We start from the raw sequence: 53,347 nt of genomic DNA on the forward strand, positions 1-53,347 counted from the left end.
CCGAAGTCGGACCAAGCCGTTACGAGTCGAAATTGCGGGTGCATGCAGCACGAATCATTCTGCAGCACCGTGCGTCACTCCTGCCAGAACGGGGCATTTCCAGCACCGATTAAACCGGTTACTCGTATGCCGGAAGGCGCATCTGTTCCTGCGGGTCAAAGCGGCTGTTGCGCAACTGCTGGATCGCCGCCTGTCGGTCCGCATCTGCCATGCTGGCGTTAAGCAGACTGCTGCGCTGGGCCAGATAGTCGGCAATGCGACTTTTCCAGGCGGCCTCGTCGCGGTCCAATTCGCTCAGGCGCGCCGCCGCTTCCGGGTTGAGCGTGGCAGCGCGCATGCGATACACCTCGTCATCGCTGGCGCCGCTTGTCCGCATTTTCTGCACCGACTCTTCCAGTTTGACGACGGCAAGCGGCGCCTCCTGGTCCTTGCGCAATTCGGGCGGCATCGCCGCATCCAGCGCCGCCAGTTTTTCCTCCTTTTGCGCGTCCGTCAGGGCTTTATCCTGGGCAATCTCATACCGCTCAACGTTATACCGGTCGTACGCATCCTCCAGGCCGAACATAGCCTGTACTTCTGCGGGACTGAAAAATTGCAGGCGCGATTGCCGGATGGCGTCGAGGCGCGCCTTGATCGCTTCGATCCCGTTGCCGGTGGCCCCGGCCTGCAAGTTCTTTTCCACTGTGACCAAGTCGCGTTTGTAATCCAGGTAGGCGGCCAGCAGGCGCTTGGCTTGCGCGGCTGCGTTCGGCTTCAGGCGCTGGTCCAGTTGACGCTCGATTTCGGCGCGAATCTGATCCAGCGATTTTTCGCCGACCGCAGCCAGGTAGTAATCGAACATGCGCGGCAGCTCCGCATCGACGACCAGCTGGTCGTCGGAGGAGGTGGTGACATTGCCATCCGGCCGGGTGCCGTCCATCGATCTGACGAAGGAAAACAAATTGCCGTCGCCGCGTGGTTTGAGCGCTACCCTAGGTTCAGGCTGCGTCGGCCAGGCAGCGTAACAAATGGCGGCGGCCAAAGCCGCCGCCACGCCAAGATATCGTTTCCTTATTTGCATGAGGAATCTCTATCGGGAATTACAGGCCAAGACTTTGCAGGCGATTCGCATGCTGGCGATAGATCGTCTTGGGATTGGTTTCGAAAAGATTCACGATGCCCGCCGTCTGGTTCACCTCGTCCAGGTGATTCATTCCATAGTTGTCACGAATGACCTTGCCCAGGTGGCTGGAGCAGCTCGAGACCAGTCCATCGTTCTGGGCGCCGGCGAACGCAGCCGACGTCAACAGCAGCCATGGGTCGACGACGTCCAGGACATTGGTGTAAGAACTACCGCCGCTCCAGGAGAAGTAGCGCACGCCGTTGACCTGATACGCGCCTTCGCCGCAGGCGGTGGTCGGCACGCCTTCAGGATGGGCTGCGTTGAACTTTGCCGAACCGGCAGTGCTGAGCGACATGGCGGCTGCCCATGAGTTCTGTGGCAGATTCGGGTTGCCCGACAGCCAGTTGATCAGGCTGGACAGGGCATTGGTGACCGAGGTCAGCACGGCATTGGACAGGGAGCCCGGCGGAGCCACGTGGACCAGGATGTCGGCCACCGCGGAACCCTTGTTGACGCCGCCGACGGAGGTGACCGAGGCCACCAGGTCCGGCCGCACAGACGCCACATAGCGCGCGGTCGGGCCGCCGTGGCTGTGGCCGATCAGGTTGACTTTGCCGGCGCCGGTGGCTGCCAGGATTTGCTTCACCTGGGTCAGCAATTGTTCGCCGCGCACTTCCGTACTGTTGGATGCCGACACCTGTGTCACATAAACCTTGGCGCCGTCGGCTGTCAGGGCCGAGGGAATGCCGTACCAGTAACCGAACGGGCCGATATTATCGAAGCCGAACAGGCCATGCACGAGCACGATCGGGTATTTGGTCTGGGTATAGCCGACTGCCCAGGACTGGGCCGGCAGAATACAAATTGCAATAAGGGCTGCAGACAGCCATTTCCGTAGCTGGGTTTTCATCGTTGTCTCCATGAATTGGTGTTTAAGTTTTTACGACCTTTGCTGCCTTTTCGGCAGTCTGTTTTGTCGTTCCGCCTCCCTGCGGGCGGTGTTCCAAGCCGTCGAGGTGGTTTTTACCACTCTTGCTCTACGCCTGATTACGATCACCCCTTGAGCAGGCACATGATCGACTTGGTACCAAGCGATTGTCTGTCTGGATTTGTATAAAAACAATACGCTTTCTAATATATTTGTTGACTTCAGAGGCCACAGCTGGGCCGCACGACCACGAAATGAGGCTCAAGGGCTTGGCCGACCCATTTCCGACATGTTTTGATGCCCGAGATCACCGTGCGGAGCGCGCCATCGCACTTCTTTCATTCAACAACGGGTTTCCATCGGCGATTTCTCCGGCCCCGCGGTAAAGTACCAGCATCTGCGACTTTGCTCGCGCCTGGCCGGGACTTCCGATGGAACACAGCCTGCTATTCAATTCCCTGATTTACCTTGCCGCCACAGTCATTGCGGTGCCCATCGCCAAGCGCCTCGGCCTGGGCGCCGTGCTCGGCTATCTGCTGGCCGGCATGGCGATCGGCCCGTGGGGATTGCGCCTGATCGAAGGCGTTGATGTCATCCTGCATTTTTCCGAATTCGGCGTGGTCCTGCTGCTGTTTCTGATCGGGCTGGAGCTGGATCCGAAGCACTTGTGGGCTTTGCGCCGTCCGATATTTGGCTGGGGTGCGCTGCAGGTTGGCGCCGGCACTCTCGTGCTGTTCGGTGCCGGGCTTGCGCTCAGGCTCGACTGGAAGACCGCGCTGATCGCGGCGCTCGGCTTGTCCTTGTCGTCGACCGCGATCGCGCTCGCGACGCTGGAAGAGCGCAACCTCAAGGCAACACCGGCCGGCGCGGCGGGATTTTCCATCCTGCTGTTCCAGGACATGGCGGCGATTCCGATGATCGCGCTGATTCCGTTTCTGGGAGCAATGCCGCGCGACGATACCGAAGGCGGATGGATGGCCGCGGCGAAAGTGGCCGCGGTGATGATCGCGCTGATTTTCAGCGGGCGCTATCTGATCCGCCCCTTGCTGCGCTTCATCGCGAAGACGCAATTGCGGGAAATCTTCACTTCCTTCGCGCTGCTGCTGGTGATTGCCATCGGCTGGCTGATGCAGTCGGTCGGGATGTCGATGGCGCTCGGCACCTTTATCGCGGGCGTGCTGCTCGCAGACTCCGAATACCGGCACGCTCTGGAAAGCGACCTGGAACCGTTCAAGGGCCTGCTGCTGGGGCTGTTCTTCACTGCGGTCGGCATGTCGGTCGACTTCGGGGTGCTCCTCGCGCAGCCCCTACTGGTGCTCGGCCTGGTGGCGGGTTTTCTGCTCCTCAAGACGGGTGTGCTCTATGGGCTGAGCAAACGTTTCGGTATTCCGCGCGGCGAACAGGCCTTGTTCGCATTCGTGTTGTCGCAGGGCGGCGAGTTTGCCTTCGTGGTGTTCGGCGCGGCGGCCACGGCTCGGGTCTTTTCCGCGCAGATCGCATCGCTGCTGGTGGTCGTTGTTGCGTTATCGATGGTGACGACGCCTTTGCTGCTGGTGCTCTATGACAAATGGATCGCGCCGCGCTTCAGGGAGGAAGGGCTGCGGCCGGCAGACAAGATCGAGCCGCAGGAGGCGCCGGTCATCATCGCCGGCTTCGGCCGCTTTGGCCAGATCATCGGCCGTTTGCTGTTGACCAACCGGATTCGCGCAACGGTGCTGGACCATGACCCGGATCAGGTCGATCTGCTGCGCAAGTTCGGCTTCAAGGTGTTCTTTGGCGATGCCTCGCGCGCCGACTTGTTGCGTGCCGCCGGCGCGGAGAACGCCAGATTGCTGGTGGTGGCGATTGACGACATTGAAGACAGCCTTGCGCTGGTTGATATGGTCAGGCGCAACTTTCCGCATTTGAAGATTCTGGCGCGCGCGCGCAACGTCACCCATTACTACGACCTCATGGATCGCGGCGTGTCCATCCTCGAACGCGAGACTTTCGAGGCCTCGCTGCAGCTTGGCGGGAAAGTGCTGCAGGAGCTCGGCTATGCGCCGGAACGGGCGGAGGACGTCGTGCGAAAATTCCGCGCGCATAACATCAAGATGCTGCAAGCGGCCTATCCGTATTACAAGGATCAGCCGCAAATGATCTCGATGGCCAAGCAAGGCCGGAAGGAGCTGGAAGACATGTTTGCGCGCGATGCGGCGGCGTGGGAGGCGGAGAGCCGCGGGGCGGAAGAGGGATGAATTCCTTGGCGCTGTTGACGGATCTTGCCATTCGGACATGCTGCGAAAAACATGGTGAGAAGGGCGTTTGACACGGGTTTCGATGAGGGGTAATATCGTTGACATGTCAATGATTGTGATATCAAGCGATTCCCGTGAATAAGCCTGTCGATAGCATTGAAACAACAAATTCCGACGCCGGAGCAGTCGCCGCACCGGCCCGCGAAGGCATGCAAGCAAGGACCTTCCGCGAATCCTTGCTGGCGATGCTGGGCCTGTTTTTCGTCGTCATGATGGTGGCGCTCGACCAGACGGTGGTCGGCACGGCGCTGCCAACCGTGGTTGCGGAACTCAAGGGCTTCGACCTGTATGCCTGGGTCGCCACCTCCTATCTCCTGGCATCGGTCATCACGGTGCCGATCTTCGGCCGGCTGGGCGATCACTTCGGACGCAAGTATTTCGTCGTCGCATCGATCGTGATCTTCACACTTGCTTCCGCCCTGTGCGGCATGGCAAGCAGCATGCTCTTCCTGGTACTGGCGCGCGGCCTGCAGGGCATCGGTGGCGGCATGCTGGTCGGCACTGCATTCGCTTCCGTTCCGGATCTTTTTCCCGAACCTCGCGTGCGGCTGCGCTGGCAGGTCCTGATCAGCACGGCATTCGGCATTGCGAACGCGGTAGGGCCGTCGCTCGGCGGCTTTCTGACCGAATACGCCGGCTGGCGTTCGGTGTTCTATGTCAATCTTCCGGTGGGACTCCTCAGCGTGTACTTCGTCTGGCGCCATATGCCGCTAATTCGCCACCACAAGCACGACGGTCCGATGAAGCTGGACTGGATCGGCGCATTGCTGATCGCAAGCTCGCTCGGCAGCCTGCAGTTGTTCGTCGAACTGCTGCCGAAACACGGGCTGAGCATCGCCATGGCACTGCTGGCGGCCGGCAGCGTGGCGTCTTTTGTCGGCTTGTATTTCTGCGAAAAGCGGGCGAGCAATCCCATCCTGCCTTTCGACATGTTCCGCAATCCGGCGCTCGCCTCGCTGTTCATCCTGTCGGTGATGATGGGCTTCATGATGTTCGCGCTGCTGTTCTACATGCCCTTGCTGCTACAGGGCGGCTTCGGACTGTCGCCGAATGCGGCCGGCATGCTGATCACGCCGCTGGTGGTGTGCATCACGATCGGTTCGATTTCCAACAGCCGGCTGTTGCCGCATGTGCCCAATCCCGCCTGGATCATGTTCACCGGCTTCGCCTTGCTGGGCCTGTCGGGCGTCGGCATCACGACCTTGAAGCAGACGACGCCGCATGCGCTGGTGGCGCTCTATCTGCTCGGCAGCGGACTTGGTCTTGGATTCATCCTGCCGAACCTGACCATCTTCACCCAGGAAACCGCCGGCCGCGCCCACCTGGGTATTGCGACCGCGATGATCCAGTCCCTGCGCATGGTGGGCGGCATGCTCGGCACCGCGCTTGTCGGCACCCTGGTCAATCACCTGTACATCAGCCGCGTGAGCGATGCGCTGCAGTCCATGCATGCTTCGCAATGGCTGGTGCCGCTGCAAGATCCGCAGATCCTGATCAACAAGGTGGAGCAGGGGCACCTGCTGGCGCAAGTGCATGCGGCCGGACAAAACGGCCTTGACCTGATTGAAATGGCACGCGTGTCGCTGGTATCGTCCATCCACATCGGTCAGATGTTGTCGGTTGCCGTCGCCGTGCTTGCGATATTGCAATTGCGCCGCGTGCCGCGTCTCCAGTTACGCCGCTGACAGGACGAAAAGCCGGCAGAATCGGGGATAATGCGAGCCATGGGCGCAAGGGGAGTGGAAATGCTTGATCCGGTGGAACAATTGAAAGTGCTTCAACAGCTTGGACGCACCTATCGGGCGTTCATGAGCGCATACGAAAAGGAAGTCGGACATTTCCTGCCGCGCTGGCGGGTCATGCTGTACCTGTACACCGAAGAGCGTCCCTGTCCGCAAAAGCAGCTGGGCGACGCCTCCCACATCGACCCCGGCGCGCTTTCCCGGCAGCTCAGCGCGCTCGAGACGCTGGGCTGGATCGAGCGCCACACCGATCAGCACGACAAGCGCATCACCAATGTCACCCTGACCGAAGCAGGCAAGCAGCAGGTCGAGCACAGCCTTCCGAAACGCGCCTCCTTCGTCAAGCGCACGCTGGGCAGCATCCCCGACCATCAGTTGCGCCAGTTGATGGACTCCCTGTTGTTGCTCGAAGGCCGTTTCAATGCCAGCAACAAGCAGCAGGAGACCTCGGAAGACGCGCTGGCCTGACTCCAATAGCGGCCGAGGCTTTTCGTTCTGGAAAGCTGCGATAATGCCCGCTCCACATCGTCCTGCACGTTCTCGACACGAAGGGAAGTCAGCCGCCCACATGAAAGATCTTTCCAGGCAAAACCTTGATGTCACCACAGGCGCGGCGCTGGGAAGCAAGCTCCATCCGCCGACCCTGACAGCGGGCATGCTGCCACGGCACAAGCTGCTCGAGGCGCTGAACAAGGTACCCGATTGGCGCGTCCTGCTGCTGCGCGCTCCCGCCGGATACGGCAAGACCACCCTGATGAGCCAGCTGTTCGCGCGCCTCACGCACAACGGCGCGCATTGCCGCTGGCTCACGCTGGATCCGCGCGACGATGACCTCAACCATCTTCTGACGCATTTGCAGGCCGTCATCGGACAACCGTATCCCGGTCAGTCGCAGGAATCGCTGGCGATGCCGCACATGCCCGATCTCGGTTTCTGGCTCAACAATGTCGAGCGTCTGCCCGAAGCGCAGGTGTTGTTCCTCGACGAGCTTGAATCGGTGCAGGAACCCGCGGCGCTGGCCTTGCTCAACCGCCTGTTGCGCTTCGCCCCCGACAATCTGCGCATTGTGATCGGCACCCGGCCGGAATCGGGTCTTGCGCTTGGCCGCATGAAGGCCAGCGGACTGGTGCTGGAATGGTCGGCCCGCCAGTTGCGCTTCGATTCGAACGAGACCAGCGCCTTCCTGCATGGATCCGGCGGGAGCAATGCCGTTCCCGCAGCATGGCACGCGTTGCTGAGCGAGCGTTGCGAAGGCTGGCCGGCAATGCTGCGCCTCAGCTCGCTGGCATTGAATCGCAGCGAAGCGCCGCAGGGTTTTCTGGAAGTCTTGCAGGACGGCGCATCGGATCTTGCCGAATATCTCGCCGGGGAGATTTTCGATCGCCAGCCTGCGGAGCAGCAATCCTTCCTGCTGCATACCAGCGTGCTGCGTTACCTGGAGCCCGGCTTGTGCGACGCCCTGTGCGCCATCCGCGACAGCGCGCAGCTGCTGCACGAAATGGGACGGCGCAACCAGTTCGTGATCCCGCTCGATAATGCGCGCAACGGCGCCTACCGCTATCACCCCTTGCTGGCCGATTTCCTGCGCACCCGCCTCGACCGGCTGCACCCCGGCATGGCGCAGCAATTGCATCGCAAGGCAGCGCTCTGGCTGGAACAGCACGGCCAATTGATCGAGGCGATCGGTCATGCGATGGAGGCGGACGATCCAGGCTTCGCCGCCGGTATGATGGAGCGCGCAGCCAAGCAACTGGTCAAGGCAGGCAATCTCGCGACCCTGCTGCAGTGGGTGCGGCGCCTGCCTTCGCACATCGCGGACGATCATCCGGACATCGTGTGGGCGGCAGCCCGCGCGCACACCTATTTCCACCAGATCGATGAAGCGGAAGCACGCCTGCGCCAGTTGTTTTCCCTGGCCGAGAGCCGGCCCTTCGCACCGCTGGTGTGGGAGGACTGCCTTGCGCTCGAAGCCCTGATTCCCGCCGTCGCGGAAGACGTGGGCCAGGTGATGGAAGTCACGACGCGCAACCTGAGCAAGGTTTCCGGCGACTATGCGCTCGGCATCATGACCAACGTGCGCGCCTTTGGCGAAATCGCGATGAGCCATTTCGACGCCGCGCTCGAACTGCTTGACCGCGCCGACCACCACAATCGCAAGGCATCCAACCTGTTCGGCATGTCGGCCACGGTCGGCTTGCGCGCCGCGGCGTGGGCGACGAGGGGCGAGCTGCATCGCGCCATGGCGTGCTACACCGGTATCGACGTGCGCACGCCGCCGGCCGATCACGCGCAAATCGAGTACGCCAGCATCGGCTCCGGCCTGCACAACGAGATCCTGTACGAGGCCGACCGGCTGGACGAAGCGGCGGCGGTGCTTGCCATTCACACGCCTGCCGAGGAAGGCTATCTCGCGATGGGGCTGCTGCTGGGCGGCTACCTGACCGCGGCGCGTCTGCGTTTCGTGCAAGGCGAGGTCAACGAAGCGATGGCGATGCTGGACGAGGCACTGGGTCGTGCAATGGTCAGGCGTTTTCATCGCCTGGCGTTCGCCTGCCGCTGGGAGAAGGTGCGCTTCGCGACCTTGTCGAACCAGTTGCGGGTAGCAACCACACTGGCCGCCGCCGCGCAGCATGAGCCGCAGGATGCGCATTTCTATTTCACTACCGATGTCGAGGCGCGCGACATCACATGGATACGGCTGCAGATCCGCCTCGGCAACCCGCAGACCATGCTGCCGCTCATCGAGCGTCTGCTGAAAGAGGCGCGCGCGCTGGATCGTGGCTGGCGCGCCCTGAAACTGTCGATTATGCGCGTCTGCGCGCTCGACGCCATCGGTCAGTCGCTTGCGGCGAACGAAGAACTGGCAGCGGCCATGGCGGTCGGCAGCCGGCAAGGTTTCATTCGCAGTTTCGCGGATGAAGGCGATGCGGTCCTGGCGCGCATCGGGCATTGGCTTTCCGGCAGGGACGCGTTGCCGCAAGGTGTAGTGCGCGACCATGCCGAACGGGTACTGCAAGCGGGCGGACAGTCGGTCCCGACAGGCATCGATAGCCCGCAGGAAACGAGCCCGGAGCCGTTCAATCCGCGCGAACGCGAGATGCTGCGCGCGCTCGCCCAGGGCGAACAGAACCGCGAACTGGCGGTGCGTTTCCAGATTTCCGAAAACACCGTCAAGTGGTATCTCAAGAATCTGTATGCCAAGCTCGACGCGCATAACCGCGCGCAAGCGATTGCCAGGGCGCGCTGCATGCGCCTGATTGAATAGCGGAAATTTCCATGCTGCGCCGCAGCGACGTTCACCACCCGAACAGGTGGTGAATCGAACGCTCGTTCCTTTTAGAATCCCGCTGGTCAAAACAACAATGGAGACAGCGTCACGCCCGTCCGGGCCAGCGCGGTCGCCGGCCGTGTTTGCCAGCCGGACGTATTCGCCGCCCGGAAGGGCAAGCGGCCGCGCCGGCCGCAAGGGTCCGCCGTGTCCGCACGCAGCGCGCTATGAATGCACCTTTCCCTTTGACGGCCCGTCTCGACATCACGCTCGACGACAAATATGCGCTCAATGACGGCTGGGCATTCATGTCCGGCACCCAGGCGCTGGTGCGGCTGCCCATGCAACAGCGCATGCGTGATCAGGCCGCCGGGCGCAACACTGCCGGTTTCATCAGCGGCTATCGCGGGTCGCCGCTGGGGCGCTATGACATGGAATTGTGGCGCAATACCGAATGGCTGAAGAAGAACCATATCCATTTTCAGCCTGGCGTCAATGAAGACCTGGCCGCGACCGCGGTGTGGGGCTCACAGTACATCGGTATTTTTCCCGGTGCAAAATACGACGGCGTGTTCAGCATCTGGTACGGCAAGACGCCGGGCGTCGATCGCAGCGCCGACGTGCTGCGCCACGCCAACGGCGCGGGGACCTCGCCATGGGGCGGAGCGCTTGCGCTGTGCGGCGACGATCACGCGGCGAAGTCATCGACCCAGGCCGCGCAATCCGATTACATCCTGATCGCCACCGGCATTCCCGTGCTGTATCCCGCCAATGTGCAGGACATCCTCGATTTCGGCCTGCATGGCCTGGCGATGAGCCGTCATGCGGGTTGCTGGGTCGGACTGAAGCTGGTCACCGATGTGGTCGAATCCTCCGGCAGCGTCTACGTCGGTCCCGAGTATCCGCGATCGGTGGCGCCCGGTGTGCCATTGCCTGCCGACGGCCTCGGCATCCGCCGCTTCGACCGCCCCTTGGATCAGGAGGCGCGCCTTTACAACCACAAGCTGCACGCCGCGCTCGACTATGCGCGCGCCAATGACCTCAACCGTATCGTGCTGGACAGTGCCAGTCCCCGGCTGGGCATCGTCGCGGCCGGCAAGGGTTATACCGATGTGCGTCAGGCCCTGCTGGAACTGGGCCTGAGCGAAGAGGAGGTCGCCGCGCAGGGCATCCGCCTGCTGAAGATCGGCATGGTATGGCCGCTCGATCCGCAGATCATCGAACAATTCGCGCAAGGGCTCGACACGATCCTTGTCGTGGAAGAAAAGCGCCCCGTCCTTGAAAACCAGATCAAGACCATCCTGTTCGATTCCGCGATACGCGCACGCGTTGTCGGCAAATTCCACAGCGCCAATGAATGGTCGCCGGCACGCGGTGCAGCCGGCCTGCCTTCGGTCGGCGAACTGGCTCCGCCGCAGGTCGCAGCACTGATCGCAAAGCTGCTTGGCCTGAGCTGGGGAAGCAATGCCCAGGACGCAACCCGTCGCCCCGGCCCGGTCCGGATGCCGAACTTCTGCTCCGGCTGCCCGCACAACACCTCGACCCAGGTTCCGGACGGCAGTCGTGCGCTGGCAGGCATCGGCTGCCATGCGATCGCCGCGCTGCAGCGTCCCGAGCATACCGGCACCATGTGCCACATGGGCGGCGAGGGCGCGATGTGGGTCGGCCAGGCGCCATTCACCGAGGAAAAGCATGTGTTCGCCAATCTCGGTGACGGCACCTATTTTCATTCCGGCTTTCTTGCGATTCGCCAGGCGGTCGCGGCCAAGGTGCCGATTACCTACAAGCTGCTGGTCAACGGCTTCGTGTCGATGACCGGTGGCCAACCGGTGGACGGCGAGCTGAGCGTTCCGCAGATGGCCGCCGAGCTGCTGGCCGAAGGCGTCGGCAAGGTGGTGGTGGTCACGGAAGACCCGGAACGCTATGCCGGCGTGCAGTTGCCCGCGGGCGTCAAGGTCGAACACCGGCGTGAACTGGACAACGTGCAACGCGACCTGCGTCACTTCCCGACGGTTTCCGTGCTGATCTACGATCAGATGTGCGCCACCGAACGCCGCCGCCTGCGCAAGCGCGGCAAGTATCCCGATCCGGATAAACGCACCTTCATCAACACCGCGGTATGCGAAGGCTGCGGCGATTGCAGCCAGAAATCCAACTGCATGTCGATCGAGCCGGTTGCCACCGAACTCGGACGCAAGCGCCGCATCAATCAGTCCTCCTGCAACAAGGACTATTCCTGCGTCGAAGGATTCTGTCCGAGTTTTGTGACGGTGCATGGCGGCAGTCTCAAGCGCGGCAAGACGCGCACGCTGAAGGATGCCGATTTCCCGGCCTTGCCCGAGCCCGTCGTGCCGCAGCTGGATGGGCATCCTTACGGCGTGCTGGTCACCGGCATTGGCGGCACCGGCGTGGTCACCATCGGCGCGATACTCGGCATGGCGGCGCATATTGACGGCAAGGCCGCCACCACGCTCGACGTCACCGGCCTTGCGCAGAAATACGGCGCCGTGATGTCGCATGTCCGCATCGGCAACGATCCGGCGATGCTGCAGTCCTCGCGCCTCGCCGCGCGCGAAGCCGATCTCCTGGTCGGATGCGACCTGGTGGTGAGCGCCGGCGATGAAGCCCTGTCGCGGCTGGCGGCAGGACGCACGCGCGCCGCTGTCAACACCGAACTGACGCCGACCAGCGATTTCACCAAGAATCCCGACTGGCAGCTCGACCCGCAGGACTTGCAGCAGCGCATCCGCACCGCCGCCGGCGGCGATGATCGCGTCGCCTGCCTGCCCGCATCGCGCCTGGCGATGGACCTGATGGGTGATGCCATTGCCGCCAACATGTTCATGCTCGGCTATGCATGGCAGCGCGGCTGGGTGCCGGTGTCGCGCGGGGCCATCGAACGCGCCATCGAACTGAACGACGTCAGCGTCGAATTCAACCTCAAGAGTTTCCTTTGGGGGCGGCGCATGGCGCATGATCCTGCTTCCGTCGAGGCCTTGGTCAAGCCGGCCGCCGTGATCAGTATCGTGCCGACCAGCCTGAACCGCCTGGCCGACATTGTCGCCGACCGGTCCGCGCGCCTGACCGCTTACCAGAATGCCGCCTATGCCGACCGCTATCGCCGCCTGGTCACGCGCGTGGCGGAGGTGGAGCGCATCTTCGACGGCGGCGAACGCCTGGCGCGCGCCGTGGCACGCAACTACTACAAGCTGCTGGCGACCAAGGATGAGTTCGAGGTCGCGCGCCTGCACAGTTCGCCGGAATTCCGCGCCGAGTTGGAACAGACATTCGAAGGCGATTACAAGCTGCATTTCCATCTCGGCGCATGGCCGCTCGCCCAGCGCGACCCGGTCACCGGCGCGCCGCGCAAGCGCGAGCTCGGTCCATGGGTGCTGCCGGTGTTCGGCGTGCTGGCGCGGCTGCGCGGCTTGCGCGGCACCTTCCTCGATCCCTTCCGCGGGAGCCCTGAGCGCAAGCTGGCGCAGCGCCTGCTTGCGGAGTACGAGCAGGACATCGCGCAACTGCTGGACGGGCTGGATGCGACGCATCTCGACCTGGCAGTCGAGATCGCCGGATGGCCGGAGCAGGTACGCGGCTACGGCCACGTACGCGAAGCCAGCGCGCAGAAGCTGGCAAGCGTGCGGGCAAATTTGCTGCAACGCTGGAGCGGCGCAAAGAAGGAGGTGGCCGCCTGAAACCTCAAGCGCGGCGAACACAAACGCCGCATCAACACTAAAACAATCCAAAAGGAGCGAGACATGACATACAGATTTGCATTGAAGCGATTGGCGCTGGCGGCGACGCTGGCGTTTGGCCCTGCGCTCGCGTTCGCGCAGGCGGACAAGCCGGTCAAGATCGGCGTGACTACGGCGATCCAGTTGCAGATCGGGCGCGATACGCGCGACGGCGCGCAGCTTGCCATCGACGAGATCAATGCGAAAGGCGGCGTGCTCGGACGCAAGCTGTCGATGGTGGTGGCGGACGAAACAGAAGATCCGGAAAAAGGCATCAGCGCCATCAAGAAACTGACCGGCGATGAAAAGGTCGACGTCCTGGTCGGCGGCTATACTTCCGGCGTGGTGCTGGCGCAAGTGCCGCATATCGCCGCTTCCAAGACGATCTACCTGAATGTCGGTGCGGCGTCGCCCGCCATCAATGCCAAGGTCAAGCAGGATTACGAGACCAACAAGTACATCTTCCGCGTCGGGCCGATCAACTCACTGCATCTGGCGCGCAGCCAGGTCGGCTACATGACCGGATTCCTGAAGGGCGAACTCGGCCTGAAGAAGATCGCCGTCGTGGGCGAAAGCGCGAAGTGGGTGCAGGATCTGCTGCCGGTGCTGAAGAAGGGCGCAACGGAGGGCGGGCTGGAAGTCGTGATGGCGGAAACCTTCGATACCGGCACCACCAACTTCTCGCCCTTGCTGTCCAAGATCAAGAACAGCGGCGCGGAATACCTGCTCGTGATTCTGTCGCATGCGTCCAGCGATGTATTTGCCAAGCAGTGGTATGACGCGCGCATCCCGGTTCCCTACGGCGGCATCGACGTCAAGAGCCAGGACGCCGACTTCTTCCAGCGCGTGGGCGGCAAATCGATCGGCGAGGTGGCGACCAATTTCATCGTCCGCGCGCCGCTGTCGCCGCGCACCATTCCCTTCCTCGACGCATTCAAGCAGCACTACAACCGCGAACCGGTCTACACCGGCAATGGCGCCTACGATGCGGTCTACACCTATGCGGAGGCCGTCACGCGCGCCAAGAGCTTCGATACCAATGCAGTGATCAAGGAACTCGAAAAGACCGACATGCCGGTCACCGTCGGCCGCCTGCAATTCGACGAAAACCATGACGTCAAGGCCGGACCGGGCCTGGTCAATGTGCTGTTCGCGCAATGGCAGGAAGGCGGAAAGCGCGTGATCGTGTGGCCGAAGGAATTGCGTACCGGCTCGTACATTCTGCCGCCCTGGCTCAAGTAAGGCTGCCAGAGCATGATGGAAATCCTGGTACACGGCGCTGTCACGAGCGCCATCTACGCCATGCTGGCGGTGGGCTTCACACTGGTATTCGGGGTGGCGCGCATCCTTAACCTGGCGCATGGCGCGTTCTACGCGATGGGCGCCTATCTCACCTACCTGTTCGCCGTCGTGCTGAAGCTGCCGCTGCTGGCCGCGGCAGTGCTGGCGATCGGCATCACCGCGCTGTTCGGGCTGCTGGTGGAGCGCGTGCTGATCCGGCCGCAACGCAGTTCGGCCATGGCGGTGATGATGGTGACCCTGGCGCTGTCGCTGGTAGTCGAGCAGGGACTGCTCGTCACTTTCGGTTCCGAAGTGATCAACGTGCCGGCCTTCGTCGACACCAAGCTGGCGGTGTTCGGCGCCGATATCGGCGGGCAGCAAATGCTCGCGCTGGTGGTCGCGGTGGTGGCGCTGGCCGTGCTGTGGCTGCTGGTGCAGCACACCCGTGCCGGCGCGGCGGTGCTGGCCATCTCGCAGGATCCGCTGGCCGCGCAGTACATGGGCATCCCCATCGACCGGGTGTATGGCCGCGTGGTGGCGGTCGCGGCTGCGCTGGCTGCACTGGCCGGAGTGATGGCAGGTCCGTTCCTGTCCACCTCGCCGCACATGGCGCTGCCGGCGCTGACCAAGGCTTTCGCCATCGTGATCGTCGGTGGGTTGGGTTCGCTTCCGGGCAGCATCATGGCTGCCATTCTGCTCGGCTTTGCCGAAACGGCGGTGGCCTACCTGGTGTCGTCATCGTGGACCGAAGTGGTCTCGCTGACGGCGGTGCTCCTGACACTTTTGTTGCGTCCGGCCGGTCTGCGCGGCAAACAGGCTGCTTTCTGAGGAGCATGAAATTGACCATGCAATTGAGCGTGAAGCAGGTCGCGCTGGCCGCGATCTGCTTGCTGCTGCTCGTGGCCGCGCCGTGGCTTGGCGGCAGCAGCTACCTGACGGGCGTTCTCACCGTCTGCCTGATCTATGCGATCTGGTCGATGAGCTGGGATTTCTTTTCCGGACTGACCGGGCGCGAGAACTTCGGCTATCCACTGTTCATCGGCATCGGCGCCTATGCCATCGGTTATCTCAATGTCAATCATGGCGTTTCGCCCTGGCTCGGCATGGCGGCGGCGATGGGATGCGCGGCGCTGGTCGGCGTCGTGATCGGATTTCCGACGCTGCGCCTGAAAGGCCCGTACTTCGCGCTGGCGACGCTGGCCGCGGCGTCCATCGCGCAACGGATGGTGCTGATCTTCTGGGAGGTGAGCGGCGGCGAGGAGGGCATCCAGGGCCTCACACCGCTGGTGAGCAATCCGGTCGCCTTTTATTACTTCGTGCTGGCGATGACGCTGATCAGCGGCGCGGTGCTGGTCGGCCTGGCACGCTCGCGCTGGGGCATACTGCTGCGCGCGATTCGCGGGGATGAGGCGAGTTGCCAGGCGGCCGGCATTAATATCACCTTCTACAAGATCGCCGCGCTGGTGATCAGCGCAGCCTTCGCCGGCATGGGCGGTGCCTTGTATGCCAGCTACCAGATGCAGGTCAGTCCGCAGATCCTGTCGGTCATGATGCTGGTCGCGGTGGTGACCATGGTCTATGTCGGCGGCATTGGCACGGTGTACGGCGCGGCCGGCGGCGCGATCCTGCTGTCGCTGATGGGGGAACTGCTGCGCAGCGTCGGCGAGTATCGCCTGCTGGTCTATGCACTGGTGCTGATCCTGGTGATCTTCTTCCTGCGCAATGGACTGATCGCCCCGATCTGGAAGCGACTCGGCGCGGCGGCGTCGAAGGGGGCGGCGAAATGAAACCGATCCTTGAAGTATGCGACCTGACCAAGCGCTTCGGCGGCCTGGTCGCTGTGCGCAACGTGTCCTTTTCGGTGCGGCGCGGCGAAATCGTCGGCATCCTCGGGCCGAACGGTGCCGGAAAAACCACCTTGTTCAACCTGCTGACCGGCTTCATGGCGCCGGACCAGGGCAGCGTCGAATTCAACGGCAAGCCGCTGCAAAAGCAGCCGCCGTACCGCGTCGTGAACATGGGACTGGCACGCACCTTCCAGCTCTGCCGGCCATTCGTCGGCATGTCGGTGCTGGAAAACGTGATGGTCGCCTGTTATTCGCCGCGCGGCGCGAGGCACGGCACAACCCACGGCGAATCCCCGGAAAACTGCTCGCGCAAGATCCTGGGGGATGTCGGCCTCGGGCACAAGATCGACATGCCGGCTGAATTGCTGTCCTACGGCGATCAGCGCCGCCTCGAGATCGCCCGCGCACTGGCCACCGAGCCGGAACTGTTGCTGCTGGACGAGCCCTTCGCCGGACTAGGATCGAGCGAGATCGAACCCTTGTCGGAACTGATCCGCCATCTGCATCGCGAACGCGGCCTGACCATCTTGATCATCGAGCACAAGCTGCGGGAGTTCATGCAACTGGTGCAAAGCGTGATCGCGATCGATTTCGGCGAAGTGATCGCGACCGGCAGTCCGGAAGACATCGTGCGCCACCCGAAGGTGGTGGAAGCCTATATCGGAAAGACGGAGGCCGACCTTGGCATTGCTTGACATTCAACAGCTTGCCGCGCGTTACGGCAAGGCGCTTGCGCTGGAGTCCGTCAGCCTCGACGTGCAGCCGGGCGAACTGGTCGGTGTGCTGGGGCCGAACGGCGCCGGCAAGAGCACCTTGCTGAAGGCGATATCGCGCACGCTGCCGTCATCCGGCACACTGCAATTCAATGGCGCGTCGCTGCATCAGCATGCGCCGCATCAGGTCGTTGGCCTCGGCATCTGCCATTGCCCCGAAGGCCGCCGCTTGTTCGCCGAGCTGACCGTGCGCAAGAACCTGGAGCTGGGCGCCTACCTGCGGCGCGACCGCGAGGACATCGAAGCGGATATGCAGAAAGTATTCGCGCTGTTTCCCGTGCTCCGGGAAAGGTGCGATCAGCAGGCCGCCACCCTGTCGGGCGGGCAGCAGCAGATGGTCGCGATCGGCCGCGCGCTGATGGGCCGGCCGAAGCTGTTGCTGCTCGACGAGCCATCGGTCGGTATCGCGCATCGTCTGAAGATCGAGATCTTCGATGCCATTCGTGCCATCAGCGCATCAGGCGTCGCCGTGCTGATGGCGGAGCAGGACGCGCTGAATACCTTGCGCGTGGCGAATCGCGTGTTCGTGCTGGAGAACGGCAAGGTCGCGCGCAGCGGGAGAAGTGCGGAGATGAAGGACGACGATCATATCCGGCGGATCTACCTCGGCGTCTGATGTGCCGACCCGCGCCAACCTGTGTCGACCACTCGTCGAAGGAGTGAGCTTGAAAACTACCATTGCCGTCATTCGTCCGATGCCGAGCGACATCATCGCCTTGCTGCGCCAGCACGGCACGGTTCTCTACAACCCGGACGCCGGCGTGCTCGAAGGCGAGGCACTGGCGCAACACATGGCGCAGGCGGACGCGGCGCTGGTGAGCGCGCTCGACCACATCGATGCCGCCCTGATCGCGCGTTGCCCCAAATTGCGCGTGATCGCGAATATCGGCGTGGGCTACAACAATATCGATGTCGATGCCTGCACGGCACGCGGCATCATGGTGACCAATACGCCCGGCTCGGTGGATGACGCGACTGCCGACCTGGCCTTCGGACTGATGCTGGCGGCTGCGCGCAGGCTGGTGGAAGTCGACCGCTTCGTGCGCGAACGCAAATGGGGCGCCTCGGCGCCGCCGATGGGACTCGACATCCACCACCGGGTGCTGGGCATCGTCGGCTTCGGCCGCATCGGCAAGACCATTGCGCGCCGGGCGCGCGGCTTTGAGATGGACGTGCGCTATTTCAAGCGCAGGCCATTGCCGGCAAGGGAAGAGGGCGCGCTCGGCGTGCGTTACCAGCCGCTGGCGGACCTGCTGCGCGAATCCGACTTCGTGCTGCTGCAAATGCCCTATGGCCCCGAATCGCATCACATGATCGGTGCGGTGGAACTGGCCATGATGAAGAAAACCGCGGTGCTGATCAATACGGCAAGAGGCGGCGTGGTCGATGACGCCGCGCTCGTCGATGCATTGAAGAATCGCACCATCGCCGCCGCCGGGCTGGATGTATTCGAGAACGAACCGCATCCGCATCCGGGTTTCCTGTCGCTCGATAATGTCGTGCTCGCGCCGCACATCGGCAGCGCCACCATGGCAACGCGCCACGCCATGGCGATGCAGGCCACGCGCAACCTGATCGCAGCGCTGCACGGCACGCCACTGGACCTGGTGAATCCTTAGGAGACCCAATGCCGAACTACCGCTCACGCACCACCACCCACGGACGCAACAAGGCCGCCGCGCGCGGATTGTGGCGCGCCACCGGCATGAAGGATGAGGATTTCGGCAAGCCCATCATCGCCATTGCCAATTCCTTCACGCAGTTCGTGCCGGGCCATGTGCACCTGAAAGACCTGGGGCAGATGGTGGCGCGCGAGATCGAGGCGGTCGGCGGCGTGGCCAAGGAATTCAACACGATTGCCGTGGATGATGGCATCGCGATGGGTCACGAAGGCATGCTGTACTCGCTGCCCTCGCGCGACCTGATCGCCGATGCAGTCGAGTACATGGTCAATGCGCATTGCGCCGACGCGCTGGTCTGCATTTCCAACTGCGACAAGATCACGCCCGGCATGCTGATGGCGGCGCTGCGGCTGAACATTCCGGTGGTCTTCGTCTCCGGCGGGCCGATGGAAGCGGGCAAGCTGACGCGCAACGGCAACGTCATTCCGATCGACGCGGTCGATACCATGATCGCGGCCGCCAATCCCGGATGCTCCGACGCCGACGTCGATGAAGTCGAGCACAACGCCTGCCCGACTTGCGGATCGTGCGCCGGCATGTTCACCGCCAATTCCATGAACTGCCTGACCGAAGCGCTCGGCCTTTCCCTGCCTGGCAACGGCTCGCTGGTCGCGACGCATGCCGAACGCCGCGAACTCTTCCTGCAGGCGGGCCGCACCGTCGTGGAGCTGGCACGGCGCTGGTACGAACAAGACGACGCGAGCGCGCTGCCGCGCGGCATCGCCGGTTTCGCGGCTTTCGAAAATGCGATGCGCGTCGATGTCGCGATGGGCGGTTCCACCAACACCGTGCTGCACCTGCTGGCCGCAGCACATGAAGCCGGTGTGCCGTTCACCATGGCCGACATTGATCGCATATCGCGTTCGACGCCGCACCTGTGCAAGGTCGCGCCCTCGATCCAGCAATATCACATGGAGGATGTGCACCGCGCCGGCGGCGTGACGGGCATCCTCGGCGAGCTCGACCGTCTCGGCCTGATCGAACGGCGCGTGCCGACCGTGCATTCCGCCACCATGGGAGAGGCGATCGATCGATGGGACGTGCGCCGCACGCGCGACGAGCGCGTCCTCGATTTCTTCCGTGCCGCGCCGGGGAACCGGCCGAACCTGCAGGCGTTTTCGCAAGATGCGCGCTATCCGCAACTCGACCTGGACCGCAGCGGCGGCTGCGTCCGCGACGGCGCGCATCCGTACAGCACTGACGGCGGCCTGGCGGTCCTGTATGGCAACCTGGCGCCGGATGGCTGTATCGTCAAGACTGCCGGGGTCGACCCGTCCGCGCTCGTGTTTTCTGGCCCGGCCATCGTATTCGAAAGCGAGAACGACGCCGGGCAGGGCATACAGAGTGGAAAAGTGAAGGCGGGCGATGTGGTCGTGGTCCGCCACGAAGGACCGAAGGGCGGTCCGGGCATGCAGGAAATGCTGAAGCCGACCGGCATGCTCAAGGCGCGCGGCCTCGGTGCGTCCTGCGCACTGATTACCGACGGCCGCTTCTCCGGGGCGACTTCCGGCCTGTCGGTCGGCCATATCTCGCCGGAGGCGGCGTCGGGCGGACTGCTGGGCCTGGTGGAAGACGGCGACATGATCGAGATCGACATACCGGCACGCCGCATCCGGCTGGCGGTATCCGATGACGAGATCGCGGCGCGACGCGAGGCCATGCAGGCGCGCGGAAAGCAGGCATGGAAGCCGGTGTCGCGCAAGCGCACGGTGTCGACCGCGCTGAAGGCCTATGGCGCGCTGGTGACCTCGGCCGCGTTCGGCGCGGTGCGCGACGTCAGCAAATTGGAGTGATGCGTTGACACCGCGGTGTCGGGAGAACAATGATGAATGAAGAACTGATCGCGCAGTTGCGTTCCATCGTCGGCGCCGAAGGCATCCTGCCTGCGGAAGAACTCCGGCGGCGTCCTGCGGGTTTCATGCGCGCGGACACCTTGCAAGCCAGCCTGTTGATCAGGCCGAAGACGACGGCGGAAGTGTCGTCGGTGCTCAGGCTGTGCAATCGCGAGAAGATCCCGGTCGTGCCCCAGGGCGGCCTGACCGGTCTGGTACACGGCGCCGACACCGCGCCGGAGCATATCGTTCTGTCGCTCGAACGCATGCATGCCATCGAGGAAATCGACCCAGTGCAGCGCATCGCAGTGGCGCAGGCCGGCGTCACGCTGCAAACCATGCAGGAAGCACTGGAACCGCACGGCCTGTCTTTTCCGCTCGACCTCGGCTCACGCGGTTCGGCCACCCTCGGGGGAAATGCTGCGACCAATGCCGGCGGCAATCGCGTCATTCGCTACGGCATGATGCGCGCGATGGTGCTCGGCCTGGAAGCGGTGCTGGCGGACGGCACGGTGATTTCATCGCTCAACCGCATGATCAAGAACAACGCCGGCTACGACCTCAAGCAATTGTTCATCGGCTCGGAAGGGACGCTCGGCGTCATCACGCGTTTGGTGCTGCGCCTGTCGGAACGCCCGCGCAGCCAGGATGTGGCGTTCGTTTCCCTGAACAGCTTCGATGCGGTGACGGCCTTTCTCAAGCACATGGATCGCGCGCTGGGCGGCAGCTTGTCGGCATTCGAAGTCATGTGGCGCGAATTCTATGAACTGGTGACGACGGCACCGGCGAAATCGGCGCCGCCGCTGCCGCATGGACGGCCTTTTTACGTGCTGGTGGAATCGCTCGGCGCGGAGCAGGAGAAGGACTCCGCGCGCTTTATCGCCGCGCTGGAAAGCGCCAGTGATGCCGGCCTGATCGCCGATGCCGTGGTCGCTAGCTCGGAGCGCGAACGGGCCGGACTCTGGGCGATGCGCGACGACGTGATGCAGGTCGCGCGCTACGGCTGGCCATTCACTTTCGACGTGTCGCTGCCGGTCGCCGCCATGGAGGGCTATATCCTTGGCGTACGGCGGACGCTGGCAGAGCGCTGGCCGGCGCATCACTGCTGGGTATTCGGCCATCTCGGCGACGGCAACCTGCATCTCGTGATCCATACCGGCAATGACGCGGATCGCGCACAGGTGGAGCGCATCGTGTACGAGCCGCTCGCACTCGTCGGCGGCTCCGTCTCCGCCGAGCACGGGATCGGGCTGGAGAAGAAACTCTATCTGTCGTTTTCAAGAACATCCGAGGAGATCGCGCTGATGCGCGCCCTGAAAACGACGCTGGACCCGAACGGCATCCTGAACCCAGGAAAGGTGGTCTAGGATCCTCTCTGTGCGATCGCGGCTTGCCGTTTCGGCAATGAAATGCGGTCGCGCCGATTCGCCATATTTATTGCGGGCAACGCAATGCTGCGGTACAGTTTATCTGCAGAAACTGACCGGTTCAGGTCTGCAGTCTGCATCGGAAAAGAAGACGGAAGACGGCAAGGCCCTTCGTCCGACAGCTCCACCTCGCTGTACTTGACCGGTCGTTTCGCCGCAGTGGGGCTCTCCCGTGGCGCCCCACACACGCGCGGCAATGCCGTCGCTACGCTCGTCGAGCAAGCGTTTGTGAAAGGCTGAGGATGAGACCACGCTTCACGCTGCAGTTCCAGCGCCTTTTCAACGCCGTACGACTTCTTCTGCCCGCCTCCGAATTGCATAGCCCATCGGAGATGACGCGCGCGGAAAACCTGCTTACCGCGGCGCTGCTGGCGCTGGTGATCATGCCGACCTACGGTTTTTTCTACCAGGCGCTCGGCGATCAGGTCAATGCCAGTTCGTGTTTCATTGCGATGGCGGGTGCGCTGAGTACGATAGGCGTGCTCAAGTGGGTCGGCAACGCGGTGCTGGCCCGCGAAATCCTCATCGTCTCCATGTTCATCCCGCTCGCCATCCTCAGCTCGCGGCTCGGCGGCGTGACGGCGCCGACGGTCGTCTGGTTCGCCGTTTGTCCGCTGGTCGCGACCGCCGGCGGCGGCCTGCGCCCCGGCCTGATCTGGTCCGCACTCAGCCTGCTTGCCGTCATCGCGCTGTATATCGGAAACATTCTCGACGTGCTGCCCGCCACGGTTGTGCGCGACATGCGGCTGCTCACGTTCGCGTCGACGGGCACGTTCGTCATGACGGTCGCGATCTTTCTGCTGCTTTACGAAAGGATCAATGCCGCTGCCTTCGTCCGACTGGACCAGGCGTTGAGCATCATTCGCGATCTCGCCATCAGGGATGAACTGACCGGCGTGTTCAACCGGCGCGAACTGATACGCGTCGCGGAGCAGGAAAGAAACCGCGTGGAGCGCAACGGCGCACCGTTCTGCCTGTGCCTGATCGATATCGACCATATCAAGGACGTCAACGACCGGTACGGCCACGCGGCAGGCGACCAGGTGCTGGTGACCCTGGCCGCCAAGATCCAGGGCGACATCCGGAAGACGGATTGGTTCGGGCGCTATGGCGGCGAGGAATTCCTGTTGCTCCTGACCGGCACCGGCGTCGATTCGGCGGCCGCATTCGTCGAACGCGTCCGGCAGGGCGTGGAAGAACTGCAATTTCCGGGAATACCGCGAGAAGCACGCGTCACGATTTCAATCGGCGTCGCGGAATACGAAGGTAGCGAAACCATCGGACAAACCTTGTCCCGCGCCGACCAGGCGCTCTATCGCGCCAAACACCAAGGAAGAAACCGCGTGGTGATCGCTGCCGACGCGCTGGCCGTCGGATGACGGTACGGACTCCCGGTCGTGCCGGATGGAAAGACCGCGGCCATATGCGCTGAAGGCAAGCGACACGAACCGCGCTTGACCGGGTCGAGGTCGATGAAACCACTCGCCCTGATGTCGAGTCTACAGATCAAGGGAGACACTTGTCCCGGACGATCTCACATCTCACTACACGACGCGAAAGGATGAGTAATGGAAACCGGACCTGACTTTGAACTGCTCAAGGATGCTTACGCCATCATCGATGGCATCCCTGAAACCGCCATTGCTCTCGGCCAGTTGCAAACCGCTCGGGGCGCGTCCCTCGAACACGGAACAATCTGCTCGCCGGCCGGCTGGCTGGCACAGCATCCGAAGTTCACGGCGCTGGGCTTGTCTCTCGAGGGCGAGCAACTGTCGCTGCAGGGCGAGCCGCCGGAAACCGGGTCGCCGGCGCAGATTCTGGCAAGAGTATTCGCACTCGAGGAGCCCGATGCGGAGCGACTGTTCAGCGACAGGAACACCTACACCCTAGGGGACGATTCCGGCCTGAGCGACAAGCGCCTGTGGCTGCATGAGGTGCGTGAATTCCTGAAAGAGCACGGTCAGATCGACGAAGACTTCGAAGAGCGGCTTGAAACCAGGGGGCCCTTCGCCGAGCCGGTGAACTCATCGGAAATCCGCGCCATTTGAATGGATTGTTTGCGCTGTTTGGATACAGCGCAAACCGCCTTCGGCGATAGCATTTCCATGTGGCAGCCGATTTTTATCAAACCGCCTGCATTTTCCTTCCGCAATCGTCACGCGTTCCGCGCCAGGTCCTATTGACGCACGACTTTGTGTGTCACCATTTCCTGCCACCGGCGGAGCGAGTTCCGCTTGGATGACAATGAATGGGAGGAAGGATTTTGGCGGTAACACGAAAGAGCGCATCCACTACCGCGCAAAGCAGCAGGCCACGCGCCGGCGCGAGCCGCAAACCGCAAGCGGCCGCGAATGTCCCGGCCGTGCGTGCATCGCAGGGCACGCCGGTAATGCGCCTGGCTCGACAGCTAAGGAGCTGGACCGGTTCTCTGCTCAACATCACGGTTGCGGCGACCGATATCACGATCACCATCGCGCGCCAGGGTTTCACAAGTCCGGAGCAGAAGGAAATACTGAGGAAGACCGGAAGCCTGCTGCGCGGCGCGCGCAAGACCGCTGGGCTGAGCATCGAAGAGTTGGGGAAGGCTGTCAATTTGAAGGATCCGGTTCTGCTGGAACTCGCGGAGAACGGCAAGACCGCGTTGCCGTTTGAAATCATCCTGAGACTGACGGCGGTCCTGGGCCGCAAGGATCCTGTGGTCTTTCTTCTGAATCTGGCGCGCAGCCACAATCCGGGACTCTGGAAGACCCTCGAAGACCTTGGCCTCGGCAGGCTGCTGGTACAGGCAGGGCGCGAGCGCGAGTTCGCCAATATCTATCGCGCATGCGACCAGGCGCGCGCGCTGAGCGATGCGGAGTTCGCCAGGCTGCTCGCCTTCATGCAGGCATCCTTCGACATGGCAATAAACTTCCACGCAAAGAGCGCAGACGCCAGGCTCACCGCCTGAGCGCGAACAGGGTCGGACGCCGCCTCTCCCGTCTGCGCGCCATTATTTGCATGCCGCTTGCTGCAAGGCGAAAAACGCCTTGAACTTGCCCAATCCCGCAAGGACAAAGTAACAAGGCAGGACGCAAATCCGTGTCCCGGCGACCCGGACGCGCCCGTTTTCCCACCAGCATCCCGCGTCCATGACGCAGCTGGTCGCTTCGATTACTGCAGGAAAGCATCATGATTTTTCTTGACGTGTTCTTCATGCTCATGACCCTCGATCTTGCGTACCAGGCATGGAAGGTCGGCATGCGGCAGTTGGGCAAGCTTCTTGCTCTGTGTTCGGTACTCGGATTTGGCGGCGCAGTCTTCAGCAATTCTCCGCTCCTGCTGATACCGCTGTTCGGCGTGCTGGTGCTGGGAACGACGGCCAATTACCAGATGCGGAAATATCGCGTAGGACGCTACAAGAATCTGCGTTGAAGAATTTTCCGCAGCCGACATCCACAGGATCGTCCTGAGACCCGCGAGAGTGACATGCAATGAGACGCCCACCCATCTACAGCAGATCCGCGCGGAAACGCAGGGCGGAGCCGCCGGCGGACGCGGCGTCTGCTGCTTCATACGAAACGGCAGAAGCTGCGCCCGAGGCGCGCCCGCACAAGCAGAACCAGGTTTATGTCCGCATGCGGGCATTGGCCGCGCGACATGAGCGCGTGCTGCTGGTCGCCTCGTCCGTGCTGCTGAGCGCGCTGCTGTTCTTTGCTTACACGCTCTCGCTGCCCTCCGTGCACAAGCTGACGCAGCGCGATATCGATGCCGCCGTACTGCATACGCTGGAGAAAAACACCTTGCCTTCGCCCGAGTCCCGGGCGTTCGAGCGCATCCGGCGCTCCGTGGTGCGCGTGGTCCAGGTCCATGATGAAGGCAACGGCAAGAAGACGCCCAGCGGTGTCGGCACCGGCGTGGTGATCATCGACAAGGGCGCCATCCTGACGAGCCTGCACGTCGTCGACGGCGATGAGAAGACGCGCATCAAGGTGCAGTTCGCCAATGGCGTGGAATCGGATGCGATCGTGCTGCGCCGCATGCCGGACCAGGACCTGGCGGTGATCGAGGCGATGACGATCCCGGACGACCTGGTTCCCGCGACCTTGCGTTCCACGCAGAATCTCGCGGTCGGCGACAAGGTGGTCGCGGTCGGCTATCCGTTCAATATCGGCCCCTCCGCATCGGCCGGCATCGTGTCCGGCCTGAGGCGAACCTATTCCGCGCCGGACGGCAGCGAAGTCCTGCACAACCTGATCCAGTTCGATGCGGCGGCCAACCCGGGCAATTCCGGCGGGCCGCTGGTCACCATGGACGGGGAAGTGGTCGGCGTGGTGACCGCCATCCTGAGCCCGCACGAGCAGGGCACCTTCATCGGCATCGGCTTCGCGGTACCGATTGAAGTCGCGGCGGCCGCAGCAGGCGAGTCGCCATTCTGACAACACTGACCGGACACCACACAATGGAAAACATGGACAACAGCAAGCCGGACGTTTCGCTGCGCATGGAGCGCGTTCTGTATGAAGTCAAACGGGTTGTCGTCGGGCAGGATCATTTTCTGGAACGCGTGCTGGTGGCGATTCTGGCCGGTGGCCATCTGCTGGCGGAGGGCGTACCGGGACTCGCCAAGACGCTCACCGTCAAAACGCTTGCCCGCACCATCCGCGGCAGTTTTCATCGCATCCAGTTCACGCCCGACTTGGTTCCCGCCGACCTGATCGGCACTCGCATCTACAATCAGAAGACAGGCGAGTTCAGCACCTCGCTCGGACCGGTCTTCTCGAATCTCTTGCTGGCCGATGAAATCAACCGTGCGCCGGCGAAAGTCCAAAGCGCGCTGCTGGAAGTCATGCAGGAATGCCAGGTGACGATTGCCGGCACCACCCATCGCGTCCCTGAACCCTTTCTTGTGATGGCGACTCAAAATCCGATCGAGACCGAAGGCACGTATCCGCTGCCGGAAGCGCAGGTCGATCGTTTCATGATGAAGGTGCTGATCGATTATCCGACCGAGGAAGAGGAGTTCGTGATCGTCAACCGGGTCACGAGCGAGGACCAGGAGGTGGCCTCCGTCACCACGACCGAGGAACTTGCCAACCTGCAGCGCCAATGCCGTGCCTGCTATATCGACCCGTCTCTGGTGCGCTATGCCGTGCGCCTGGTCGCCGCCACCCGCAATCCGGACCGTTACCAGGTGCAGAACCTGGCGCATTACCTGAGCTGCGGCGCCAGCCCGCGCGCATCGATTCATCTGGTGGAAGGCGCGCGGGCGCTGGCCCTGCTGCGCGGGCGCAATCACGTTCTTCCCGAGGATGTGGTCGATCTCGTGCCCGACGTACTGCGCCATCGCCTGTCCTTGTCCTATGAAGCGCTGGCCGATGCGGTGAGCGCCGACCAGATCATCCATCGCATCCTGAAACACTTGCGGCCTCCCGAAAGAGTGCTTGAAAGCCATGTCCGAGTTGATGCCAGCGCCTGAGGCGATACTGCGCCGCCTTGAAATGACGGTGCTTCGCCGTCTCGACGGATTACTGCACGGCGACTACCGAACCCTGTTCCGCGGCATCGGCGTCGATCTCGCCGACCTGCGCGAATACCAGTACCAGGACGATGTCCGGCATATCGACTGGAATGTCACCGCACGCCTGCAAACCCCTTACGTCAAGGAGTACTACGAGGAACGCGAACTGACCGCCTGGTTCTTGCTCGATCTCAGTCCGTCCGAGAATTTTGGGTCGCAATCAGTCACCAAGCGTACGCAGGCGATGGACCTGACAACCATTCTCGCCAGCCTGCTGAGTCGGCACGGCAATCGCGTCGGCGCGCTGTTCTACGGCACCAATGTGGACACTGTCGTGCCAGCCGGCAGCGGCCGGCGCCAGGTCTTGCAGCTGCTGCACAGGATGCTCAAGCGGCCACGGGGTGCCAAGGCGCCGTCTTCGACCCGGCTGCTGGACCTGTTGCAGACCGCCGCGCACGTAATGCACAGACGCTCGCTGGTCTTCGTACTATCCGATTTCATTACCCAGCCCGGATGGGAAAAGGCGATGGCCATGCTGGCGCAACGGCATGAACTGGTCGTGATCCGCCTCTATGATCCATTGGAAATGGCCTTGCCCGACCTCGGACTGCTGACGATCCAGGATGCGGAAACGGCCGAGCAATTGCTTGTCGATACGCACGACAAGGCATTCCGCAGCCGTTTTGCGGCTGCGGTGACCGAACGCGAGGAAGCCTTGCACGACGCGTTTTCCTACGCCGGGGTCGATGCGCTCGAACTCTCGACCGAAGACGACATTGTCGACGCGCTGTACCGCTTCTCGGAGTTGCGCAAGAACAGCAGCCGCCTGGCGACAGGCGGCACATCGCAATTCGGCAGGAGGCAGTAATGAGTTTCATCTGGCCTGACATGCTGTGGCTGTTGCTGGTCCTGCCACTGCTGGTGCTCGCGTACTGGGTCATGATGCGGCGCCGGAAGAAATACGCCATGCAATACGCCGGCCTGGCAACCGTCCGGCAGGCGATGGACGGCACCCAGCAGATCCGCCGCCACATTCCGCCGGCATTGTTCCTGGTGGCGCTGGCATTGATGCTGCTGGCAGCGGCGCGACCTACCGCGATCATGATGCTGCCTTCCGACCAGAAGACCGTGATCCTTGCCGTGGACGTTTCCGGCAGCATGCGCGCCAATGATGTCGTGCCAAGCCGCCTGGCGGCGGCGATTTCTGCTGTGAAGGCCTTTGTGCGGGACATGCCGCGCAATTCCCGCGTCGGGCTGGTGGCTTTTGCCGGTACGGCAGCCATTGTGCAAGCGCCGACGTCGAATCGCGACGACCTGCTGGAGGCGCTTGACCGCCTGCAACTGCAGCGCGCCACGGCGGTAGGTAGCGGCATCCTTGTGTCGTTGAAGGCGATCTTTCCGGATATCGAGTTCAATCTGGATTCGCTCGATCCGCGGCCCCTTGAGTCACAGGACAAGCTGACGGCGCAGGAACTGGGCAAGGAACCGAAGTCGAAGCCGACGGGGCAATTTGTTCCGGTGCCCCCCGGTTCCTACAATTCCGCCGCCATCATTCTGCTGACCGACGGTCAGACCACGACCGGTCCGGATCCGGTCGAAGCTTCCTTGATGGCGGCCGAGCGCGGTGTGCGGGTCTATACCGTCGGCATCGGCACCGAGGCCGGCAAAATCCTCACGGGCGACGGATGGGCCATGCACGTGCGGCTGGACGAAGAACCGCTGAAGAAGATCGCCGAAGTCACAAAGGGGCAATATTTTCACGCAGGCACGGCACACGACCTGGCCAATGTGTACAAAACGCTCAGTTCGCATCTCACCCTCGAGCGGCGCGAGCGCGAGGTATCCGGCCTGTTTGCCGCCGGCGCAGCCGTATTTGCGATCTTGTCCGCCTTCCTCTCGATGCTCTGGTTCAACCGGGTCTTGTAGAACGCGTGTCCATTTTCGCGTCGACATGAATTGCGTTCGACGCCCCTCAATTGGTTTTGGGACAGACTTGGTATCATGCTAAATCCTGTCATGAACCGTTCCGGGGGCAACAAAACAGTTCATGACAGGATTTAGCCGCCGGAATGGTTCTCACGACCGTCAAGGAACACGAGATGCAGGAATCGCTTCACCTAATCGGCGGCAACAGTGAAACCGCTCGCCTGGTCGGCACGATGGACTGGGATACCACGCCGCTCGGCCCGATGAGCGAATGGCCGCAAAGCCTGAAGACCTCTCTGAGCATCTGCCTGGCCTGCCGTTTTCCCATCATCCTGTGGTGGGGGCCGGAGATGGTCATTCTCTACAACGACGACTACATTCCGGCCCTCGGCAAAAAGCACCCGGCGGCGATGGGCGGCTTCGGGCGCGAGGTGTGGGCCGACGTGTGGCCTGTGGTCGGCCCGATGCTGGAGGAGGTGGTCAGTACCGGCAAGGCGGTCAAGGCGGAAGACTTGCTGTTGGTGATGAACCGCAACGGCTACGAAGAGGAAACCTATTTTTCCTTCAGTTACTCGCCCATCATGGACGAATCGGGTGGCGTGGGCGGCATCTTCACACCGGTCATCGAAACCACCGAAAAGGTGATCGGGCACCGCCGCATCGAGATGCTTCGCCTGCTCGGCAACCAGCCGCGCGCATCCGATCTGTCCGGCGCCTGCCGCGCCGCCGCGAACGTGCTCGCCGGCGCGAAGGCGGATATGCCCTTCGGTCTGTTTTACCTGCTCGACGAAAAATCGGGCACGGCGCATCTCGCCGCATCTTTCGGCGTCGAGAATTTTCCCGAGATTGCTCCCCGGGAGATTGCGCTGCACGACAAGACATCTTCCTGGCCGCTGGCCGACGCGCTGGCTTCGGCTGGCGTGCATGTGGCGGGCGAGCTGCACAAGCGCTTCGCACGCTTGCCGGCCGGCGCCTGGTCGTCCAGCGTGCGCGAGGCCGTTCTCGCTCCCATCGCCATGCCGGGCGACGACCGCCCGATCGCGATACTGGTCGCCGGCGTCAATCCGCACCGCGCGCTCGACGATGCCTATTTGTCCTTCTACAACCTGCTGGCCGACCAGCTGCAAGGCTTGATCAGCGAAGCGCTGGCCTATGAAGCGGAGCGCAAGCGCGTCGAGGCACTGGCCGAAATCGACCGCGCCAAGACCGTTTTCTTCAGCAACGTCAGCCACGAGTTCCGCACGCCGCTGACGCTCATGCTCGGTCCGCTGGAAGAACTGTTGGCGGACGACAGCATGCCGCCCGCAGCCCGCGGCCAACTCAGGCTCCTGCATCGCAATGGCATGCGCCTTCTGAAGCTGGTCAATGCCTTGCTCGATTTCTCCCGCATCGAAGCCGGACGCATGAGCGCCGCCTTTGAACCGGTCGACCTCGCGCAGACCACGGCGGAGTTGGCCGGCGTGTTCCGCTCCGCCATCGAAAAGGCCGGCATGGCGCTGCATGTCAATTGCGTAGCGCTGCCGGAGCCGGTGTACGTCGACCGCACGATGTGGGAAAAGATCATTCTCAATCTGCTGTCGAATGCCTTCAAGTTCACCTTCGAAGGCGCGATCACGGTCACGCTCCATGCGCTGGACGAGCGCGTTGTGCTGATGGTTTCCGATACGGGCGTCGGCATCGCCCAGGACCAGCTGCCGCGCGTCTTCGAGCGCTTCCATCGCATCGAAGGTACCCGTGCCAGAACGCACGAGGGATCGGGAATAGGCCTGGCGCTGGTCCGCGATCTGGTCGGCCTGCACGGCGGCGAAATTGCCATCCGCAGCACGCCGGGGCAGGGCACATCGCTGATCATCACGCTGCCCTTCGGCAAATCGCACCTGCCGCAGGATCAGGTCAGGGAATCGCGGACGGACCGGCCGAGCACGGCACAGGCCGACGCCTTCATGAAGGAAGCCGAACTCTGGCTGGCCTCCGGCAGCGCGCCGAAGGCGACATCCATGCGAGCACCCGATAGCGCGCAGGCCGATGCTGGCGCGCAGCAATGCATTTTCGTCGTGGACGACAATGCCGACATGCGCGACTACGTCACGCGCTTGCTGCAGCCGAGATGGAATGTGCACGCATTCGCGGATGGCCGGCAGGCATTGGCTGCGGCGCAAGCTCATCCTCCGGCGCTCGTCATTGCCGATGTCATGATGCCGATGATGGATGGTTTTCAGATGCTCGCCGCGTTGCGTAGCGAGCCGGCGATCAAGGATGTGCCGGTGATCCTGCTCTCCGCCCGCGCGGGCGAAGAGGCGCGCGTCAGCGGACTGCAGGCGGGCGCGGATGATTACCTTGTCAAACCATTTTCAAGCAGGGAGCTGATCGCTCGGGTCGAAGCCTTGTTGCTGCGCTCCAGTCTGCACGCCATCGAAACCGCCCAGGCGCGACGGATGGAGGCGGTCTTCGCACAGGCGCCGGCCGCCATCGCCATCCTGCGCGGCCCGGAGCATGTCTACGAACTGGCGAATCCCTCTTATCTGGAGCTCGTCGGGCGACGGAAAATCATCGGCAAGCCGATCCGCGCGGCCTTGCCCGAGCTGGAAGGGCAGGATATCTACGAACTGCTGGACCGCGTCTATCGCACCGGCACGCCGTATGTGGGCCGCTCGCTGCGCGCCGAAGTCGCCAAGGGCGACCCACCGGCGCGGCAGGAGTGTTTTTTCGATTTCGTTTATCAGCCGATGTTTGCGGGCGACGGCAGCATTGACGGCATTGCCGTGGTCGCCTTCGACGTGACCGAACTGAGCATGGCGCGACGGGCCGCCGAGCGGGCAAGCCGCGCCAAGGATGAATTCCTCGCCATGCTGGGCCATGAGTTGCGCAACCCGCTGGCGCCCATCATGACCGCGCTGCAGCTGATGAAACTGCGCGGAATCCAGGTGGCGGAAAAGGAGCGCGGCATCATTGAGCGGCAGGCGGAGCATCTCGTCGGCCTGGTGGATGATCTGATGGATGTGGCCCGCGTGGCACAGGGAAAGATCCATTTACGCAAGGAACTCGTCGAGCTGCACTCCATTGTCGCGAAGGCGATCGAAACCGCGAGCCCCTTGCTGGAAGAAAAACGTCACAAGCTCCGCAGCGATATCCCATCGCACGGCATGCAAGTCCATGTCGATCCGAATCGCTTCGCGCAGATCCTGGCCAACCTTCTGATGAATGCCGCGAAATATACCGACAGTGACGGCACGATCGGCATTCACGCGGCGCAGGAGGCATCCGACATCGTGATCGAGATTGCCGACAATGGAAACGGCATTTCGCCGGAGATGCTGCCGCATATTTTCGACATGTTCGTGCAGGACCGGCAGAACCTCGCCCGGTCGCGCGGCGGGCTTGGACTCGGACTGACCATCGTGCGCAGCCTGATCGAACTGCATGGCGGCTGGATCAGTGCATCCAGCGCGGGACCGGGAAAGGGGAGTGTCTTCACCTTGCGCTTCCCGGCGGCCAATATGCAGGATGCCGAACCCCAACGTGCGAAGCATGCGCCTGGCGCCGCTTATCCCGATGTTGACGGCAGTACCTCCATCCTCATTGTCGACGACAACGCGGATGCCGCTCGCACACTCGGAGATTTGCTCATGGCCCGCGGCTATCGCACCCTGGTCGCATTCGACGGGCCTTCGGCGCTGGGAAGATTGCAGTCGGAAACGCCGGACATTGCCATTCTCGACATCGGCTTGCCCGGCATGGATGGTTACGAACTTGCAAGCAGCATTCGTGCGATGCCAGGCAAGGAGCACATCCGTCTGATCGCGTTGACCGGTTACGGCCAGGACAGCGATCGCAAACGGATCGCCGAAGCGGGCTTCGAGCGGCACATCGTGAAGCCGGTAAATTTTGCCGACCTGGAGAAAATGCTGCATGACCCCGCCGCGCGGCTGGGCTGATTTCATTCCGCGTTGCAAGCCGCGGACTTATTCCGAAAAAACTTCGCGCCGGATCAAATCACCTCTTAAAAATCTAACAAACGCCGCGGATCATTGTCTACAGCCTGGTAGGCACCTATGACATCAACCCGGGAAGCAATCAATGGTCCGGCCCGACAGGGTCAGGCACGTTGTTTGCACCTCACCATCTTTCACGAATGGAAGGAGTACCGCTATGAACAATAAACTCACCGTCCTCGCAGCATCGCTCGCCTTTGTTTTTGCATCAAGCGCCTATGCCCAGCAGACCTCAGGCAGCTCTGCCACTTCCGGCATGCAAAGCTCGAAGCAGACCATTGAACAGCAACACAAGGCGGCAATCGAGAAATGCAACGGCATGAGCGGCAACGCCAAGGATATCTGCAAGGCCGAAGCCGATGGCCAGAAGAAGATTGCCGAGGCGCAGGCCAAGCTCGATCAGCGCGACACGCCAAAGAATCGCCTCGCGCTGAACGAGGCAAAAGCCGACGCCGACTACAAGGTCGCCAAGGAACGCTGCGACGACCAGGTCGGCGATGCAAAAAGTGCCTGCCAGAAGGAAGCCAAGGCCAAGCACAACATGGCGCTGGCGGAAGCCAAGACACAGTCGCAGAAGCAAACGGCAACGGGCAGCAGCGCCACCGGAACTTCCTCCAGCGGGCAGGGCGCGATGACCGGTAGCAGCAGCACGGACACATCGGGCACTTCATCGACGGGACAAAGCTCTTCTTCGGGAAGCACGCCTTCCAGTTCGTCCTCGTCCACGCCATCCACGTCGCCGGGCTCGGAGCAATCGGGCACGCAGCCGAAGTAATTCCGGCCTGAACCCATTTGCCGAAGAAATCCGCAGGACGCGTCAGGATTTGTCCTGCGGACCTGGTTGTCCATCCGGCACACCGGCATCGGCTCCGCCAAGCTCCGCTGCACGCTTCAGGAGCAGTTCACGTTCGCGGCCATTGCCTGCCAGCTGCGCTGCGCGTGCGAACTCCGTCCGCGCCTCTTCGTTGCGCCCGAGTTTCGCAAGCAGGTCGCCACGCACGCTCGGCAGCCATTGATACCCCTGCAGGGCGCGTTCGTCGCGCAGGCTGTCAACCATCTCGAGCCCGGCCGCTGGACCGAAAGCCATGCCGACGGCCACCGCGCGATTGAGTTCAATCACCGGCGACGGAGACACTCGCGCCAGCGCCGCGTAAAGTGCTGCAATCCGTTCCCAGTCCGTGTCGGACGCCGTGACTGCACGCGCGTGACAGGCTGCAATCGCCGCCTGGAGCGCGTAGGGCCCAGGCGAAACCATCAAGCCCTCGGCGCGCTGGAGCGCCGCAAGCCCCCGGCGGATGAGCAGATGATCCCAGCGCGAACGATCCTGGTCGAGCAGCAGGACCGGACGTCCCGATGCGTCGACGCGTGCCTTGGCGCGGGATGCCTGCAATTCCATGAGCGCGGCAAGTCCGTGCACCTCGGGCTCATCCGGAGCGAGCTCGGCCAGCATGCGCCCGAGGCGAAGCGCCTCGTCGATGAGCGCAGGACGCATCCAGTCGTCGCCGGCGGTCGCGGTATAGCCCTCGTTGAAAACCAGGTAGACCACTTCCAGCACCGACGATAGCCGCTCTTGCAGCGCATCGCCGCGCGGCACCTCGAACGGCACGCGCGCCTCGCGCAAGCTGCGTTTGGCACGCACGATGCGTTGCGCAATCGTCGGCTCCGGCACGAGAAAAGCACGCGCGATCTCATGCGTGGTCAGCCCGCACAGCAGCTTCAAGGTCAGCGCCAGACGCGCTTCCGTCGGCAGCACAGGGTGACAGGCGGTGAAGATCAGACGCAGGAGATCGTCTCCTATTTCATCCGCCCGGGCGGCATCGAGTCCATCCACAAAATCCGGCACGATCATGGCCTCCTGCGCATCAAGCTCATGGCCCAGTTGTTCCAGCTTGCCCTTCGCCAGCTTGTGATGCCGCAGGCGGTCGAGCGCCCGGTTTTTTGCCGTCGCCATGAGCCAGGCGCCGGGGTTGTCCGGCACGCCGGCGGCCGGCCAGTGTTCGAGTGCGGCCACCAGCGCATCCTGAGCCAGCTCTTCAGCCAGCCCGATGTCGCGCACCAGGCGTGCGACGCCGGCAACGATCCTGGCCGATTCGATGCGCCAGACCGCGTCGATCGCCTGATGCACGGCCGAATGCATCAGGCATTTCCCGCTGCGGAGGTATCCATGTGGACCAGTTCCCATATATGTCCGTCCAGGTCCTCGAACCCATGGCCATACATGAAGCCGTGGTCTTGCGGTGCGCGCGGCGCCTTGCCGCCGGCGGCGAGCGCCTTGGCGACCAGCTGATCGACTTCCTCGCGGCTGTCGCAGGACAGGCACACTAGCACTTCAGTGAGCTTGCTGGCATCCGCAATCGGCTTGTGCGTGAAGGTCTGGAAGAAGCTCTCCGCCAGCAACATCACATAAATGTTGTCGGAGACGATCATGCAGGCGCCTTGCTCGTTCGTGAACTGGGCGTTGAAGCCGAATCCGAGGTTCGTGAAAAAGGCTTTCGCGCTGTCGAGATTCTTGACCGGGAGGTTGACGTAGATTTGCTTGTTCATGCTTGTCCTTGGCTGTCGATAAGGTGGAATAAGGAGGCTAGTGGATGCTCAGCGTACCGACTCGCCGCGAATGTCCAGTTCGCGGAATTGTTCGACTGCCGGGCTGGGGGCGAAGTCTTCCAGTTCGTACATCTGCCTGACCTCGATCTCGGCCTCGACATCCTCGCCATGCGGTGCGGGGAAGCGGCGCGTCCACTCCAGTGCCTCCTCGCGCGAGCGCACGTCGATGATGGTGTAACCGGCCACCAGCTCCTTGGTTTCCGCGAACGGGCCGTCGATCACCATACGTTTTCCGGCCGAATAGCGGATACGCCAGCCTTTTGCGCTCGGCTGCAAACCGGAGGCGTCGAGCAGGACACCCGCCTTGGCGAGCTGTTCGTGATAATCCGCCATCTCGGCCATGAGTTTTTCTTCCGGCATGACGCCGGTTTCGGATTGCCGGCTTGCTTTCACGATAATCATGTAGCGCATGATCGTTTCTCCTTCGAATTGTTCACGGATGCCTGCCCGGGCGCGGATTGCTCCCGCTTGGCGGCATCCTGATGACACGACGAATGAAGTGCGGCGAAATCGACAAGCCGGCGCAGATAAATGAAAACTTTTTCAGGATTCGTAACAGGGGGCGAGGTTACGTACCTCGACGGTGCACCATTCGGCTGCGGGGCATTTGCTTGCAATGGCGACAGCTTCTTCCCGGGTTGCGCAGTCGATCAAAAAGAAACCCCCGATCATTTCTTTCGCCTCGGAAAACGGCCCGTCTAGCACGCGCGGCTTGCCGCCATGCACCTGAACCCGCGCGGCATTGGCAAGTGGACCGAGCGATTCCGCGCCAAGGAGCAGGCCGCGTTCCTTCAGGTCGCCCGCGAAGTGCAGCATCCGTTCGTAGACTTCACGGCCTTCAGCCTCCGTCCGGGTTTGTCTCTGGCCGGTGGGTTCGATAATGAGCAGCATATAAGGCATGGCATTTTCCAGTGAATGAGCAAGAGTGAAGCCCGATCGCGGTGATGATGGGCTTCAATGGGCACGGAAAATGGATTTTTACACAATATGCGCCGAGCGGTCTTGTTCGACCTGGGTAAGCATGCTTTGCCGGGTTAGTTGAAGCCGCGGCCTTCACCCGCCTCTTCATGGGTCACACCGTCGCGGATGTGGTAAATGCGCTTAAAGGTGGGAATGATTTTCTCGTCATGGGTGACGACGATGACGGCGGTTTCGAACTTGCGGGCCATGTCGTTGAGGATACGGATGACACCCATCGCCCGCTCGCTGTCGAGCGGAGCGGTGGGCTCGTCGGCGAGGATGACCGGCGGGCGGTTTACCAGGCCACGCGCGATCGCCACACGCTGCTGTTCGCCTCCGGAAAGCTGCGATGGCATGGCTTGCGCCCGGTGCTGCACATCCAGCGCGGCGAGCAGTTCCAGTGCCTTCGCGCGGGCTTGGCCATTCGCGACGCCGGCGAGCATCGGAAGCAAGGCAACGTTGTCAGTGACATCAAGAAACGGAATCAGGTAGGGCGCCTGGAACACAAATCCAATCTTGTCGCGGCGCAGCGCGCGCAAGTCGCGCACATTCCAGCGATCGTCATAGATCACTTCGTCGCCGAGCGTCATCCGTCCCCCGGTCGGATCGATGACCGCGCCCAGGCATTTGAGCAAGGTGCTCTTGCCCGAGCCGGAAGGACCGATCAGGCCTACCACCTCTCCGGGTTCGACGTGCATATCAACGCCTTTCAAGGCATCGACCGCGGTGTCACCCGTGCCATAGCGCTTTCTCAGACCTTCGATGCGAATACCTTTGCTGCTCATGTCAGCCTCCAATTGCTTCGGCGGGATCGACCTTGAGCGCCATACGGATGGCGACCACACTGGCGACAACGCAGATCGCAAGCACGGCGAAGAAGCCAAGCACCGAATCGAGCGGCATCAGCAGCACATATTTGGGGAAGAGCGGCGCGGAAAAGGTCGCGGCGATCTTGCCGACCACGAAGCCGATCACGCCCAGCGCGATTGCCTGTTGCATGATCATTGCGGCGATGGTGCGATTACGCGTGCCAATGAGTTTCAGCACGGCGATCTCCCGGATCTTGTCCATGGTCAGTGTATAGATGATGAAAGCGACGATGGCCGCGCTGACGACGGCGAGGATCACCAGGAACATGCCGATTTGTTTTGCCGAGGTGGAGATGAGCTTGCCAACGAGGATACCTTCCATCTGCGTGCGCGTGTAGACCGTCAAGCGCTTCCAGCGCCGGATGGATTCCGCGACTTCCTCCGGCGCGTGGGCCGGTTGCAACGTTACCAGCACCGCATTGACGAACGCATTGGTGCTTTGCGAGGCGATGACCGCGTCCAGGAGGCCGGGAACGCCGGGGCGGTTGAAGGCAGGATTGGCCTCGCTGCGGCGCCGGCTTTGCCAGATGGCGTCGTTGTCCTTGAGGAATTGCGCTTCCTGCGCGTCCTTGAGCGGAATGAATACCATCGGATCGCCGCTGGACGACACCATGCGCCGCGTCAGGCCTACCACGGTATATCGATTGCGGCGGATGACAATACGGTCCCCCAAGGCGAAGCCGGTGGCGCCGTCGGCTACCGCTTCAAAATGACCGCGCGTGATGTGACGCCCGGCCGTCAGGTAGAGCGGCCAGCCCGGCGTCCTTCCCGGTTCGCCGGGCGCAATGCCCACCACCATGGTGCGCACGTCGCTCTCGCCCCTGCGCACCTGCATCGTCAGGTAAGTCACATTCGCCGCATGGGCGACGCCCGGCATCGCCCGGATGGTGCGAACCACATCGTCGTTGAGACTGGAAGATTCCGCATAAGGGCCGAGCGTATCCTTTTGCACAACCCAGAGGTCGGCGCCGCTGTTGTCAAGCAAGGCTTTGCCATCGTCCACCATTCCCCGGTATACCCCGGCCATGACCAGCGTCACGCCGATCAGCAGACCGAGGCCGACGCCGGTGAAAACAAATTTTCCCCAGGCGTGCAAAATGTCGCGGCCGGCCAGGCTGATCATCGCGGTACTCCCGGCATGCGGTCGAGCACGTGAATACGGCTGCGCGCGGTCAGCGCCTTTTCGCTGTAGGCGACCACACGATCATTGACCTGAAGACCGTCGCGCACCTGCACGTAGCCGTCCAGGTCGGAAGCGCCCAGCTTGAGAGGGGAAAAGCGCAGGTCGCCATCGACGACCCGCCAGACGCCGGTCCTGTTGCCGTCTCTCCGTACTGCAGCATTGGGAATCGCGGCGGCGGCAGGAAGTGCCGGCAAATCGACGGTGACCTCAGCCAGTTCGCCAATGGGCGGCAATGGCTGGGGCAGGGCATCGAAGACCACTTTCGCAAGCATTTCTTCAGTGATCGCATCGGCCTTGGGTTCAATGCGCAGCACACGGCCTTTCAAGGTCAGACCGTCGCGCGAGCGCAGGGTGATTCGGGCCGGCAATCCGGCCGCGAGCCCCGCCGCTCCGATCTGATCGAAGCGCAGGTTGATCCACAGACTCTTGGGGTCGATGATCTCGACGACCGACTGGCCGGCGACAGCGGTGGTGCCCGGATCGGCGTCCCGCAACGCGACCACGCCATCGACCGGAGCAATCAGGCGCACGTTGCTTCTCTGCGCGGTCAGCGCGTCGCGGTCGGAACGTGTTCGCGCAAATTCTTCCCGGGCTGCCGACAGCGCGGCTTCCGCAATCTGCAATTCTTGCCGCTTCGTCGTGACGATTTCCTCGCTGACAAAGCGCACCTTGAACAACTGTTCATAGCGGCGCACCTGCGCCTGCGCATAGTCCTGCCGTGCTTCCGCTTCGCGCAAGACGGCCTGCGCGTGCCTGGAGGCAGATTCCTGCGAGCGAACCCGATCATCGAGATCGACGGGATCCATCTCACCCAGCACCTGGCCGGCTTTGACCTGGTCGCCCACATGGACGTCCAGCCGTTTGACGCGGCCGGCAAAGGTTGGGCCGATCTTGTAGGTGTAGCGCGCCTCCACCGTTCCGATACCGAACAGTGCCGGCGTAACGGCCCGTGACTCCACGGTAACGACTGTCACGGCGATCGGTGCGAGCGGGCCGGATCGCAAGCCGACGTAGATAAACAGGACAAGCAGTGGAACAAGCACTGCCAGCAGCGCCAGTGTGCGCTTCTGCATGGGTAGGCGTTTCATTGTGCGCTCCCGATCCCGCGGCGATAAATCGCAAATACGCGCGGCGCATCGCGTCTCATGCGCTGCACGTCTCCGGCCAGCAATGATTGCATGACCAGCCCCTGAATCGTGCCGATGAACAGGATCGCCGCGGCATCGCTATCGAGGGAGGCCGACAGTTCGCCACGTGCTTTTCCTTTTTCAATAAGCCGATTAAGGCGTTCGCCATAACGCTGAATCAAGGTCTGCACCATCTGCTTTGCCGGCGTTGAATCGGCGCGCTGGAGCTCTCCGAAGATCATCCGGGGTGCGCCCGGATGATCGACCACGAAATCGATGTGCGCCATAAACATCGCCTCCATGGCCGCCAGGGGGGATTCGATCCCCCGGGCCGATTGATCGATGCGCGCCAGGAGCCGCTCGGCGACCCACTCCATGACGGCCTGCCAGATCGAATCCTTGGTCGGGAAGTGCCGGAATAGCGCGCCCTGCGTCAGTTTCATGTGCTTTGCGATGGCAGCAGTGGTGATTTCACTGGGGTTTTGCGAACCGGCCAACTCGACCACGGCTTCGACTGTCACGGCGCGCCGCTCATCGGCGGGCAGCTTGGGACGTGGGTCCATGTGCGCTCCATTTAGGCAAGTAATTGATTACTATCTTAAATCAAAGCCAAAAAATGGCAAGGCGTAAACATCATTCACAACCATGAGCATGGCGAAACCCATCACACAGTTTGAATCATGCGGCCCAGCTTTAATAACATTAACATAACGAAATTCTTCAAAGAAAAGTCTTATGTCTTATAGAAGACTTGGCGGAACGGAAGTATAATTCGGGTAAGCCTCATTTCATTTGTCTGTACCCCGGGCATATGAAACAAGGACATGAGCCGCTTTTTCCAACAAACCAACTTATCGGAACCCCATGTTAGAAGCCTACCGTCAACACGTCGCCGAACGCGCCGCGCTCGGCATTCCTCCGCTGCCGCTGTCCGCAAAACAGACAGAAGAGCTGGTGGCATTGCTGAAGAACCCGCCGGCCGGCGAGGAAAAGTTCCTGGTCGACCTGATCACCCACCGCGTTCCCGCTGGTGTGGATGACGCTGCGAAGATCAAGGCGGCGTTCCTGGAAAAAGTCGCCAAGGGCACGGAAACCTGCGCGCTGATTTCGCGCAAGACAGCAACCCAGTTGCTGGGCACGATGCTCGGCGGCTTCAACATCAAGCCGATGATCGATCTGCTCAACGATGCCGAAGTGGGCGCCGTTGCTGCCGAGGGCCTGAAGAAGACCCTGCTGATGTTCGACTATTTCCACGACGTGAAGGAACTGGCCGACAAGGGCAGCGCCAACGCCAAGGCCGTGGTGCAATCCTGGGCCGATGCGGAGTGGTTCACCTCCCGTCCTGAAGTCCCGCAAAGCCTGACTCTGACCGTGTTCAAGGTCACCGGCGAAACCAACACCGACGATCTGTCGCCCGCACCCGATGCGACGACCCGTCCCGACATCCCGATGCACGCGCTGGCCATGCTGAAGAACCCGCGTCCGGGCATCAACGCCGACGAGCCGGGCAAGGTTGGCCCGATCAAGCAGATCGACGCGCTGAAAGCCAAGGGCAACCTGGTCGCCTACGTCGGCGACGTGGTCGGCACCGGCTCTTCCCGCAAGTCCGCAACCAACTCCGTGCTGTGGTTCACCGGCGAAGACATTCCCTTCATCCCGAACAAGCGTTTCGGCGGCGTCTGCCTCGGCAACAAGATCGCTCCGATTTTCTACAACACGATGGAAGATGCCGGCGCATTGCCGATCGAACTCGACGTGTCCAAGATGGACATGGGCGACGTGATCGAACTGCGTCCGTTCGAAGGCAAGGCACTGAAGAACGGCGAAGTCATCTCCGAATTCAAGGTCAAGTCCGACGTGCTGTTCGACGAAGTGCGCGCCGGCGGCCGCATTCCGCTGATCATCGGCCGCGGCCTGACCGCCAAGGCGCGCGAAGCACTCGGCCTGCCGCCGTCCACGCTGTTCCGCCTGCCGCAGAATCCGTCCGATTCGGGCAAGGGCTACTCGCTGGCGCAGAAGATGGTTGGCCGTGCATGCGGTCTGCCGGAACGCAAGGGCATTCGCCCGGGCACTTACTGCGAACCGAAGATGACCACCGTCGGCTCGCAAGACACCACCGGCCCGATGACCCGCGACGAGTTGAAGGACCTGGCTTGCCTCGGCTTCTCCGCCGACCTCGTCATGCAATCCTTCTGCCACACCGCCGCTTATCCGAAGCTGGTCGACGTGAAGATGCATCACGAACTGCCGACCTTCATCTCCAACCGCGGCGGTGTGTCGCTGCGCCCGGGCGACGGCGTGATCCACTCCTGGCTGAACCGCCTGCTGCTGCCGGATACCGTCGGCACCGGCGGCGACTCGCACACCCGTTTCCCGATCGGTATCTCGTTCCCGGCAGGCTCCGGCCTGGTCGCGTTCGCTGCAGCTACCGGCGTCATGCCGCTCGACATGCCGGAATCGGTACTGGTCCGCTTCAAGGGCGAAATGAAGCCCGGCGTGACCTTGCGTGACCTGGTCAACGCGATCCCGCTGTACGCGATCCGCCAGGGCATGCTGACGGTCGAGAAGAAGGGCAAGAAGAACATCTTCTCCGGCCGCATTCTCGAAATCGAAGGCTTGCCGAAGCTGAAGGTCGAGCAGGCATTCGAGCTGTCCGACGCGTCCGCCGAGCGTTCCGCCGCAGGTTGCACGGTGCACCTCGACAAAGAGCCGATCATGGAATACATGAATTCCAACATCACGCTGATGAAGTGGATGATTGCGAACGGCTACCAGGACAAGCGCACGCTGGAACGCCGCATCAAGGCAATGGAAGCATGGCTGGCCAAGCCGGAACTGCTGAAGGCCGACGCCGATGCCGAGTACGCCGCCGTGATCGAAATCGATCTGGCCGATATCAGCGAGCCGATCGTCGCCTGCCCGAACGATCCGGACGATGTGAAGACCCTGTCCGAAGTCTCCGGCGAAAAGATCGACGAAGTGTTCGTCGGTTCCTGCATGACCAACATCGGCCACTTCCGCGCAGCGTCCAAGCTCCTCGAAGGCAAGACCGATATTCCGGTTCGCCTGTGGATCGCTCCGCCGACCAAGATGGACCAGCAGGTGCTGACCAACGAAGGCCATTACGGCACGCTCGGCCGCACCGGCGCCCGCATGGAAATGCCGGGCTGCTCGCTGTGCATGGGTAACCAGGCGCAGATCCGCAAGGGTTCGACCGCGATGTCGACCTCGACCCGCAACTTCCCGAACCGTCTCGGTCTGGATACGCGCGTCTTCCTCGGCTCGGCTGAACTGGCGGCTGTCTGCGCAATGCTCGGGAAGATTCCGACGAAGGAAGAGTACATGGCAAATATCGGCATCATCGACAAGAATGCCGCCGATATCTACAAGTACATGAACTTCGACAAGATCGAGGAATTCCGCGAAGTTGCGGATACCGTCAAGGTCTGAATCTGACGACTGACCTGCGCATGACAACATGCGCAGGCGGGCACGGATGCAAGGCAAGACTCGTGATGCGGGTCTTGCCTTTTTTTCGTCCACTCCCAATAATCTTGCGAAATTCCGCCTGTACGTGTACGAGCTGACGTTCCGGGTTCTGATCGAAGCTGCGGATACTGGCCTAACCGATGCGATGACCCTGCAAGACGCCACCTGTGCCGCAGCGACTCGGCGCACCGAATCGATCGTTATGCTTGGTGACCGAACGATTCGTTGTGTAAAAGGGGGCGCTGCGAACCATTGCGGAAGCGGCAGGACTCGACGCAGGCGCCATCACGGAACTGGAAGGGCACGCCAACATAGAAGCGCAGAACGGAGTGCGCGTGATGGCTGTCGCGCGCGCCGATGACGAAGGTTCGCTTAACGTTGCTTACAGAGCGCGCTTTGAGGCGCAAGCAGTGATCGCCTAGCTTAGCCTAGAGCGCCTGGTTCGACAGACCTAGCCCTTGTCCACGGAAAACACGGAGATCAACAAAGCATGTTCGATGCTTTCCGCGCATTCCATGGACATCCATAATGTTCCGGCCACGACGGCAATGCATCAGGACACGCTCATTCGCTTTACCCCGGATGCTTTACTGCCGCTGCGTGGCAGGTCGCTGGACCAGCTTGCTTACCGATTCCAGTTCGGCTTCATCCAGGCTGCCTGCCAGCGCGGCAAGGTGCAAGCGGTCCGTCACGAGCGCGACTCGCGCCTGCAGCAGCGCCAGTTCGGCAGCCGTCGCCTCATTCTCTGCATTGAGCAGATCGAGTGTGGTGCGGTCGCCGACCTCGCGGCCGAGGCGGGTGGCGTCAAGCCGCGCGAGGCTGGCCTTGCGCGCCTGTTCCAGCGCCGCCACACGGCTGGCTCCGGTCGTGATGCCGAGCCATGCGGAACGTGTCTGCAGTGCGATCTGTTGGCGCAACCGGTCGCCGTCGGCGCGTGCCTTGTCGACCATGTGCAGCGCTTCTTCATGCTTTGCGCTGCGATAGCCGCCGGTGAATAAGGGAATGTTGAGCTGCACGCCGATCATGCGGTTGCTGCTCGTGTTTTCGGCGCTGCCATAGTCGCCGCTGCCATGCAGCCGGTCGCGGCCCATCTGCGCCACGAGATCGAGCGAGGGCGCGCCTGCGGCGCTGTGCTTTGCCGCTTCTTCTTCCGCGGCCTCCAGGCCCTTGGCCTGCATGCGCAGCGCAGGATTGTTCTGGTCCGCCGCCTTGAGCCAATGGTCGAACGGCAGCAAGCCTTGCGGCGCGGAGTCCGCATTCGGCTGCATCAGGGCCATGTCGTTCGGCCCGATGCCGGTCAGGTCGGTGAACGCGAGCTGCTTGATCTGCAGGTCGGTCTCGGCCATCAGGACCTGCGCCTTGACCGTCTCGGCGCGCGCCTGCGCTTCGTGCGTGTCGGTGATCGGCGAAGTGCCGAGCTTGTAGCGGTCCCTGGCTTCATTCAGCATGCGTTCCACGGCCATGTCCTGCTGGCGCAGCAGGCGCAGGGTGTCCGATGCGAGCACCACGTCGAAATAGCGCTCAGACACGCGCAGCATGAGGGACTGGCGCGCGTTCTGCCATTCCGCTTCCGCCACGTCCGCAGACAGGGAAAGCTGGCGGCTTTGCGCGAGCCGTTCGCGACTGATCAGCGGCTGCTTCGCGGACAGGGTATAGCGTTCCATCGTGCCGTTGTCGATGGAGGTGTCGAAGCTTACCCCGGAGGACTGGCCGAACCCCGGCGCGGAAAACTGTGCGCCCGCAGCATGGCTGTCATTGCTCATCCGGCCGGCGGCCGCGCTCAGCATCACGGAGGGACGCCACAAGGCACGCGCCTGCTCGCGCCGTGTATTGCCGGCTTCATACGCGGCCCGCGCCGCGGCATATTCACGGTCGTGCTGTTGTGCCCGTTCCCATGCCTCGCGCAGCGTCGTGCCATGCGAGGCTTGCACGGCCAGCGCCAGCAGCACGGACAACAGGGCGGAACTTGCGCGCTTCATGATCAGCCTTTCTCAAAGTGGCTTCGTACCCAGGTGATGAGTTCCTGCGCAGGAACCGCGCCCGACAGGCGGTCGATCTCGCGCCCGCCGCTGAACAGGATCAGGGTAGGGATACTGCGTATTCCGTAGCTCATGCTGGCGCGCGGGCAGGCTTCGGTGTCAACCTTGGCGAAGCGCACGCGGGGCATCTGGCGCGCGGCGGCGGCAAACTGCGGCGCCATCATCTTGCACGGGCCGCACCAGTCCGCCCAGAAGTCAACCAGGACCGGAAGTTCTGTTTTCGCTACGAATATCGGCAGGGTCGCGTCGCTGAGGGCGACCGGCTCGGCAGCCATCAGGGCGGTGCCACATTTGCCGCACACCGGGTTGTCCTGCAATCGCTCCTCGGGAACGCGGTTCACGGCTGCGCACGCCGGGCAGACGAGATGCATGATCGTCTCCCTTTAGCAGCCCCGGCGCGCACCCAGCTTGCGCAGGATGGTCTCCATCATGCACCAGTTGGTGAACCCGCTTTGCAGCAGGTTGGCGCCGACGAATGCCGTAAACGCAAGCCACCACTGGCTGACGAAGATCGGGCTGCCGGGAATGCCCAGCGCCAGCGAGAGCAGGATGAATGTGCCGGCGACGACACGAACGATTTGCCAGGAAGTCATGATCAATCTCCTTGTTGAGTAATGAAAGTCAAACGATTGCGATAAGCGACGAAGTACAGCAGGGGAATCACCACCAGCGTCAGCATGGTGGACACCAGGATGCCGAAAATCAGCGAGATCGCCAGCCCGTTGAAGATCGGATCGTCCAGGATGAAGAACGCGCCCAGCATCGCAGCCAGACCGGTCAGCATGATGGGCTGCGCACGCGTGATGGCCGAGTTGACCACCGCGTCCTTGAACGGCATGCCGGCGCGCACCTGCAGGTTGATGAAGTCCACCAGCAGGATCGAATTGCGCACGATGATGCCGGCCAGCGCGATCATGCCGATCATGCTGGTGGCGGTGTACTGCGCGCCGAGCAGGGCGTGCCCCGGCATCACGCCGATGATGGTCAGCGGAATCGGCGCCATGATGATCAGCGGCGTCAGGTAGGAGCCGAACTGCGCGACGACCAGCAGATAAATCAGGATCAGCCCGACCGCATAGGCGGCGCCCATGTCGCGGAAGGTCTCATACGTGATCTGCCATTCGCCGTCCCATTTGATCGCATAGTCGCGGTATGGGTCCTCCGGTTGCCTGATGAAGTACTCCATCAGTCCGCCGCCGCTCGGCGAGGAAAGCGCGGACAGCTCCTTGCGCATCGAGAACATGCCATACAGCGGGCTGTCGATCTTGCCGGCCATGTCGGCCACCGCGTAATTCACTGGCAGCAGATCCTTGTGATACACCGGCTGTTCACGAAGGGTATCGCTGGCGTTCACCAGTTCGCGGATCGGCACCAGCTTGCCGGAGGCGGAGCGCACCGAAAGCTGGAGCAGCGCGTCGAGGTCGCCGTGGCGATCGGCCGGGAGCTGCAGGATCGCGGCCGCGGGATACTTGCTGTCGTCATGCAGATAGGTCGCGCTTTCGCCCGCCAGTCCGGCGCGCAACGTGCTCACGATCGCCTGCTGCGGCACGCCGAGCAATGCGGCCTTGCGGCGATCGACCAGCAGCACGGTCTTCGGCGCCATGGCGATGCTGCTGTCGTCGACATCCACCACGCCGGCTGTCTTGTTGAATACCGCACGCACCGCCTTGGCCATCTGCCGGCGGCCTTCCGCTTCCGGGCCGTAGATTTCCGCCACGATCGGGGCCAGGACCGGCGGACCGGGCGGCACCTCCACCACTTTTACATTCGCGCCAAAGCGCTGGCCGATCTTCTGCAGGGCGGGGCGCAGTCGTGTCGCAATCGCATGGCTTTGCTCGTCGCGGTGATGCTTGTCCACCAGGTTGACCTGGATGTCGCCGATGTCGCCGCCGGAGCGCAGGTAATACTGGCGCACCAGCCCGTTGAAATTGATCGGCGCGGCCGTCCCGGCGTAGGCCTGGTAGTCGGTGACTTCAGGCACGGTGGCCAGATAGACGCCGAGTTCATGCAAGGCAGCCGCTGTCTGTTCCAGCGGCGTTCCGGCCGGCATGTCGACCACGACCTGGAACTCCGACTTGTTGTCGAAGGGGAGCATCTTCAGCAGCACAAGTCCGGCTGCCGGCAATAGCATGGACAGCGCGATCAGGCCCGCGATACCGAGCCCCAGCAGGCGCCGGTTGCGCTTGCCGCGCGTGTCGTCGAGAAAGGGGCGGAAGATGCGCTGGAACAGCGGCGCCAGCCGTGCGGACAGACCGTGCGGCGCTTCATCGTGGGAAGTTCCGTGCGTCGTCTTCATCCAGATCCGCGCCAGCCACGGCGTGACCACGAAGGCAATCGCGAGCGAAAGCAGCATGCCCATGCTCGCGTTGATCGGAATCGGGCTCATGTACGGCCCCATCAGCCCAGTCACGAAAGCCATCGGAAGGAGCGCGGCGATCACGGTCAGCGTTGCGAGTATGGTCGGGCCACCCACTTCATCGACCGCGTGCGGAATGATTTCCGCCAGCGGCCGGCCGGGCGCTAGTTGCTGATGACGGTGGATGTTCTCCACCACCACGATGGCGTCATCGACCAGGATGCCGATCGAGAAGATCAGGGCGAACAGGGACACGCGATTCAGCGTGAATCCCCAGGCCCAGGACGCGAACAGCGTCACGGTCAGAGTCAGGATCACGGCGCTGCCGACAATGGCCGCCTCGCGTTTTCCCAGCGCAATGAAAACCAGTGCGACCACCGACAAAGTGGCGAACAGCAGCTTCTGGATCAGCTTCTGCGCCTTGTCGTTGGCGGTAGCGCCGTAATTGCGTGTTTCCGCGACCTGCACGTCGGCCGGAATCACGGTGTTCTTCAACACGTCGACACGGCGCATCAAGGCATTGGCTACGTCGATGGCGTTCTCGCCCGGTTTCTTTGTAATGGCGATGCTCACGGCCGGATATTCGCCGCCATCCTTTCCGGCGACACCGTGCCAGACATAGCGCGCAGGCGGCAAGGGGCCATCGCGCACGGCAGCCACGTCCTGCAGGAATACCGGCTTGCCGTCGCGTGCCGCGACCACCAGTTCGCCAACCTCACGGGCATCCTTCAGGAACGGTCCGGATTCGACCTCGACGGCGCGATTGCCGGACAGCAGTTCGCCCACCGGCAAGCCGAGATTGGCCGACTGCAGCGCCATGCGCAGGTCCGACACGGTGACGCCGGAGCCGGCCATGCGGGCCGGGTCCAGTTCGACCAGGATTGCGCGGCCCGGTCCACCGATCGTTGTCACTTCCCGTGTGCCGGGGACGCGCTTGAGATCGGCCTCGATGCTGTGCGCGATGCGTTCAAGATCGTAAGCACCGGTGTCGGCCTTCTTGCTGAACAAGGTGAAGGTGACAATCGGCACGTCGTCGATGCCCTTGGGCTTGATGATCGGATCGAGCACGCCCAAGCCCCTGGGCAGCCAGTCGGCGTTCGAGTGAACCGTATCGTACAGGCGCACCAGCGCTTCGGTGCGCGGCACGCCGACCTTGTATTGCACGGTGAGGATCGCAACGCCGGGTCGCGAGACCGACATCACGTGTTCAATGCCGGCAATCTGCGACAGGACCTGTTCGGCCGGCGTGGCGACCATCTGCTCCACGTCGCGCGCCGAAGCACCGGGGAAGGGGATCAGCACGTTTGCCATCGTCACGTTGATCTGGGGTTCCTCCTCGCGCGGCGTGACGATCACGGCGAAGGCGCCGAGCAGGAGTGCCGCCAGCGCCAGCAAGGGCGTGATCCTTGCGCTCTGAAAAAATGCCGCGATGCGGCCGGAAATACCAAGCTGTACGTTCATCGTCGGTCCTTAGCGCACGCGTGCGGCTGCCTGCGGATCGATCACCACGCGTTCTCCGTGTGCGACGCCAGACAGGATTTCGACCCGATCATTTTCCACGCGCCCGAGCCGCACCTGGCGCAAGACCGGCCGCCCATTGGAATCGATGACATAGAGGCCGGTCATTTCGGCGCGCCGTACGATCGCCGCGCTTGGCACATACAAGCGTCCGGAAGCTGCGGCTTGCGAGGGCAGCCACACGCGGGCAAACATGCCGGGAGTGACGCCTTTCACATCTGCGGGAAGATCGACTCGCACCTGCGCCGAATGCGTCCCGGCGTCGATGGTCGGCAGCACCTGCACCTGCGGCCGTGTCAGCCACTGCCGGTCCGCGGGAAGGCTTGGCAACTCAATCTTGGCCGCTTGGCCTGCGGCGACGCGTCCCAGCGCCGTCTGAGGCACGGCTGCCGTCACACGCAGCGCGCCCGGGTCGTACAGGGTCAGAAGCGGGCGTCCCGGCATGGCCATGTCACCCAAGGTAATCGGCACATCCGCGACCACGCCTGCGTATGGCGCCTTGACCGCATAGAAGCCGGACTGGATATTCGCGGCGCTCGCCTGGGCGATTTGCGCCTTCAATTGGGCTGAGGTCGCGCGATACTGTGCTTCGGCGCGTTCGAGCGCGGCCTGGCTGATGTATTGCTTCTGGAAGAGCTGCTGCTGGCGTTGATAGTCCTTGGTCGCCACTTCCAGTGCGGAGCGCGCTGCCTGCACCTGTGCTTCGCTGGCGGCACTGTTTTGCGTTGCGGCGCGTGCATCAATGCGCACCAGCACCTGGCCTTCCTTGACCACGTCGCCGGCCTTGACGGAAAGGGCGACGACAGCGCCGGGCACTTGTGCCGCCAGGACGGTCTGACGCACCGCCTCGACAACGCCGTCGTAAGGGGATGCCTCTGCGCCCCCGGTCGACTGGACGGTCACCGTCGCCAAGCCGTCCTGCGCCGGCGCTGCGCCGGATGCATGGACCACAAGGGCGGCGATCAACAGACCGAACAGGGTTTTCTTCAACATATCCTTCTCCAGATGCATGTGGTGCAAATGCCGCTCGGATGATTGGCATTTGAATTTTTCTCTGTTATTATGTAACCAGTTAATTAAATACGCAAGCACCTTAATAGACAAACGTGTGTACAGGGCCGAATTGCTGAGGCAGAATGAAACCCTTTAATTGTTCATCGGTATCCAATATGCAAGATTTACCTCTGGAAGCGCTGGATCAGGTAGCGTCCTATTTCCAGGCGCTCTCCGAGCCCACGCGTTTGCGCATTCTCACGCTCCTGCGAAGCGGGGAACGCAACGTGGGAGAGCTGGCCGAGTTGTGTGAATACACATCGGCAAATATCTCCCGGCATCTGGCGATCCTCAGCAAGCACGGCTTGGTTGCGCGTGAGAACCGAGGCACCAGTGTCTATTACCGTATCGCCGACGAATCGGTCTATGCGTTGTGCGACCTGGTCTGCGGCAGCATCGCCCGCCAGTTCGAGCAGCACGCCCGCGAACGGCAGCCGTTCATTCAGACGGCCGCGCGTACCAAGCGTCGGTAGATATCCCGGCGCATGTCAGGCAAAGGCATGCACTTGTTGAACTTCCGTGTATTCGGGGTATGTCCTGTTTGATTTTTTACCTGATGGAGAGATGACATGAAGTCGAATGTAGGCGGTATCGACCGCGTTTTGCGCGTCGTGTTTGGCCTGGCCTTGATCGCTGCCAGTTTGTTGGGCGCCATCGGGGCGTGGGGCTGGCTCGGCCTGATCCCTCTCGCAACCGGCGTATTCGGCTTCTGCCCGGCCTACATGCCGTTCGGGCTGCGCACCTGCAGCGTCAAGAATGATGCAAAACCGTAATCGGCAAAGGAACGAACAGGCATGAGCACATTTCCTCCCAATTACCGCGAGCTGACGCAGTCGGTCTCGAAAAATCTCGCCACCTTGCGCACTGACCTTCCGGATGTGATGAAGGGATTCAGCGACCTGGCGCGCGCCGCATCCCGCGATGGCGCTCTCGACAAGAAAACCAAAGAGCTGATCGCACTGGCGCTCGGCATCGCGGCGCATTGCGATGCCTGCATCGGATTCCACATGCAGGCGCTGGTGAAACTCGGCGCGACCAAGGCCGAGGTGGAAGAAGCCCTGGGCATGGCCGTCTACATGGGAGGCGGACCGTCGCTCATGTATTCCGCCAACGCGATAGCCGCTTTCGACGAATTTTCCGCCGCGGCAGCATAGCGATTCCGCCGAGAAGCACCGTGTCAGGCGTGAAGAAACAAGCCTGGCACGGCGCGATACATCGTCAGGGAGTCGGCTCTTTATCCGAGGAAAAGAGATCCCACGCGGCGATGAACAAGGCGGCGATCACCGGCCCGATCACGAAACCGTGCAGGCCGAAGAGTGCCATCCCCCCGAGGGTCGAGACCAGCACCACGTAATCCGGCATCTGTGTGTCCTTGCCGACGAGGATAGGGCGCAGGACGTTGTCGACCAGGCCGATCACGAGTACGCCGAAGGCAGTCAGGGTGACGCCTTGCCAGATCGATCCGGTGAGAAGGAAATAGACCGCAACCGGCGCCCAGACCATGGCCGTGCCCACCGCAGGCAGCAGTGAAAGAAAGGCCATCACCACGCCCCACACGAGCGGCCCCTGAACGCCGAGAAACCAGAAAATCAATCCGCCCAGCGCGCCTTGCACGATGGCGACAACGATGTTTCCCTTGACCGTGGCGCGGATGACGGTGGTGAATTTGAGGAAGAAATAGCGCTTGTGTTCCGTGCTCAGCGGAATCGCCTGCTTTATGCGCGCCGTCAGGGTCCGGCCATCACGCAGAAAAAAGAACATCAGGTAAAGCATGATGCCGACGCCGACGATGAATCCGAAGGTGTTCTGCCCGACATTCAGCGCCTGCGACGCGATGAACTGGCTGCCTTCTACGGCGGCCGCCGACAGCTTCTTCTGGATGGACGCCAGGTCGCCGAGATCGAAGCGTTCCAGCAATCCGATCAGCCAGGATGGCAAGGCGTTGATCACCTGCTGAAGGTACGCCCCGAAATCCAGCGAACCGGAACGCATCTGCTGATAGATGGCCGTCGCCTCCTTGCCCAAAGCCGCGGTAATCAGCGCAAGCGGAAAAATCACGATGATCAGAAACAGCAACAGGGTCGTGATTGCCGCCAGATTCCTTCTCTGCCGCATGGCAACCAGCAGCTTCCGATAGATCGGCTCGAACAGGATCGCCACCACGGCACCCCAGAACAGCGCGCCATAGAAGGGCAAGAGAATCCATCCGAACGCCAGCGTGACCACGACCAGCAACAAGAGGAAAGTCTTTTCGTGCAGTTCCGGGTGCGTCATTGATTTCTCCAGGGCGGACAGGGCATTGGTGCATTGGTGCATCGCTGCGTCTTCGATGTCAGCGACGACTGCTTTCATATGCTGGCGATCACCATAAGTTAAACACCACCGTTAATCAACAGCATCCCGTGCGGTGCCTTGTGTTGAGTTCCTTGTTGTTCTCGGCGTTCCATTTCGCCATCCGCGCATCAAGAGGGACTTTCTTTTCTTACTCATACGACATATTCGCAAGCGAAATGTCACGTATTTGAAATCGAAATTTCCAAATTCCTGGCTTTACCCACATAGTGCATATGGGTATATAACTATATGCGTAATGAGGGATTAAATCGCAACCCTCATGGCATCGACGCGCAGTTTGGCTTCTTTAAGGGGGAAAGTCATGCGTTTTCGAGCATTCACCGCTGCGGCCTGCATCTGCCTCGCCGCCTCTCTGGTCCAGGCCGCAACCGGCCAGCCGCCGGCCAGACTCTTCAAGTCCACCGCCGATCACGGCAAGTTCACCGCCTTGCAGCAGGACTTCAAGTCCGGCCCGGAGGTTACCAAG

General features: G+C 62.4%; 44 protein-coding genes. 27 read left to right on the forward strand and 17 right to left on the reverse strand.

Annotated features, from left to right (window positions below; genetic code table 11):
* Positions 1–118: 118 nt before the first annotated feature.
* Positions 119–1,060, reverse strand: coding sequence for a lipase secretion chaperone (locus VJ651_RS23340; protein ID WP_324109727.1), 942 nt, complete (start codon positions 1,058–1,060; stop codon positions 119–121).
* 19 nt (positions 1,061–1,079) lie between these two features.
* Positions 1,080–2,012 carry a triacylglycerol lipase gene (locus tag VJ651_RS23345; protein WP_324109728.1) on the reverse strand — a complete coding sequence of 311 codons (933 nt, stop codon included), beginning with the start codon at positions 2,010–2,012 and terminating at the stop codon, positions 1,080–1,082.
* 449 nt (positions 2,013–2,461) lie between these two features.
* Between VJ651_RS23345 and kefC the strand changes: the two genes are divergently transcribed.
* The 23 genes from kefC (at position 2,462) to VJ651_RS23460 (ending at position 34,103) form a co-directional block, all read left to right on the forward strand.
* Entirely contained in the window at positions 2,462–4,267 is a 1,806-nt protein-coding gene (kefC, locus tag VJ651_RS23350) for a glutathione-regulated potassium-efflux system protein KefC (protein ID WP_324109729.1), read from the forward strand.
* A 209-nt stretch (positions 4,268–4,476) separates the two neighbouring features.
* Positions 4,477–6,012, forward strand: a complete 1,536-nt coding sequence (locus tag VJ651_RS23355; RefSeq protein WP_324109730.1) for an MFS transporter — start codon at positions 4,477–4,479, stop codon at positions 6,010–6,012.
* 60 nt (positions 6,013–6,072) lie between these two features.
* Positions 6,073–6,537 (forward strand): MarR family winged helix-turn-helix transcriptional regulator, encoded by a 465-nt coding sequence (locus VJ651_RS23360; protein WP_324109731.1) that lies wholly within the window; start codon positions 6,073–6,075, stop codon positions 6,535–6,537.
* A 100-nt stretch (positions 6,538–6,637) separates the two neighbouring features.
* Positions 6,638–9,334, forward strand: coding sequence for a LuxR C-terminal-related transcriptional regulator (locus VJ651_RS23365; protein ID WP_324109732.1), 2,697 nt, complete (start codon positions 6,638–6,640; stop codon positions 9,332–9,334).
* Between the two features lie 230 nt (positions 9,335–9,564).
* Positions 9,565–13,032: an indolepyruvate ferredoxin oxidoreductase family protein gene (locus VJ651_RS23370; protein WP_324109733.1), complete on the forward strand. Its 3,468-nt coding sequence runs from the start codon at positions 9,565–9,567 to the stop codon at positions 13,030–13,032.
* A 63-nt stretch (positions 13,033–13,095) separates the two neighbouring features.
* Entirely contained in the window at positions 13,096–14,313 is a 1,218-nt protein-coding gene (locus tag VJ651_RS23375; RefSeq protein WP_324109734.1) for an ABC transporter substrate-binding protein, read from the forward strand.
* A 15-nt stretch (positions 14,314–14,328) separates the two neighbouring features.
* The gene (locus tag VJ651_RS23380) at positions 14,329–15,180 is read left to right on the forward strand and encodes a branched-chain amino acid ABC transporter permease (RefSeq protein ID WP_324109735.1); all 852 of its coding nucleotides are present in this window, start codon (positions 14,329–14,331) and stop codon (positions 15,178–15,180) included.
* Between the two features lie 5 nt (positions 15,181–15,185).
* Positions 15,186–16,139 carry a branched-chain amino acid ABC transporter permease gene (locus tag VJ651_RS23385; protein WP_324109736.1) on the forward strand — a complete coding sequence of 318 codons (954 nt, stop codon included), beginning with the start codon at positions 15,186–15,188 and terminating at the stop codon, positions 16,137–16,139.
* Positions 16,136–16,894, forward strand: coding sequence for an ABC transporter ATP-binding protein (locus VJ651_RS23390; RefSeq protein WP_324109737.1), 759 nt, complete (start codon positions 16,136–16,138; stop codon positions 16,892–16,894). The genes VJ651_RS23385 and VJ651_RS23390 overlap by 4 nt, the downstream gene beginning before the upstream one ends.
* Positions 16,881–17,588 carry an ABC transporter ATP-binding protein gene (locus VJ651_RS23395; protein WP_324109738.1) on the forward strand — a complete coding sequence of 236 codons (708 nt, stop codon included), beginning with the start codon at positions 16,881–16,883 and terminating at the stop codon, positions 17,586–17,588. Before VJ651_RS23390 ends, VJ651_RS23395 begins: the two co-directional genes overlap by 14 nt.
* A 49-nt stretch (positions 17,589–17,637) precedes the next feature.
* On the forward strand, positions 17,638–18,591 hold the full coding sequence (locus tag VJ651_RS23400) for a D-glycerate dehydrogenase (protein WP_324109739.1): 954 nt from the start codon (positions 17,638–17,640) through the stop codon (positions 18,589–18,591).
* An 8-nt stretch (positions 18,592–18,599) separates the two neighbouring features.
* The gene (ilvD, locus tag VJ651_RS23405; RefSeq protein ID WP_324109740.1) at positions 18,600–20,447 is read left to right on the forward strand and encodes a dihydroxy-acid dehydratase; all 1,848 of its coding nucleotides are present in this window, start codon (positions 18,600–18,602) and stop codon (positions 20,445–20,447) included.
* Positions 20,448–20,476: 29 nt separating this feature from the next.
* Entirely contained in the window at positions 20,477–21,853 is a 1,377-nt protein-coding gene (locus VJ651_RS23410; RefSeq protein WP_324109741.1) for an FAD-binding oxidoreductase, read from the forward strand.
* A gap of 302 nt (positions 21,854–22,155) precedes the next feature.
* Positions 22,156–23,292: a GGDEF domain-containing protein gene (locus tag VJ651_RS23415; RefSeq protein WP_324109742.1), complete on the forward strand. Its 1,137-nt coding sequence runs from the start codon at positions 22,156–22,158 to the stop codon at positions 23,290–23,292.
* 189 nt (positions 23,293–23,481) lie between these two features.
* On the forward strand, positions 23,482–23,961 hold the full coding sequence (locus tag VJ651_RS23420; RefSeq protein ID WP_324109743.1) for a hypothetical protein: 480 nt from the start codon (positions 23,482–23,484) through the stop codon (positions 23,959–23,961).
* A 215-nt stretch (positions 23,962–24,176) separates the two neighbouring features.
* Positions 24,177–24,860, forward strand: coding sequence for a helix-turn-helix transcriptional regulator (locus VJ651_RS23425; protein WP_324109744.1), 684 nt, complete (start codon positions 24,177–24,179; stop codon positions 24,858–24,860).
* A 221-nt stretch (positions 24,861–25,081) separates the two neighbouring features.
* A complete protein-coding gene (locus VJ651_RS23430) occupies positions 25,082–25,324 on the forward strand; it encodes a hypothetical protein (RefSeq protein ID WP_136418994.1) in 243 nt (80 codons plus the stop codon).
* A gap of 59 nt (positions 25,325–25,383) precedes the next feature.
* The gene (locus VJ651_RS23435) at positions 25,384–26,328 is read left to right on the forward strand and encodes a S1C family serine protease (RefSeq protein WP_324109745.1); all 945 of its coding nucleotides are present in this window, start codon (positions 25,384–25,386) and stop codon (positions 26,326–26,328) included.
* A 23-nt stretch (positions 26,329–26,351) separates the two neighbouring features.
* A complete protein-coding gene (locus VJ651_RS23440; RefSeq protein WP_324109746.1) occupies positions 26,352–27,368 on the forward strand; it encodes an AAA family ATPase in 1,017 nt (338 codons plus the stop codon).
* Entirely contained in the window at positions 27,343–28,278 is a 936-nt protein-coding gene (locus VJ651_RS23445; RefSeq protein ID WP_324109747.1) for a DUF58 domain-containing protein, read from the forward strand. Before VJ651_RS23440 ends, VJ651_RS23445 begins: the two co-directional genes overlap by 26 nt.
* Entirely contained in the window at positions 28,278–29,336 is a 1,059-nt protein-coding gene (locus VJ651_RS23450) for a VWA domain-containing protein (RefSeq protein WP_324109748.1), read from the forward strand. The genes VJ651_RS23445 and VJ651_RS23450 overlap by 1 nt, the downstream gene beginning before the upstream one ends.
* 143 nt (positions 29,337–29,479) lie before the next feature.
* The gene (locus VJ651_RS23455) at positions 29,480–33,271 is read left to right on the forward strand and encodes an ATP-binding protein (protein WP_324109749.1); all 3,792 of its coding nucleotides are present in this window, start codon (positions 29,480–29,482) and stop codon (positions 33,269–33,271) included.
* Positions 33,272–33,485: 214 nt separating this feature from the next.
* Positions 33,486–34,103 carry a hypothetical protein gene (locus tag VJ651_RS23460; protein ID WP_324109750.1) on the forward strand — a complete coding sequence of 206 codons (618 nt, stop codon included), beginning with the start codon at positions 33,486–33,488 and terminating at the stop codon, positions 34,101–34,103.
* Positions 34,104–34,145: 42 nt separating this feature from the next.
* Here VJ651_RS23460 and VJ651_RS23465 read toward each other — a convergent pair whose 3' ends face one another.
* From VJ651_RS23465 to VJ651_RS23500, 8 genes are all read right to left on the reverse strand, one after another.
* The gene (locus VJ651_RS23465) at positions 34,146–35,465 is read right to left on the reverse strand and encodes an RNA polymerase sigma factor (RefSeq protein ID WP_324109751.1); all 1,320 of its coding nucleotides are present in this window, start codon (positions 35,463–35,465) and stop codon (positions 34,146–34,148) included.
* Positions 35,465–35,872 carry a VOC family protein gene (locus VJ651_RS23470; protein ID WP_324109752.1) on the reverse strand — a complete coding sequence of 136 codons (408 nt, stop codon included), beginning with the start codon at positions 35,870–35,872 and terminating at the stop codon, positions 35,465–35,467. The genes VJ651_RS23465 and VJ651_RS23470 overlap by 1 nt, the downstream gene beginning before the upstream one ends.
* 48 nt (positions 35,873–35,920) lie before the next feature.
* The gene (locus tag VJ651_RS23475) at positions 35,921–36,343 is read right to left on the reverse strand and encodes a YciI family protein (RefSeq protein WP_324109753.1); all 423 of its coding nucleotides are present in this window, start codon (positions 36,341–36,343) and stop codon (positions 35,921–35,923) included.
* Positions 36,344–36,475: 132 nt separating this feature from the next.
* Entirely contained in the window at positions 36,476–36,832 is a 357-nt protein-coding gene (locus tag VJ651_RS23480; protein WP_324109754.1) for a YciI family protein, read from the reverse strand.
* Between the two features lie 134 nt (positions 36,833–36,966).
* On the reverse strand, positions 36,967–37,677 hold the full coding sequence (locus VJ651_RS23485; protein ID WP_324109755.1) for an ABC transporter ATP-binding protein: 711 nt from the start codon (positions 37,675–37,677) through the stop codon (positions 36,967–36,969).
* 1 nt (position 37,678) lies between these two features.
* Positions 37,679–38,884 (reverse strand): ABC transporter permease, encoded by a 1,206-nt coding sequence (locus VJ651_RS23490; RefSeq protein WP_324109756.1) that lies wholly within the window; start codon positions 38,882–38,884, stop codon positions 37,679–37,681.
* The gene (locus VJ651_RS23495; RefSeq protein ID WP_324109757.1) at positions 38,881–40,032 is read right to left on the reverse strand and encodes an efflux RND transporter periplasmic adaptor subunit; all 1,152 of its coding nucleotides are present in this window, start codon (positions 40,030–40,032) and stop codon (positions 38,881–38,883) included. The genes VJ651_RS23490 and VJ651_RS23495 overlap by 4 nt, the downstream gene beginning before the upstream one ends.
* The gene (locus VJ651_RS23500; protein WP_324109758.1) at positions 40,029–40,634 is read right to left on the reverse strand and encodes a TetR/AcrR family transcriptional regulator; all 606 of its coding nucleotides are present in this window, start codon (positions 40,632–40,634) and stop codon (positions 40,029–40,031) included. The genes VJ651_RS23495 and VJ651_RS23500 overlap by 4 nt, the downstream gene beginning before the upstream one ends.
* Before the next feature lie 301 nt (positions 40,635–40,935).
* Between VJ651_RS23500 and VJ651_RS23505 the strand changes: the two genes are divergently transcribed.
* Positions 40,936–43,521: a bifunctional aconitate hydratase 2/2-methylisocitrate dehydratase gene (locus VJ651_RS23505; RefSeq protein ID WP_324109759.1), complete on the forward strand. Its 2,586-nt coding sequence runs from the start codon at positions 40,936–40,938 to the stop codon at positions 43,519–43,521.
* Positions 43,522–43,760: 239 nt separating this feature from the next.
* Here the strand turns inward: VJ651_RS23505 and VJ651_RS23510 are convergent, their stop codons facing one another.
* The 6 genes from VJ651_RS23510 to VJ651_RS23535 all read right to left on the reverse strand — a co-directional run bounded on the left by VJ651_RS23510 (position 43,761) and on the right by VJ651_RS23535 (position 50,466).
* Entirely contained in the window at positions 43,761–43,967 is a 207-nt protein-coding gene (locus tag VJ651_RS23510; protein WP_324109760.1) for a hypothetical protein, read from the reverse strand.
* A gap of 180 nt (positions 43,968–44,147) precedes the next feature.
* Positions 44,148–45,539: a TolC family outer membrane protein gene (locus tag VJ651_RS23515; RefSeq protein ID WP_324109761.1), complete on the reverse strand. Its 1,392-nt coding sequence runs from the start codon at positions 45,537–45,539 to the stop codon at positions 44,148–44,150.
* Positions 45,540–45,541: 2 nt separating this feature from the next.
* On the reverse strand, positions 45,542–45,970 hold the full coding sequence (trxC, locus tag VJ651_RS23520) for a thioredoxin TrxC (protein WP_324109762.1): 429 nt from the start codon (positions 45,968–45,970) through the stop codon (positions 45,542–45,544).
* A gap of 12 nt (positions 45,971–45,982) precedes the next feature.
* Positions 45,983–46,192 (reverse strand): YgaP family membrane protein, encoded by a 210-nt coding sequence (locus VJ651_RS23525; RefSeq protein WP_136418978.1) that lies wholly within the window; start codon positions 46,190–46,192, stop codon positions 45,983–45,985.
* A 2-nt stretch (positions 46,193–46,194) separates the two neighbouring features.
* Positions 46,195–49,416 (reverse strand): efflux RND transporter permease subunit, encoded by a 3,222-nt coding sequence (locus VJ651_RS23530; RefSeq protein ID WP_324109763.1) that lies wholly within the window; start codon positions 49,414–49,416, stop codon positions 46,195–46,197.
* Positions 49,417–49,425: 9 nt separating this feature from the next.
* Positions 49,426–50,466, reverse strand: coding sequence for an efflux RND transporter periplasmic adaptor subunit (locus VJ651_RS23535; RefSeq protein WP_324109764.1), 1,041 nt, complete (start codon positions 50,464–50,466; stop codon positions 49,426–49,428).
* Between the two features lie 176 nt (positions 50,467–50,642).
* On the opposite strand from VJ651_RS23535, the gene VJ651_RS23540 reads away from it, so the two are divergent.
* The 3 genes from VJ651_RS23540 (at position 50,643) to VJ651_RS23550 (ending at position 51,680) form a co-directional block, all read left to right on the forward strand.
* Complete coding sequence (locus VJ651_RS23540; protein WP_136418975.1) at positions 50,643–50,999, forward strand: ArsR/SmtB family transcription factor; 357 nt, start codon at positions 50,643–50,645, stop codon at positions 50,997–50,999.
* Between the two features lie 96 nt (positions 51,000–51,095).
* Complete coding sequence (locus tag VJ651_RS23545) at positions 51,096–51,299, forward strand: YgaP family membrane protein (RefSeq protein WP_136418974.1); 204 nt, start codon at positions 51,096–51,098, stop codon at positions 51,297–51,299.
* A gap of 21 nt (positions 51,300–51,320) precedes the next feature.
* Complete coding sequence (locus VJ651_RS23550) at positions 51,321–51,680, forward strand: carboxymuconolactone decarboxylase family protein (RefSeq protein WP_292936570.1); 360 nt, start codon at positions 51,321–51,323, stop codon at positions 51,678–51,680.
* Positions 51,681–51,744: 64 nt separating this feature from the next.
* Here VJ651_RS23550 and VJ651_RS23555 read toward each other — a convergent pair whose 3' ends face one another.
* Positions 51,745–52,800, reverse strand: coding sequence for an AI-2E family transporter (locus VJ651_RS23555; protein ID WP_324109767.1), 1,056 nt, complete (start codon positions 52,798–52,800; stop codon positions 51,745–51,747).
* Positions 52,801–53,347 lie beyond the last annotated feature (547 nt).

Origin of the sequence: Noviherbaspirillum sp., assembly GCF_035254865.1 — a bacterium.
Taxonomy (GTDB): Bacteria; Pseudomonadota; Gammaproteobacteria; order Burkholderiales; family Burkholderiaceae_D; genus Noviherbaspirillum.

Excerpts from the sequence above, each read along its gene's own strand:
- VJ651_RS23470 (WP_324109752.1), bottom strand. The coding sequence starts at position 35,872 with ATGAACAAGCAAATCTACGTCAACCTCCCGGTCAAGAATCTCGACAGC.
- VJ651_RS23485 (WP_324109755.1), bottom strand. The coding sequence starts at position 37,677 with ATGAGCAGCAAAGGTATTCGCATCGAAGGTCTGAGAAAGCGCTATGGC.
- VJ651_RS23440 (WP_324109746.1), top strand. The coding sequence starts at position 26,352 with ATGGAAAACATGGACAACAGCAAGCCGGACGTTTCGCTGCGCATGGAG.
- VJ651_RS23420 (WP_324109743.1), top strand. The coding sequence starts at position 23,482 with ATGGAAACCGGACCTGACTTTGAACTGCTCAAGGATGCTTACGCCATC.
- VJ651_RS23355 (WP_324109730.1), top strand. The coding sequence starts at position 4,477 with ATGCAAGCAAGGACCTTCCGCGAATCCTTGCTGGCGATGCTGGGCCTG.
- VJ651_RS23340 (WP_324109727.1), bottom strand. The coding sequence starts at position 1,060 with ATGCAAATAAGGAAACGATATCTTGGCGTGGCGGCGGCTTTGGCCGCC.
- VJ651_RS23545 (WP_136418974.1), top strand. The coding sequence starts at position 51,096 with ATGAAGTCGAATGTAGGCGGTATCGACCGCGTTTTGCGCGTCGTGTTT.
- VJ651_RS23495 (WP_324109757.1), bottom strand. The coding sequence starts at position 40,032 with ATGAAACGCCTACCCATGCAGAAGCGCACACTGGCGCTGCTGGCAGTG.
- VJ651_RS23365 (WP_324109732.1), top strand. The coding sequence starts at position 6,638 with ATGAAAGATCTTTCCAGGCAAAACCTTGATGTCACCACAGGCGCGGCG.
- VJ651_RS23460 (WP_324109750.1), top strand. The coding sequence starts at position 33,486 with ATGAACAATAAACTCACCGTCCTCGCAGCATCGCTCGCCTTTGTTTTT.
- VJ651_RS23530 (WP_324109763.1), bottom strand. The coding sequence starts at position 49,416 with ATGAACGTACAGCTTGGTATTTCCGGCCGCATCGCGGCATTTTTTCAG.
- VJ651_RS23385 (WP_324109736.1), top strand. The coding sequence starts at position 15,186 with ATGAAATTGACCATGCAATTGAGCGTGAAGCAGGTCGCGCTGGCCGCG.
- VJ651_RS23455 (WP_324109749.1), top strand. The coding sequence starts at position 29,480 with ATGGTTCTCACGACCGTCAAGGAACACGAGATGCAGGAATCGCTTCAC.
- VJ651_RS23550 (WP_292936570.1), top strand. The coding sequence starts at position 51,321 with ATGAGCACATTTCCTCCCAATTACCGCGAGCTGACGCAGTCGGTCTCG.
- ilvD (WP_324109740.1), top strand. The coding sequence starts at position 18,600 with ATGCCGAACTACCGCTCACGCACCACCACCCACGGACGCAACAAGGCC.
- VJ651_RS23515 (WP_324109761.1), bottom strand. The coding sequence starts at position 45,539 with ATGAAGCGCGCAAGTTCCGCCCTGTTGTCCGTGCTGCTGGCGCTGGCC.
- VJ651_RS23475 (WP_324109753.1), bottom strand. The coding sequence starts at position 36,343 with ATGCGCTACATGATTATCGTGAAAGCAAGCCGGCAATCCGAAACCGGC.
- VJ651_RS23500 (WP_324109758.1), bottom strand. The coding sequence starts at position 40,634 with ATGGACCCACGTCCCAAGCTGCCCGCCGATGAGCGGCGCGCCGTGACA.
- VJ651_RS23410 (WP_324109741.1), top strand. The coding sequence starts at position 20,477 with ATGATGAATGAAGAACTGATCGCGCAGTTGCGTTCCATCGTCGGCGCC.
- VJ651_RS23445 (WP_324109747.1), top strand. The coding sequence starts at position 27,343 with ATGTCCGAGTTGATGCCAGCGCCTGAGGCGATACTGCGCCGCCTTGAA.
- VJ651_RS23555 (WP_324109767.1), bottom strand. The coding sequence starts at position 52,800 with ATGACGCACCCGGAACTGCACGAAAAGACTTTCCTCTTGTTGCTGGTC.
- VJ651_RS23435 (WP_324109745.1), top strand. The coding sequence starts at position 25,384 with ATGAGACGCCCACCCATCTACAGCAGATCCGCGCGGAAACGCAGGGCG.
- VJ651_RS23390 (WP_324109737.1), top strand. The coding sequence starts at position 16,136 with ATGAAACCGATCCTTGAAGTATGCGACCTGACCAAGCGCTTCGGCGGC.
- VJ651_RS23465 (WP_324109751.1), bottom strand. The coding sequence starts at position 35,465 with ATGCATTCGGCCGTGCATCAGGCGATCGACGCGGTCTGGCGCATCGAA.
- VJ651_RS23370 (WP_324109733.1), top strand. The coding sequence starts at position 9,565 with ATGAATGCACCTTTCCCTTTGACGGCCCGTCTCGACATCACGCTCGAC.
- VJ651_RS23505 (WP_324109759.1), top strand. The coding sequence starts at position 40,936 with ATGTTAGAAGCCTACCGTCAACACGTCGCCGAACGCGCCGCGCTCGGC.
- VJ651_RS23360 (WP_324109731.1), top strand. The coding sequence starts at position 6,073 with ATGCTTGATCCGGTGGAACAATTGAAAGTGCTTCAACAGCTTGGACGC.
- VJ651_RS23345 (WP_324109728.1), bottom strand. The coding sequence starts at position 2,012 with ATGAAAACCCAGCTACGGAAATGGCTGTCTGCAGCCCTTATTGCAATT.
- VJ651_RS23525 (WP_136418978.1), bottom strand. The coding sequence starts at position 46,192 with ATGACTTCCTGGCAAATCGTTCGTGTCGTCGCCGGCACATTCATCCTG.
- VJ651_RS23535 (WP_324109764.1), bottom strand. The coding sequence starts at position 50,466 with ATGTTGAAGAAAACCCTGTTCGGTCTGTTGATCGCCGCCCTTGTGGTC.
- trxC (WP_324109762.1), bottom strand. The coding sequence starts at position 45,970 with ATGCATCTCGTCTGCCCGGCGTGCGCAGCCGTGAACCGCGTTCCCGAG.
- kefC (WP_324109729.1), top strand. The coding sequence starts at position 2,462 with ATGGAACACAGCCTGCTATTCAATTCCCTGATTTACCTTGCCGCCACA.
- VJ651_RS23415 (WP_324109742.1), top strand. The coding sequence starts at position 22,156 with ATGAGACCACGCTTCACGCTGCAGTTCCAGCGCCTTTTCAACGCCGTA.
- VJ651_RS23380 (WP_324109735.1), top strand. The coding sequence starts at position 14,329 with ATGGAAATCCTGGTACACGGCGCTGTCACGAGCGCCATCTACGCCATG.
- VJ651_RS23490 (WP_324109756.1), bottom strand. The coding sequence starts at position 38,884 with ATGATCAGCCTGGCCGGCCGCGACATTTTGCACGCCTGGGGAAAATTT.
- VJ651_RS23450 (WP_324109748.1), top strand. The coding sequence starts at position 28,278 with ATGAGTTTCATCTGGCCTGACATGCTGTGGCTGTTGCTGGTCCTGCCA.
- VJ651_RS23375 (WP_324109734.1), top strand. The coding sequence starts at position 13,096 with ATGACATACAGATTTGCATTGAAGCGATTGGCGCTGGCGGCGACGCTG.
- VJ651_RS23540 (WP_136418975.1), top strand. The coding sequence starts at position 50,643 with ATGCAAGATTTACCTCTGGAAGCGCTGGATCAGGTAGCGTCCTATTTC.
- VJ651_RS23430 (WP_136418994.1), top strand. The coding sequence starts at position 25,082 with ATGATTTTTCTTGACGTGTTCTTCATGCTCATGACCCTCGATCTTGCG.
- VJ651_RS23480 (WP_324109754.1), bottom strand. The coding sequence starts at position 36,832 with ATGCCTTATATGCTGCTCATTATCGAACCCACCGGCCAGAGACAAACC.